The organism is Streptomyces huiliensis (assembly GCF_020037025.1).
In the GTDB taxonomy this organism is placed as follows: domain Bacteria; phylum Actinomycetota; class Actinomycetes; order Streptomycetales; family Streptomycetaceae; genus Streptomyces; species Streptomyces huiliensis.
Map to the genome: position 1 here is coordinate 1 of NZ_JAIQLH010000045.1, position 57,671 is coordinate 57,671.

Below are 57,671 nucleotides of genomic sequence, written 5' to 3' on the forward strand. Positions count from 1 at the left end.
CAGCGCGGCGGCCAGCACGGTCACCCCGGCGCGGCGCGGCCGGACGGCGAACGAGCCGCCGGACGGAGCGCCTGACGAGCGGCCTGACGAGCCGCCGGACGGACCGCCGAACCGGCCGGTGCCGAGGGCCAGGCCGGGCCGGCCCATGGGCCGGGCGGCACCCCGAACGCGCTGTTCGGAGCCCTGATCGCCGCACGAGGGGTCGTCGCCCTGGAACCGCACGCTTCTCCTCGCCCCGCTGCCGTACGTCGTGGTGGTGATGTGAGCGCTGAGCCCATCACCAGGGGCGGAACGTGTCAACGCAGCTGACCGAACTGCCGGTAATGCCCGGACCGGGGGTTGTGGAGCGGGCGGGCCGAGGTGTGTCGAGGCGTTCGGTGGGAGCGGCCGGAGCGGCCGGAATGTGCCAAAGCCCCGTCAGGGTGCGGACACGGTAAGTAAGCTGACATGGTCCCGGCCGTCACCGGGGAGCACCGCGCCGACCGCCGTGCGCTCCCGGCGCCGGCCGCGCGGAGCCGTCCCCGCCGTCCTCTGGAGGCAGGCATGGACCGCGTGGAGGGCCGTATCGAGGCAGGCGCTGACCGCGCGCGCCTCGCCGTGCTGCACGGTGTGGCCACGTCCTACGAACCCGCCCCCGGGCAGAGCGTCCCGGTCCCGGAGGACACGGTGGTCGCCGTCCTCGCCGCGCTCGGCGTCGACGCGTCCACCCCGCGGGCCGTGCGCGACGCCCTGGACGCCCACGCCCGCGCCGAACGCAACCGGCTGCTGCCCCCGGCCGTCGTCCTGCGCGGGTCCGCCCGGCCGTGGCTGCCGCAGGGCCGGACGGGCCGGATGGGCCGGATGGGCCAGCCAGGTCGGGCCGCGCAGCCGGGTCGGACGGAGCAGCCGGGCCAGCCGGGCCAGCCGGACCCGTCGGACTTTCCGGGCCTGCCCGACGGCACCGCCCTCCGCGTCGAGACGTCCGACGGGCAGTCCCTGACCTGGGACGCGGGGGACGCCTGGGACGAGCCGCTGCCGCTCGGCACCCACCTGCTCCGCGCCCGGACGCCCGACGGGCGCTCGGCCGCCGCCCCGCTGATCGTCGCCCCCGAGCGGGTGCCGCAGCCGCCCGAGCGCTGCCACGGCTTCCTCGTCCAGCTCTACTCCCTGCTGTCCGCCCGCTCCTGGGGCATGGGCGACCTCGGCGACCTGGCCGAGCTCGCCGCCTGGTCGGGCCGGGCCTTCGGCACCGACTTCCTCCAGGTCAACCCGTTGCACGCGGGCGTCCCCGGCACCCCCGGGCAGCCCGCCGACCCGTCCCCGTACCGGCCGTCCTCCCGCCGCTTCCCCGACCCGGTGCACCTGCGCGTCGAGGAGATCACCGAGTTCGGGCGGCTCGACGGGCCCGCACGGGAGGAGGGGCAGCGGCTGCTCGCGGCGGCGGCGGAGCTGAACGCGGCCGTCCTCCGCCGGGGCGAGCCCATCGACCTCGACGCCGTCCGCGCCCTGAAACTGCGCGCCCTGGAACTCGTCCGCGCGGTCCCGCTCGGCCCCGGACGGCGCGCCTCGTACTGCGAGTTCCTCGCCGAGCAGGGGCAGGCGCTCGACGACCACGCCACCTGGTGCGCCCTCGCCGAGGCGCACGGCCCCGACTGGCACTCCTGGCCCGGCGGCCTCAAGGACCCCAGGTCCGCCCGCACCGCCAGGGCCCGGAGCGAGCTCCTCGACCGCGTCGACTTCCACTGCTGGCTCGCCTGGCTCACCGACCGTCAGCTCGCGACCGCCCAGCGCGCCGCGCGCGACGCCGGGATGCGCGTGGGGCTCGTCCACGACCTGGCGGTGGGCGTGCACCCCGGCGGCTCCGACGCGTGGGCGCAGCAGGAGTCGCTCGCCGCCGGGATGTCCGTCGGCGCGCCCCCCGACGCGTTCAACTCCCGCGGCCAGGACTGGGGCCTGCCGCCCTGGCGCCCCGACGCCCTGCGCGCCACCGGCTACGCCCCTTACCGCGACCTGCTGCGCGGGCTGCTCCGGCACGCGGGCGCGCTGCGGATCGACCACGTGATGGGGCTGTTCCGGCTGTGGTGGGTGCCCGAGGGGCGCGAGCCGGGGCAGGGGACGTACGTCAGGTACGACGCCGACGCCATGCTCGGCGTCCTCGCCGTGGAGGCGCACCGCGCCGGGGCCGCCGTCATCGGCGAGGACCTGGGCACCGTCGAACCGGGCGTCCGTGAGGCACTGGCCGAGCGCGGTGTGCTCGGCACGTCCGTCCTCTGGTTCGAACGCGACTGGTCGCGCGGCGCCCGCCGGGCCGAGCCGCTGCCGCCCGGGCGCTGGCGCGCGGGCTGCCTCGCCACCGCCACCACCCACGACCTGCCCAGCACGGCCGCCCGCCTCACCGGCGACCACGTCGCCCTCCGCCACCGGCTGGGCCTGCTGCGCCGCCCGCTCGCCGTCGAACAGCGCGAGGACGCGAAGGGCGTCGCCGAGTGGCTTGCCCTCTTCGGCCGGCTCGGGCTGCTGCCCGAGGGGCCCGGCGACGAGGAGGCCGCCGTCCGGGCCGTCCACCGCTTCCTGCTGCGCACCCCCGCGCGGATGGTCGGCGTCTGGCTGCCCGACGCGGTCGGCGACCGGCGGCCGCAGAACCTGCCCGGCACCTGGAACGAGTACCCGAACTGGCGGCTGCCCGTCGCCGACCCCGCCGGCCGGCCGCTCTCCCTGGAGGACCTGGCCGCCTCGCCCCGGCTGCACGCCCTGATGGACGAGATCCGCTCGCAGGCGGCCCGCCCTCCGGCCGGGCCCCCGAAGGCCACCCCGGACGCGCGCGGTCCACGGGGGTCCGATACTTTGAGCCCGTGAGCAATAAGAAGATGAACGCCAAGCGCGCCGGGGTCGTGTCCGCCGGCACGCTGCTGATGCTGCTGATGTCGTCCCCCGCGTTCGCGCTCACCCGCGACGACGGCGACGACCCGGGCCCCGGCCTCAGCGTGATCAACACGCTCGGCCTCTACGTCGCCGCGCCGATCGTGCTCTTCCTCGTGATCACCGGCCTGACGATGGTGCTGGCGCGCAACTCGGACAACGTGCGCACGCACGACACGCACTACCCGCGGACGTCGCGCTAGTCCTTTGCGGGGGCGCGCCCGGTGCGGGTGCGCTCGTGGCGCGCTCGCGCGCTTCGCCGTATCGGTACGCACGCCGGACGGGCCCTCCACGGTCCGCCCGGCGTTCGGCGTACCGTTCTGCCGGCCGCCGCGGGCAGCCGACCCGTCGGCGTTCACGCCGGTGCTACAGCAACGGGTCGACGAGGGCGAACGCGGCGCAGCAGACGCCGAGGAGAGCCAGCCCCCCGAACACCGTCAGGCCGAGGGAGACGAAGGCGCCCAGCATGACCGCGTGCCGCCTGGCTTTCCGGACTCTGATGCGGTTCGGGTGCGCCGCGTCGTAGGTGAGCTCCGCCGTCTTGGAGTCAGTCGGCCAGGGGGCGTCGTTGGCGGCGTGGGTGCGCTGGACGCCGTGGGCGTCCCGGTACCGGTACGTGTAGCGCATGGATCCCTGCGTTCCGAGCCGGGTGTCCGCCAGGTCGGCGACGACCGTCACCCCGCGGGCCCACAGCCCCCAGCATTCGCGGGCGTAACCACCGATCGCCTTCAGGCAGATCAGGGACGGCAAGAGGGGCAGCGGAGCGATCGCCCAGAGGAAGACCGGCAAAGCCGGATCCCGCGCGACCGCGATGATGTACACGAGCCCGGTCACGTAGAGCGCCACCGACGCCCACCTGATCCGCGCCGTGCGGGAGAGCGGCCGTCGCCCTGCCGTCGGGACCGGGGCCGTGCGGACGAGGGAGCGCCCGTCGATCCGTCGCGCCTCCCGGTCCCGGACCGGTAGCGCGGCCTCGAAGCCCGCCGCGAAGGCCCGTACCGCCGTCGCGCTGCGGCACCGCACCGCGTACGTCCGGCCGCCGTCGCCGCTCGGCGAGGTGAGGACGATCCGTAGGGTGCGGCCTCCGGGCCCGGCGCTCCGCACGCGCTCGACGGCGGCCGGCGGGATGGTGGTGCGGGTGCCCCGGCGGTCCAGCAGCACACCCTGCGGGTCCAGTTGCACACGGGTGCCCCAGCCGCGCAGCACCAGGGCGGGAGGAACGGCTATGGCCGACTCGTCCGTCACAGCGCTCACAGTAGGGCGCTCCCGGCCGTCAGGCCAGGGACGTTTGGCAGGGCCTCACCAGTCCCGCCGCATCACCCGCACCGCCTCAAGCGCGACCGGCACCGCGAAGTACAAGCCGAGCCCGAGCAGTACCAGGCTGAGGGCTCCGACGGCGGCGTGTGCGGGGAAGCTGATTCGGTCGCCGGGGGTGTAACTCCGTTCCGGCGCCCGGGGGTCGTAGCGGATCGGTGTCGTCCGGCCGTCCGCGGACAGGGGCCAGCCGTGGCTCTCGTGGTGGTGGTCGGTGCCCTCCCGGTCCGTGAACGTGTAGTGGTACACGGCCGGTTGATCGGCGTCGTCGGGGTCGTCGCCTCGGTGGACGGCGGTGAGGGTGCCGGTGGCGGCGACACTCCGGAAGCGCAGGAGGCAGGCGGTGTAGGCGGTGGACGCCGTCAGGCGGGCGAGCACCAGGCCGGGGAGCAGGAACACGCCCGCGCGGAGCCAGTCGGCGAGGGCGGTGAAGGAGGCGAGGGAGCGGCCCAGGTCCTCCGAGGCCAGGAAGACGACGGGGAGGGCGGCCACGTAGAGGACCACCAGGAACCGGAGCGTCAGGCTCCCACCGGCCGCCGCCCGCACCGCCCGCACCGCGCGCGCCGGGCCGCGACCGATCCTCTCCGTGCTCGTCAGCCGCCGACCGTCCCGCCGCGCCTGGTGCGGCGTGCGGGGCGGCAGGGAGGACGCGAGGGCGGTGGCGAAGGCCCGGAGAGCGTCCGCGTCGTCGGACCGCAGCGTGATGACCTCGCCCGCGGCGTGGGGTGCGGTGAGCTCGATCCGCAGGGTGCGGCCGCCCGGGCCGGGAACGCCGGGAACGCCGGAAACGCCGGGAACACCGGGAACGCCGACGCGCTCGATCGCCTCGAACGGGACGTGGCGGCGCGTCCGCGTCCGGACCAGTACGACGGCGGTGTCGTACAGGAGAGCCGTGGTGCCCCCGGCGGGGAGGGCGGCCCTGGGGTGCTCGGTCGTCGCCGTTTCTTCGGACATCCGAGCACCCTAGAGCCGCGTGGGTCAGACGGCCGCCGCCGCGTCCGCCGCCTGGGCCTTCAGGGCCCGCTCGACGCCCGCGCGGGACTCAAGGACGAGCCGGCGCAGACCCGCGCTCGGCTCGGCGGAGGCCAGCCAGGCGTCCGTCGTGTCCAGGGTCTCCTGGGAGATCTGGAGCGCGGGGTAGAGGCCGACGGCGATCTGCTGGGCGACCTCGTGGCTGCGGGTCTCCCAGATGCCCTTGACGACGGAGAAGTACTTCGCCGCGTAGGGCGCCAGCAGCTCGCGCTGGTCGGCGACGACGAAGCCGCTGATCACGGCCTCCTGGACGGCGTTGGTGAGCCGGTCGGACTCGACGACCGACGCCCACGCCTCCGCCTTGGCCTCGGCGGTCGGACGGGCCGAGCGGGCCGCCGCCGCGTGCTGCTCGCCGGCCGAGGTGCGGTCGCGGTCGAGCTCGGCGGCGATGGCCTTCTCGTCGGCGCGGCCGGTGATGGCGAGGCGGGTGAGCAGGTCCCAGCGCAGGTCGGTGTCGACGGCGAGGCCGGCGACGAGCTCGCTGCCCTCCAGCAGACCGGCCAGGAAGTCCAGGTGCTCGTCAGTGCGGGCGGTGGCGGCGAAGGCGCGGGCCCAGGCGAGCTGGTGGTCGCTGCCCGGCTCGGCCGCGCGGAGCTGCTCCAGCGCCGCGTCCGTCCACTTCCGGAGGCCGGTCTCGCGCCAGTCCGGTGCCGCGTACAGGTCGAGGGCCAGCTTGACCTGCCGCTGGAGCGACTGGACGACGCCGATGTCCGACTCTTTGGCGATGCCCGAGAGCACCAGCTCCAGGTAGTCGCGGGTGGCCAGCTCGCCGTCGCGGGTCATGTCCCAGGCGGAGGCCCAGCACAGCGCGCGCGGCAGCGACTCGGCGAAGTCGCCGAGGTGGGCGGTGACGACGCCCAGCGACTCCGCGTCGAGGCGCACCTTCGCGTACGACAGGTCGTCGTCGTTGAGCAGGACGACGGCCGGGCGCCGCTGCCCGACGAGGGCGGGGACCGCGGTGAGCTCGCCGTCCACGTCCAGCTCGATCCGCTCGGTGCGGACCAGCTTGCCGTCCTTCAGGTCGTACGCGCCGATCGCGATCCGGTGCGGGCGCAGCGTCGGCTCGCCCTGCGCGCCCTCGGGCAGCGGGGTGGCCTCCTGGCGGACGGCGAAGGAGGTGATGACGCCGTTGTCGTCCGTGCTGATCTCGGGGCGCAGGACGTTGATGCCGGCCGTCTCCAGCCACGCCTTCGACCAGGTCTTCAGGTCGCGGCCGCTCATCAGCTCCAGGGCGCCGAGGAGGTCGGAGAGGCGGGTGTTGCCGTAGGCGTGGGTCTTGAAGTACGCCTGCACGCCCTGGAAGAACTTGTCCTCGCCGACGTACGCCACCAGTTGCTTGAGCACCGAGGCGCCCTTGGCGTAGGTGATGCCGTCGAAGTTGACGAGGACGTCGTCCAGGTCGCGGATCTCGGCCATGATCGGGTGGGTGGAGGGCAGCTGGTCCTGCCGGTAGGCCCAGGTCTTCATGGAGTTGGCGAACGTGGTCCAGGAGTGGGGCCACTTGGAACCGGGGGCGGCGGCCTGGCAGGCGACCGACGTGTAGGTGGCGAACGACTCGTTCAGCCACAGGTCGTTCCACCACTTCATGGTGACGAGGTCGCCGAACCACATGTGCGCCAGCTCGTGCAGGATCGTCTCGGCCCGCACCTCGTACGCCGCGTCCGTCACCTTCGACCGGAAGACGTACTGGTCGCGGATGGTGACCGCGCCCGCGTTCTCCATCGCGCCCGCGTTGAACTCCGGCACGAACAGCTGGTCGTACTTGGCGAAGGGGTAGTGGTAGTCGAACTTCTCCTGGAACCAGTCGAAGCCCTGCCGCGTGACGTCGAAGATGGCGTCCGCGTCCAGGTACTCGGCGAGCGACGGCCGGCAGTAGATGCCCAGGGGGACCGTCCGGCCGTCCTTCTCGTAGGTGCTGTGCACGCTGTGGTACGGGCCGGCGATCAGCGCGGTGATGTACGTGGAGATGCGCGGGGTCGGCTCGAAGCGCCAGATCCGGTCCGCCGGGACCTCCGGCGTGGGCGAGTTGGAGATGACCGTCCAGCCCTCGGGGGCCTTGACGGTGAACCGGAACGTCGCCTTCAGGTCCGGCTGCTCGAACGAGGCGAAGACGCGGCGGGCGTCCGGCACCTCGAACTGCGTGTACAGGTACGCCTGGTCGTCCACCGGGTCCACGAACCGGTGCAGGCCCTCACCGGTGTTGGTGTACGCGCAGTCGGCGACGACGCGCAGCTCGTTCTGCCCGCCGTGCAGCGACGGCAGGGCGATCCGGCTGTCCGCGAAGACCTCGGCCGGGTCCAGCGCCTCGCCGTTGAGCACGACCTCGTGCACGGTGGGGGCCACCAGGTCGATGAACGTCTCGGCGCCGGCCTCGGCGGAGTCGAACCGCACGACCGTCTCAGAGCGGAAGGTCCCGCCCTCCTGCGCGCCGGAGAGGTCGAGGTCGATCTCGTACGCCTCCACCGTCAGCAGCGTGGCCCGCCGCTCGGCCTCTTCGCGGGTCAGATTCGTGCCTGGCACCTGGCCATCTCCTTCGCATCACGCGTGTCATGACGTTCCCGGCCATCCTTCCACGGCGGCGGCGTCGGGCGCCTGCCGTGAGCCCTGCCGTGAGTCCTGCCACGAGCCGTCCGCCGTGAGCCGCCAGGCCCGGTGCGCGCGGACCTGGAGGCAGCCGGTGGGGACGTGGTGGACGCCGATCCCGGCGGCGACCCGGTACAGCGGCGACAGGTGCTCGTCGAGCGCCCACAGCTCCGGGCGGGGGATCTCGTCGAGGAGCGGCTCGCCGTCGTCGAAGTCGTAGTCGAACCGGACGGGCCCGGGCGCGCCGGTCCAGCGGACGACGTCATGGCCGTGCCCTTCGACACCGGTGCCGGCGACTCCGGGGCCGAACGCCCGTATCTCCTCCGGCGGGCGGAGCGTCAGCTTCCAGGACTGGTCCTCCGCGGCGGTGACGAGGACGTACGTGGGGGTACCGGGGGCACCGGGGGTACCGGGGGTACCGGGAGCGCTGGGGACGTTGGGGGTCGCGCGCAGTGGGCCGTGCGCCGGGCGTGGGGTGTGCGCGCGGGTCACCCGGACGCGGGCCAGCCCGCCGGCCTCCAGGCTCGTGACGTGCACGGGCCCCGCCTCCGCCGTGGTCAGCGTGAGCGCCGCCGGCGGGCCGTGGTGGACGAGGACGTCGCAGCCGGTGCCGGTGACTCCGCCGGCCGGCGCCTCGTCGGTCAGCGGGCGGGCCGCGGAGAGCGGACGGAGGCGGAAGCGCCAGCGCGTGAGGGCACCGAGCTCCAGCCGGGTGGCCTCCGCGCCCTTCGTGAGGCCGGTGAAGAGGAGGCGGCGTCCCTGGAACCCCTCGTCCTTGGAGATCAGCTCGCGCGTGTCGCCGTAGGGGTCGATCTCGGTGACCGCGAAGAAGTCGGAGCCCTCCAGGTCGTACTCCAGGATCACCGGCGAGCCGGGGCACGGGTGGGCGATCTCGACGACCTCCAGGTTCCGCCCCTGGCCCGCGTACTCGGCGAGCACCCCGTCCGCGGGCTCCGGCTCGGGCACGGCGTCCGGCAGGGCGGCGAGCGACCAGGGGCCGTCGGCGTCGACGAGCAGCAGGCAGGGGCCCGCGACGGGCGTCACGTCGATGAGCGCGCCCCGCCCCTGGGCGAGCAGGTCGGCGCCGTCGCGGTCGGCGGGGTCGCCGCCGGGGTAGACGGCGCGCAGGGTGAGGCTGCCGCGGTCGGCCCGGCCGCCCGTGTGGTTGACCCGCAGGTCGGCGGCGGGACCGGAGTAGCGGAGCACGTCGGGGCCGGTGCCCTGGAGCGTGCCTGCCGGTTCCAGGAGGCGGGCCTCGGCGAGCGGCAGGAACGTCAGGCTCCACTGCCGTCGCGCCGTCACCCGCAGCCTCGGCGCCCGGCCGGCGCGCGGCGCGAACACCGCCCGCCCGCGGAACCGGCCCGTCCCCGCCATGAGCGGACTCGCCGTCCGCTGCTCCCCGTCGGCCGTCTCCAGCACCTCCACGGCCTCGACGGCCGCCGGCCCCCCGGGACTGGCGAACTCCACCAACACCGGGCCGTCGGGTAGCGGGCCTTCGAGGACGACGTCCTCGTCACCGTTGCCGGTTCGCTCCCACGGGGCGAAGGCGGTCGCGGAGGCGGGCTCCGCGGCCTCGGCGGCCGGAGCGAGGTCGGTGAGGGGGACGGCTTCCGCGGCCGGGGTTCCGCCGCTCGCGGGCGGTGTAATCCGGTCCCGTACCGCTCCGGCCGGGCCGTCGGCGAGCAGCGGGTCGGCGAGCGGCTGAACGTCGTCCGTGCGGCCGGCGTCCGTGCGGCCGTCGGACGGGAAGCCGTCCACCGGAGCCTCCGCCTCCGCCCCCGGCCCTCCGACGCCCGGCTCGGCCGAGACCGGACGGTTGGTGACCCGCCCGACCACGGCCCGCTCCTCCGCGAGCGGAACCTCCCGCGCGGGCGGTACGACGACGGCGAGGCCGACGGTCGGCGGATCGGCGACCGGCCGTTCCCGCTCCACCCCCGGCGCACCGCCGAACGGCGACTCCGGACCGGCCCCGGGAACGGGCGGCCTCAGAACGGGCTCGAACGGCACCCCCGCCGCGACCTCGGCCTCGTACCCGAGGGCGACGCCACCGGCGGCACCCTGACCGGCCGTGCCCTGGCCCTGAGCGGGCGCACCGGCCCCGGGCACGTCCGGAGCGTAGGAGGGCATCGCCGGCACACGCGCCGGGGGAGCGGGGACGGGACCGGCGGTGCCGTGCCCCTCGTACGCGAGCACGCCCGGCCCGCCGCCCTGCCGGCCGTGGCCCGACCCGCCGTCCGTCGGCAGGACCCCGTCCCCGGCCGGAGGACCGACGGCTTCCGGCGCCGTCGCGCCAATCCCGGGCCGCGCGCCGGACAGCGGTCCGTCGGCCTGGGGCGCGTGGGCCCCCGCGTCCGTCGGGTACGGCGGCTCGGCCCCGCGGCCGCGGCTGCCCGGGCCTTCCGGCCCTGTCGCACCAACCCCGGCCCCCGCGCCGGAAAGCGGTCCGTCGGCCTGCGGCGGGTGGACCCCCGCGTCCGTCCGGTACGCCACTTCTGCTCCCTGGACGTGATCCCCGAGGCCGTCCGGCACCGTCGTGCCGATGCCGGGCCCGGCGTCCGGCAGGGGACCGTCGGCCTGGGGCACGTAGGCTCCCGCGTCCGCCCGGTACAGCGGTTCGGCCCCAGGGCCGCGGCTGTCCGGGCCCTCCAGCGCTGTCGTGCCGATCCCGACCCCCGGGCCGGAAAGCGGGCCGTCGGTCTCGGGCGTGTAGCTCCCCGCCTCCGCCCGGTACGCCGGCTCCGCACCCGGCGCGTGCCCCCCGGCCTCCGCCGCGAACCGGTGATCAGCCGGTGCCAGGGGGTCGCCGGTCATACCCGCCGCGTACGCCTCGCCGCCCCCGAGGGCGACGCCGTTCCCGTACGTCCCGGTGTCCGCCGGGGTCCCGTCGCCCGGGCTCCCCGCCGCCCCCGCGCGGTGGGCCTCGACCACGCCGCCGAGGCCGGAGGCGTATCCCCTCAGGACGGCCGCGAACCGCCAGCCGCCGTCGTCCTGCCGCCGGAACTCGCCGAAGACGGCGGCGGTGGCGGTCGCCACGGCGGTGCCCCCCACGTCCCCCGCGTTCTCCGCGTCCGGCCCGGGGCCCGGGAGCTCTCCGAGCTCGTCGGAGCCGCGGGAACCCGCCCCGCCCCGCCCGTCGTCGTCGAAGCGCACGCCGTCCTCCACGGCGACGTGGGCGACGGGGTCGCCGCCGGCCGTCGTGACGGCCAGGCCGAGGCCGGGGACGCGGCCGAGGGCGCGGCCCTTCGTGGCGGCGGCCACGACGATTCGTGTCACGTCCGGCTCGATCAGCGCGGGGTCGACCACCAGCCACTCGGCCACCAGGCCCGCCTCGCCCTCCGAGGTGCCCAGGTGGAGCACGGCACCCGAGGGGTGCCCGGCGTGCTGGGAGGAGACGAGGTCGACGTCGGAGCGGAGCGTTCCGCGCGCGTCGAGGAGCAGGGCGGCGACGGTGAGGGCCCCGGCGTCCGGGAGTGCGGGCACGGCGGTCCAGGTGACCGCCGCGTGCAGGGGCTCGGCCGGGACGGTCAGATGTTCGCCTCTGGCTATCCGGTTCATGAACGGCACTCTGCCACGGGGGTCGGACAGTGCGACTCGAATTAGGCCCGGGGAGCCCCCGCGCATGCGGAAGGGCGGGGCCCGAAGGACCCCGCCCCGTACGACCCGAAGCGGCTCAGCCGCGCAGCTCCGCGGCCACCAGCTCCGCGATCTGCACCGCGTTCAGGGCAGCGCCCTTGCGCAGGTTGTCGCCGGCGACGAAGAAGGCGAGGCCGTGCTCGACCGTCTCGTCGACGCGCACGCGGCCGACGTAGGTGACGTCCTTGCCCGCAGCCTGGAGCGGGGTCGGGATCTCGGACAGCTCGACGCCGGGGGCGTCGGCGAGCAGCTCGTAGGCGCGCTCGACGCTCAGCGGACCGGCGAAGGAGGCGTTGACCTGCACCGAGTGGCCGGTGAAGACCGGGACGCGGACGCAGGTGCCGGAGACCTTGAGGTCGGGGATCTCCAGGATCTTGCGGGACTCGTGGCGGAGCTTCTGCTCCTCGTCGGTCTCGAACAGGCCGTCGTCGACGATCGAGCCGGCCATCGGCAGCACGTTGAAGGCGATGGGCCGCTTGTAGACGCCGGGCTCGGGGAACTCGACGGCCTCGCCGTCGTGCGTCAGCTCCGTCGCGCGGTCGGCGACCTTGCGCAGCTGCCCGTCGAGCTCGGCGACGCCGGCCAGGCCGGAGCCGGAGACGGCTTGGTAGGTGGTGGCGACGAGGCTGCGCAGCCCGGCCTCGCGGTGCAGCACCTTCAGGGCCGGCATCGCGGCCATCGTGGTGCAGTTCGGGTTGGCGATGATGCCCTTGGGCCGGTCGGCGATGGCGTGCGGGTTGACCTCGGAGACGACGAGCGGCACCTCGGGGTCGCGGCGCCAGGCGGAGGAGTTGTCGATCACGACGGCGCCCTGCCCGGCGACCTTCTCGGCGAGCGCCTTGGAGGTGGCGCCGCCGGCCGAGAAGAGGACGATGTCCAGCCCGGTGTAGTCGGCCGTGGCCGCGTCCTCGACGGTGACGTCCGTGCCCTGCCAGGTGATCGTGGACCCGGCGGACCGCGCCGACGCGAACAGGCGCAGCTCCGTCACCGGGAAGTCGCGCTCGGCGAGGATCTTGCGCATGACTCCGCCGACCTGTCCGGTGGCTCCGACGATTCCGACTCTCACAGGGGGCTCCCATTGCTCATATAGGCCACATGCGTCACTTCCGGGGACGGTGGGCCCGGTAGGCGCGGTTCCATCATGCGGGAGCGGGGGGCCCGAAAGTCCAATCCATTGTCCGGAGGGTGGGACGACGCGGGCGTGCCGGAACGGTTTCCGGCCGTCACTCCGGCGAGTGACCGGTCGCCGTAACAGGTACGCGGAGACGAGGCAGGCCGTACGTTCCGCCGAACAGACGGGAAACCGCGGAATGTCCGGAGCGCCGGCATATGGGAGGCGGGAAATGAGGGGACGGTCGTGGTGTGAGGTGCGTTCCGAGGCGCTGGAGCGCCATCCGTGGCTCGGTTCCGACGAGGCCGTGGCACAGCGCGCCCGGGAGCGTTTCGCGGCGATCGACGCCGACATCGCCCGGACCGGGGCTATGCCCGCTCCCGAAGGGGCGGAGCCCGGATTCTCCAGCGAGGAGCTCGCCGCTGCTCGGGCCGGCCTGGCCCGGGCACTCGCCGCTGCCCGGGAGACGGCGTGACCTCACCCCAGGTGCGCGATGCGCACGACGAGGATCGTCGACTGCCGTCGGTGTTCCTGGTACCACATCATCAGGCGGCCCTCGGCGTGGTCCAGGAGCCGAGAGACACCGGACTCGTGGGACGGCGGGTCGCCCAGGTACCTGACCGAGGCCGCGTCCGCCAGTCGCGCGGCGAGCTTTTCCACGTCGCGGCGCAGCACGGGGTCCAGGCCGCCGACGACATGCTCGGCATCGGGCAGGTACTCCCAGGTCCAGTCGCTCACTCCGCCGCCTCGCGGGCCGCCATGTCCAGCAGCGCCGCGATCTCCGTCGACGCGGCTCGCGCTTCCTCGAGCGTAGGGGCCCTGCCGACCGCCCTTTCCAGTTCGTCCAGCCGAGCGGCGCGGGAAGGGATCCGGCGCAGGGCGACGAACACCCCCCAGCGGTGCAGGAAGGTGTGCATGGGCACGGTGCTGTCCGTCTGGACGGCCTCCTGCCAGGCGGCGTGGAACTCCTGCTCGAAACGGACGGCGGCGCTCAGGTCGACTCTGGCGACCGCCACGCGGAGGGCCGCCTCGGTGAGCGGAGGCATGGGGAAGAGCGGTTCGTCCGGGTCGCGGTGGTGTGCGGGGTCTGCGCTCACGAGGCTGAATCTCCTTCGACGTCCACGCGTCACATCAGTCTGCCGTACCGATTCCCGACGGTACCTGTGCGACCGGAAAGAGCAGGGCGGGCGCCCGGAAACCGGACGCCCTCCCCTTCTCGATCCATCAGGAACCGGTCAGGAGACGACTTTCTCGATCGTCACGCTGCCGCTGCCCGCGACCGTGCCGCGCTCGTTGACGAGCTGGACCTCGCCGGAGAAGGTGCGGCCCTCGGGGGCCGCCCCGGCGACCACGACGTCGGCCGTGACCTGGGCGGACTCACCGTTGCCGAGCTTGACGGTCTGGCCGGCCGGGACCTTGACCTCGCCCAGGGAGGGGGCGAAGTAGACGTCCCGGTAGTCGTAGGCGGTGGTGCCGGAGGGCACCTCGTAGCCGACGACCTCGATCGTGTACTCGCCGGCGGCCGGCTTGGTCAGGACGACCTGCTCGTCGGAGCCGCCGCTGGTGGAGGAGCCGACCGGCTTGCCGTCCTTGGAGACGACCAGGTCGAGGTCGGCCTTGGGGTCGGCCGCGCGGCCGATGGACGCCTCGAAGCGGGTGACGCCCTCACCGAGGGTGACCTTGGTGACCTGCTTCTGACCCTTGGCGATCTCCTGGCGGGCGACCTTGGACGAGCCGAGGCGGCCGCCCTGGAGCTTGCCGTCGAGCTGGGCGAAGTTGTTGGTCGCCTTCCAGGTGACGGCGGCCGGCGTGCCGACCTTCGCCTCCTTCACCGTCTGCACGGCCGGGTCGAAGGACGCGCCCAGCACGGTGGCGGTCACCGAGTACGGGTTGTCCAGCAGCGGCGAGGTGCGCCGCGACTCGACCTCGATCTCCCAGACGCCCGGCAGCGGGTTGGCGTACGAGCGCACGTCCGGGCGGCAGGTGTTGGCCGGGTTGTTGTAGTTGGGGTAGCAGTTGATCGTGGAGGTCGGGTCGACCGGCACGCCGTAGGAGTTGATGGCGATGAACCGGGTCTGGCTGTCCTTCGCCAGACCGCTCATCGCGATCTCCAGCGTCTTGGCGCCCTTGGGCACGGTGACGAAGTACGACGTGCTGGAGTTGCGCTGGGCCGTACCGCTCTTCGCGACCCGGTAGGCGGGGGCGGCCAGCGGCTCCGCGGCGACCACCGTCGTCATGATCTGCTTGTCGACGCCCTCGGTGCGGTCGTCGTCCACGGTGAGGATCGCGCTGTGGATGCCCGCCGACTTCGGCTTCGCCGTGACCTTGACGGTGACGGGCTTGTTCAGCGGCAGCCGGACCTCGTCACGGCTCGCCAGCTTGAACGTTCCGTCGTTGTTGCGCCACTTCAGCTCGTGCCAGACGTCCTTGGCCGGGCCGGAGGTGCGGGTGACGGTGACGTCGTACGTCTTCGACTGGCCGGCCTTGAGGCCGCCCTCGCGGTCGTAGACGCCGGTGCCGAAGCCGGGGGTCTTCAGGGAGCCCGACAGGGCGGTGGAGACCGGGGCCTTCACGGCGTACTCGTGCGCGGTGGCCTTGTGGCGCAGCGCCTCCCACGCCTCGTTGATGTCGATCAGGCCGGAGCCCTGCTCGTACGCCTGGAAGCCCTTGATCTTCTTCGCGGTGCTGGTGAGGGCCGTGCGCAGGTCGGCGGGGGCGAGCTTGGTCCCCTTCTGCTTGGCGGCCGAGATCAGCAGCGCCGTGGCGCCGGTGGCCTGCGGGGCGGCCATCGAGGTGCCCTGGAGCATCCCGTAGCCCGGCGGCAGTTCGTAGCCGGACTCGGCGACGGGCGCGCCCGGCTCCCAGGTCGGCGTGGTGTTGATCGACGCGCCGGGGGCGGTGATGATCGGGGCGAAGCCGCCGTCCTCGCGCGGGCCGCGGGAGGAGAACGGCATCATCGCGTACTTGGTCCGCACCTCGGACCCGTAGTTGGCGGCCCAGGTCTCCTTGGAGACGGACGCGCCGACGTTGAGGACCTTGTCGGCCAGGGCCGGGTCGCCGATGGTGTTGGTGCCGGGGCCGCTGTTGCCCGCCGAGATGACGAGCTGGACGCCGTAGGTGTCGATGAGGCGCGTGTAGAGCTCCGAGCGGGCGTTGTTGCCGTCGTTGAGCGCCGGCAGGCCGCCGATCGACATGTTGACGATGTCGACGCCGCGGTTCACGACCAGGTCGATCATGCCCTCGGTGAGCGCGACGTTGGTGCAGCCGCCGCTCCAGGTGCAGGCGCGCGAGGAGACGAGCTTCGCGCCGGGGGCGGCGCCGTTCATCTTCCCGCCGAACAGGCCGTTGGCCGCGGTGATGCCCGCGACGTGCGTGCCGTGCTCGGACTCGATGACGCCGATGTTGACGAAGTCGGCCTTCTTGCCGGCCCAGTCGCCGCCCTTGGGGTCCATCGGGACGTCCTTGCGGACCTGCACGACGAACGGGATGCGCTCGGCGATGGCGGTCTTCGGGTCGTCCTTGCCGAAGTAGCCGACCTGGTAGCCGTCCTTGTACGGCTTCATCTCGGCGTCGTTCCGGAAGTCGCCGTCGTCGTCGAGGTCGACGCGGACGGTGCCCTTGGCCTTGTCGTAGAGGACGGCCCAGGAGTCGGTGGTGTCGCCGTCCCGGTTGAGGTCGCCCTTCATGTCGCCGCCGGCGGTCGCGCTCTCGCGGAACAGCGACACCTGGTACGAGCCCGCCGGGGCGGAGTACGTACGGCCGTTGAAGGAGAACGAGGGGCCGGCCGCGTCCCGCGTCATCGGCAGCCAGGTGCCGTCGTCGTCCGCCAGCGGGTCGGTGGACGTCACCCAGTCGACGATCTTGCGCTCGCCGGTGGTGGTCTTCTGCAGCGCGGGGTGGCCCAGGTCGATGCCGGAGTCCAGGATGCCGATGGTGACGCCCCGGCCGTCGGCCTTGGGGTGGTCCTCGACGAAGTCCACGGCACCGGTCTCGAAGGCCGGCTGGTACGGGTTCTTGGCCGGAGTCCGCTTGTCGGGCGCCGGGTAGGAGCGGCTCTTCGGCCCCTTGGCGCCCGCCACCGCGTCACCGCGCGGCGTCGGGTCGGGCAGCTTGATCTCCTGCTTGAGGTCGATGCCGTGCACCGACGACAGCTTCTGGGCCTCGGCGATCACGGCGTCGGCCTTGGCGGTGGGGACGGTCGCCCGGACGTAGCCGAGCTTGTCGTACTCCTTGCCCACCGAGGCGCCCTGGACGGAGTCGAGCTTCCCGGCGATCTGCTCCGTCTGGCCCGGAGCGGTGGCGATCATCATCGTGACGGTCCGCTCGCCCGCGGACTTGGCCTTGGCCAGCAGGTCCGCGCCGTGCGAGCCGAGCTTGTCCTTCGCGGGGTCGGCCGGCTTGACCGGACCCGGGGCCGGGGTACCGGCCGGCGGCTGCGGCCCGTCGGCGAAGGCGGGGGCCGCGCCCGTGGCGGCGAGTGCCACCGCCGCGGCGGCGGCGACGGCTATTCGGGACGCGCGTCTCGCGCCGCCGCGGGAGGCATGGCGAGATGTGGGGGTGGTCATGGACATCCCTGGCTGGTGAGTGAACGGCTGCCGACGGCAGGTCCGGATATCGGAACCGGATGGGGGCTCACTTTTATGGAAGTGACGGGCTTTTGGGGAGAGTTGCCAGGGCGGGAAAATATGGATGGCGTAAACCCGCCAGCGGGCACAGCGGGAGGAAGCGGGACGGAGGCCGCGAACCGTTTGCGGAGGGTTCGCCTGAGGGACGAGAGACGGGGGTCCACGGTTCAGCCATTCAGGGCAAACGGAGTACACCGGGAACGGCGGGGCCATAGGGTTTTCCGGGGCGCGTTCCCTGGCGGGTGAACGCTGAGTGAGGCTCAGCGTTCCAGGGGACGAGTCCTCTATGTCGGTTGCAGTAGCCAAGATCGATGTGAGGTGATCGGCGGCGACCGTTGCCGCCCTGTTCACGCCCAGGCCATCCGCGCTGCCAACGATCCTCGGTGACAGCAGCCGCAGACCGCCTGCACCTCCGCTCGCATTCGCGTTCGCACTCGGGGAGACCGCCATGCACAGCAGATCCGGCAGATCAGCCTCGCACTTCGACCGCCGCGGGTTCCTGGCCGCCGCCGGCGCCGTCGGTACCGGCCTCGCCCTGGGCCCCGCCGGCTCAGCCGCCGCCGACGAGCCCGCCCTCCAGAGCCCAGGCGCGCTCCCCGACGGCGGCGCGGCCGGCACCGAGACCGCGACGGCGGCCCCCACGGGCGCCGGCACCACGCTGGCCTCGGTCGCCACCCCGCGCGGCACCGGCGCGTACAAGCGGCTGGGCGACGGCCCCGGCTGGCCCCGCGTCGTCCGCACAGAGCTGGCCGCGGCGCGCGCCGACCGCACCAAACGGCGTACCACGATCGCGTCGTTCGTGCAGTTCACCGACTTGCATCTGACGGACGTCCAACACCCGCTCCGCTACGAGTTCTTCCGCGCCGGCGGCGAGGGCGCCTGGCGGCCGCACGAGGCGCTGACCCTGCCCGGCGTCGTCTCCCTCGTCGAGCGCGTCAACAAGCTGCGCCGCGGCCCGGCCACCGGCACCCCGCTCCGCTTCGTCATCACCACCGGTGACAACGGCGACGAGAACGCCAAGATCGAGGCCGAGTGGTTCCTCACCGCCCTCAGCGGCGGCCGGATGAACCCCAACACCGGCGACCCGCGCCGCTACGAGGGCGTCCAGAACAGCGGCCTCAAGCTCTACTGGCACCCCGAGAGCTCCCTCCGCGACCAGGACAAGGCCGTCGGCTACCCGCGCATCCCCGGCTACCTCAACGCCGCCATGCGCAGCGTCAACAGCCCCGGCCTCAACATCCCGTGGTACTCCACCTTCGGCAACCACGACCTGCTCTCCGGTGGCTGCTACCCGGCCGCCGGCTCGTTCATCTCCGACGTCGCCGTGGGCGGCAAGAAGCTCTACACCGTCTCCGCCGACGAGGCCAAGTGGCTGATGGACGGCGAGCTGCACGGCGCCGACCCCAAGGGCAAGCGCATAGAGGAACTGCTGCGCAAGCACAAGAAGGAGCTCCGCGGCGTCACTCCGGACGCCCGGCGCGTCCCGCTGACGCAGCGTCAGTACGTCGGCCTGCACCTGGAGCGCCGGTTCGCCGGCCGCGGCCCGGTCGGCCACGGCTACACCAAGGACAACCTCGACTCCGGCACCCTCTACTACAGCTTCCGCGTCTCCGACCGGGTCGTCGGCATCAGCCTCGACTCCACCGACCCCGGCGGCCACTACCAGGGCTCTCTCGGCACCGCCCAGCTCGACTGGCTGGACCGCACCCTCAAGGCGCACAGGAACGAGTACGCCCTGATCTTCAGCCACCACCCCAGCTGGAGCATGAACAACACCGTCCCCGACCCCGCCCGCCCCAAGGAACAGCGGCACGGCGGCGACGAGGTGATCGCCCTCCTCCAGAGCCACAAGAACGTCCTCGCCTGGATCAACGGCCACAGCCACCGCAACCGCATCCGCCCCCGCGGCACCTTCTGGGAGATCGCCACCGCCTCCCACGTCGACTACCCGCAGCTCGCCCGCGTCATCGAGATCACCGACAACCGCGACGGCACGATCTCCCTCTACACCACCCTCGTCGAGTCCGCGGCCCCCCACCGCACCGACTACCACGACCTCTCCCAGACGGGCCTCGCCGCCCTCTACCGCGAACTCGCCTACAACGCCCCGGGCGCCGACCGCACCCTCGTCGGCGAACCGACGGACCGCAACACGGAGTTGCTGCTCAGGCGGTGACGCGTCCGGCTCCCCGCAGGTGCCGCGTCAGCCGCTCCAGGGCGGCCCACCCGTCCCCGTGCGACGACCCGTCGCCCAGCGGGTAGTACAGGCCGGGCCGCCCGGGCGGGCCGACGCGGAGCGGGGAGCCGGCCGTCGGCGCACCCGCGGCGTGCGCGAGCCCCCCGTTGTCCCGGACGCCGTCGGGGCCGAGCGCGTAGGCGAGGGGCACGGGCGGGGCCTCGAAGCGCGGCGGCACGCTCAGGTCGCGGCGGGCCGGGCGCAGGTGGCAGACGAGGGAGCGCAGACCATGCCGGGACGCCAGGGTGTCGGCGAGCTCCGGCAGCGCCTCCACCGGCGTCCGCTCGCCCGGCGCGTATCCGAGGGCCAGGGTCACGTCCTCCGCGACACCCTCCCGCGTGCGGTCCACCCGCACCGTGGCGACGGCCGGGCGGTCCGGCGCGCCCACCACGACGCACCAGGTGGGGCGCGGGCTGCGGTGCCGCGCCAGGGAGGTCGCCTCCTCGCGGGACCACGGGAGGCCGGCCGGCTCGGCGGAGCCCCAGCCCGCGGGCGGCGCGCCGGTCAGGGTCCGCCAGGCGGCCTCGACGGCACCGCCCAGGACCAGGTCCTCGGAGGCGGGCAGGCAGGTGCGGAACGCGACCACGAGCTGCCGCTCACCGCTCCGGTCGACCTGCCGGAACGCGTCGGCGACCAGGGCCCTCCCGTGGGCGTCGGCGACGGGGGCGAACGTGCCGTCCCGCCAGCCGAGCACCGCCCCGGACAGCCCGTCGTAGTAGCCGCACCGCTCGTCCCGTACCACCCAGCGGGTCGGCGGACCGGTGAGGAGTGAACGGGTGGGGAGGGAGAGCCGGCTGTGGCCCGGGGTGACGATCTGGAGGCCCCGGTCCGCGTCCGCCGAGGTGCGCAGCGCCTCGGACAGCCGGCTGGTCATGGCGATCAGCGGACGGTCCTGGAGGATCACGGCGGCCTGCCCGGTGAGCACGTCGACGGCCGGGAGCCCGGGAGGCTCCGCGGCGGTGACGTCCGAGACGTCGACGAGGCCGCCGGCTTCAGGGACGTCCCCGGACGCGCCCGGCGGCCACACCGCGCCGCCCAGCAGATCGGTGAGCCGGCCCGCCACCGCGCGCGCCAGCCGCTCAGCCCCGGGGACGCCCGTGGCGGCCCGGATCTCCGTCCACCAGCCGGTGCCGTTCCCCACGGGGACCCCGAGCAGCCGCTCGGCCTCGCCTCGCACCCCCATCCGCAGCGGTGCCTCCACCGAGACCAGCGGGGCGCCGTCCCGGTCGCAGAGCTGGAGCACCGCCCCCTGCCCAGCCGTCCGCACCCCGGGCTCGGGGCCGCCGGCCAGCAGGGCGGCCATGATGCTCCAGGGGTCCGGCATCCCCTCGGTGAGCGCGATCACGTCCGTCGTCACGCGGGTTCTCCGTCCGCCAAAGCCGTTGCCAAAGCCGTTGCCAAAGCCGTCGTCAAAGCCGTCGTCAAAGCCGTCGTCACGCGGGTTCTCCGTCCGCCAGTGCCGTCTGCACCAGCCGCGCCGCCGCGCCCCGCCGCACGAGGAAGCCCCGCCCCGGGGGCTGAGGCGCGGCGTACACCCCGGGGAACAGCTGCCCCTCCTGCCGGTCGCCGGTCATCACCAGGGCCGTCGCGCCGCTCTCCCGGAGGGCCATCAGGAACGGCTCGTACAGCGCGCGGGAGGCACCGGCCACACGCCGGGTGACGACGAAGTGCAGGCCGATGTCCCCGGCCGCCGGGACGAACGGCAGGAACGGCGCCAGCGGCTGCTGCCCCGCCGCCGCGAGGGCGTCGTAGTCGTCCACGAGCACGACGATCTTCGGCCCGGGATGCCGGCCGACGGGCCCCGACGGCCGGCTCCCGTCCGGCATCCGCTTCTCCAGCTCGGTGGCGACGACGGACGAAAGACCCTCACAGACGCGGGAGTTCGTCGCGTACCCGCCGCGGTAGGGCTCCGGGACGAGGGCGTGCAGACCGCGGCGAGGGTCCATCAGCGCGAAGACGATCTCCTCGTCGCTCCGGCGCGCCATCAGCCCCTGGGCGACCAGCCGCAGCAGGTTCGTCTTCCCGCACTCGCCGTCGCCGAGGACGAGCAGGTGCTGGTCGTGCCCGAACAGGTCGAGGGAGACCGGGCGCAGCCCCGCCTGGTCGACCCCGAAGGGTATGCGGAGCGGCTCCTCCGCGGGGGAGGGCAGGTCCGCCGCGGGGAGGCGGGTGGGGAGTACGCGCACCGGCCGCACCCCCTCACCCGGCCACGCCGCCCGGATCGCGGCCGCCGCCTGCCCGACGGCCGGCGCCAGGCCCGCCGTCGTGGCCAGCGCGTCGACGCGGGGCAGCGCGGTCTGGGCGTAGAGCTTGCCGTCGGTGAGCACCCGGCCCGGCTCGTCCGGGGCGAGGGCGGCGGCGAGCTTCCGGTCCACGCCGCTGTCGCCCGGGTCGTTCAGGCGCAGCTCGACGCGGGTGCCGAAGGCCGCCTGGGTGGCGATGCGCACGTCGTTCCAGCGGAGCATCGACGCGACGACGTGCACGCCGTAGCCGCCGCCGCGCTTGAGGATGTCGGCCACCGCGTCCTCCAGCGCGTCGAAGCCGCCGCCGAACCCGCCGCCGACGCCGTCCCGCAGCGCGCCGAAGCCGTCGACGACCAGCACGACCTCGGTGGAGGACAGCTCGGGCAGCCCGCCCCGGGAGCGGAGTTCGCGCAGGTGCTCCACCGAGTCGATCCCGTGCTCCCGGAAGAGGTCCGCCCGCTCGTCGAGCATGCCGCGCACCTCCTCGACCGTACGGGCGACCCGCTCGGCGTCCGCACGCCCGGTCACGCCGCCCACGTGGGGCAGCCCGGCGAGCGGTGCGAGACCGCCGCCGGCCAGGTCGAGCCCGTACACCGCGACCTCGCGTGGGGTGTGCGTCAGGGCCAGGGACAGCACCAGCGAGCGCAGCAGCGTGGTCTTTCCGGACTGCGGGCCGCCGATGACGGCGGCGTGCCCGCCGGAGACCGTCAGGTCGAGGACCCACCGGCCCTGCCACTGCCGGGCCGGGTCGTCGAGCAGCCCGAGCGGCACCCGCATCGGCCCCTCGCCGGCGTCCAGGCGGAGCCCGCGGCCGTCGGTGCGCAGGGGAGCGCAGGCGTCGAGGGTCACGGCGCGCGGCAGGGGCGGCAGCCAGACGGCGCGGGTGGGCGGTGCGGCGTCCTTGAGGCGGTCCACCAGGACCGACAGCGGTGTGGGGCCGGGCGCCCGGTGGCGTTCCGGCGGCGCGCCCGGCGTGGCCGCCGGCGGCTCGGGGGCGCTGACGGCGGGGTAGGGGAGGACCACCGGGCCGGTGTCGTCGGCGTCGCGGACGGCCGGGCCCCGGTACGGGCCCGAGACGAAGCCCGCCTTGAACCGCCGGTACACGCTGGTGTCGACCTTGAGGTAGCCGAATCCGGGGAGGGGCGGCAGCCGGAAGGCGTCGGGGGTGTCCAGCACCGTACGGCTCTCCTCGGCGGAGAACGTGCGCAGGCCCAGCCGGTAGGAGAGGTAGGTCTCCAGCCCCTTCAGCTTGCCGCTCTCGATGCGCTGGCTGGAGAGCAGCAGGTGGATGCCGATGGACCGGCCGATCCGGCCGATGGAGAGGAAGAGGTCGCCGAAGTCCGGCCGCTCCGTGAGGAGTTCACCGAACTCGTCGATGATCACGAACAGGTGCGGCATCGGCTCCAGACCGGGCCGGGAGGCCCGCAGCGCCCGGTAGTGGCCGATGTCGGCGAGGTTGCCCGCGTCCCGCAGCACCTGCTGGCGGCGGCGCACCTCGCCGGCGAGCGAGGTGTGGACCCGCTCCACCAGCCCCGCGCGGTGCTCCAGGTTGGTGATGACGCCGGCGACGTGCGGGAGTTCCGCGAACGGCGCGAAGGTGGCGCCGCCCTTGTAGTCGACCAGGACCAGGGCCAGGTCCTCCGGCGGGTGGGAGGAGACCAGCCCGAGCACCAGGGTGCGCAGCAGCTCGCTCTTGCCCGAACCCGTCGCCCCCACGCAGAGCCCGTGCGGGCCCATGCCGTACTCCGACGACTCCTTGAGGTCGAGCAGCACCGGCTCGCCGGCGTCGTCGACCCCGATGGGCACGCGCAGGAAGGCCCGTTCGCCGCGCGGCCGCCACAGCGTGTGCGGGTCGAGGGCGGCCGGATCGTCCAGGCCCAGCAGACCGGCGAAGTCGACGGTCCCGGCCAGCGGCGCGTCGGCGACGGACTCGGCGGACAGCCGGACCGGGGCCAGGGCCCGGGCGAGCCCCTCGGCCTCGGCGGCGGACACCCGGTCGGCGCTGCCGGCGCCGGCGGGCGCCTGCGGCGTCCGGAGGTCCTCCACCTGTACGTGGTCACCGGTCACCGTGATGCGCAGCGCGACCTCGCCCGGCTCCCGCACCCGCTCGCCCACCAGATGCAGGACGGTGACGCCCAGCTCGCCGAGCGACAACGCCTCGTCAGGACGGGGGAGTTCCGTGGCGTCCGTGCCGTGGCCGTCGCTGACGACGAGCATCCGGCCCAGCAGGTTCCGGGCATCCGCGCCCGAGAGGAGGCCGCGCCGGGCCTCGGCGGCGTACGCCGTGCGGTCGCGCAGCCCGGGCCCGAGGAGCCGGCCGAGCTCCGGGAGGCCGGACGCGATCCGGCGGGCGGGGACGGGACCGTCCCGGGTGTCCGGATCGAGCACGTGGGGCAGCCACTTGAGCCACTCCCAGTCCGGCAGCCGGTCCGGGGGACAGGCCAGCGCCACGGCGACGTCGTCCGGCGCGTGCGCCGCGGCCGTCTGGACGAGCAGCGCGCGGGCGACGCGGAGGACGTCCCGGCGCTCCCCGACGACACTGACGTTGCCGGCCCGGTCCAGGGGCACGGTGAGCGGGAGGTCCGCGGCGGTCCCGAAGCGGTGGGCGAGCGCGCCCGCCTCGTTGAGCATGAACGGGTCCGGGGGCGTCAGGACGCCGCCTCCCGCACTGCCGATCACGAGCGTGCGCACCGGCATCCGCCCGGTGCCCATGCGCACCCGCAGGAAGTCCGGGTCCGCGCGCCGCCGCTCCCACAGCCGCGCCGGGTCGCGCACCAGGTCGTGGAGGGCGGCCGGGTCCGGGTCGAGCAGCCGGGCGGCGGCCCGGTGCGCGCGCTCCTCGGCGACGAGCTCCTCGCGGAGCCCCTCCAGGTACTCCAGGTACCGCTCGCGCTGCCGCCGCCGGGTGCGCTGGGCCTTCCCGCGCTGCGACAGCAGCAGTCCCACCGAGCCGACGACGGTGACGACGAGCACCAGGGCGCCGATCGCCGCGAACTGGCTGTTGCGGACGACCGTCATCATGACGACCGAGCTCATGACGCCCGCCACCGGCATCAACGAGTGCAGCGCCCCGCCGACCTTGCCCTCCGGGAGGTTCGGCGGCGGCTCCACGACCCGTTCGGGAAGCGGCGCCGGGGGCCGGGTGGCACGGGCGGGACGGTGCACGATCCGGGTGGTCACGACGGGCGCCCGCCTCTGTTCAGCGACCGGGTCAGGACGTCCGCGGCGAGCCGCGTCACCTCGTCGTGGGTGCGCCGGGCGAGCAGCTCCGTCCTGATCGCGCCGCCCGCGGCGAGGTGGCGGTCGTAGGGGAGCGCGCGGACGGACACCCCGTCGAGCTCCAGCGCCTCGCGGGCGACCGGGATGTCGACGGCGGTGTGCGGTGCTCCCTCCGTCACGACCACCACCGTCCGCCGCAGCAGCCCGGGGCGGCGCAGCGTCGCCATCCAGTCGAGGACGGCCCGGGTGGCCACCACGCCCTCGGCGGTGGCGGGCGTGACGAGGACCCGGGCGTGGGCGGCCACCAGCGCGGTGCGGGACAGCTCGCTGGGCAGCGAGCCGCAGTCGACGACGGTGATGCCGAAGTACCGCCGCAGGGCGAGCATCACGGCTCGGTACTCGGCCAGCTCCAGCCGGGCGCCCACCCGGCCCTGACTGCCGGGCAGCAGCCAGCCCCGGTCCGGCAGCTGGACCAGGTAGCCGGTGACGTCGGTGAGCTGCATGGACGGGGTGACGATCCGCGCGAGGTCGCCGCAGGTCCACCGCACGCCAGGCGCGCCGAGCCGGGCGGGCAGGGTGCCGAGCGCGGCGTCCGCCTCCAGCATCAGCACGGGGTCCTGCCGGAAGTGCGCGTAGGTACGGCCGAGCAGCGCCGTGACGGTGGTCTTGCCCGCGCCGCCGCGGATGCCCGTCACCGCGATCTGCCGTCCGGTGGTGACCGGCTGCTGGAGCGCCTCCGCCGTCCGGGCCGCGTGCTCCACCTCGCGGGCGACGGAGGCGCCGGTCAGACGGCGGAGGGCACGGGCGACGCGGCGGGCGGCGGGGTCGCCGTGACGGGGGCGGGGCCTGAGGAGGGCGGCGGGGAGGGGGGTGGGGACGGGTGTGGGCGGGGCGGGTGCGGACGGGGCCGGTGTGGATGGGGCCGGTCGCGGTGGGGCTGGCGCGACCGCTTCGACGGGGGGTCCTTGGGTGACAGGCAGATCTGCGCCCGCCTTACCCGTTACGGCACCATCTCTCACCGCTTCGCCGAGCTCGCGCAGGACGTCGCTCTGCCAATCCTGTGGTGGCATCCACACCCTCCTAGAACTGGTGGAGCAGGCGCTCGAAGACCCCGAACTCGCCGACCGCGAGCGGGAACAGCGCGACCAGGCCCAGCGTCTCGGCCACGTCCGTCGCCCGGCGGAGCCGCACGCGCACGTGCTCCGGCGGCCGGACCGCCAGCACGCCGAGCGGTACCAGAGCGAGTGCCGCGAGGGCGGCCACAGGCCCGTACGACGGCCCGCCGGCCTCGTCGTGCCACAACAGCACCAGCCGTACCACCAGCACACTGGCTCCGGCCAGCAGCACCACGACCTCGGGCACCAGCGGGAAGGCGCGGGCGCGGGAGACCAGGACGAGGGCGGCCACTCCGGTGAGCGCGGTGCTCCAGGGAGAGAAGCGGCCGGTCACCGCCACCAGGCCGCCGGCGGTGACGGACGCGGCGACGGCCGCCGTGGCGAGGACCAGGCCCCGGTGCGCGGCGGCCAGGGCGGTCCGCACCTCGTACCGGCTCACGGAGGCGCCCCCGGCGCGGCGGTCGTCCAGCGCGGTCAGCCCGGCCGCCATCAGGGCGGCCCGGGGGAGCGCGCCGAGCGCGACGGCGGAGACGACGACGAGGACGCAGCCCACGCGGGCCACGTCGTGCTGCACGAGGGCGGCGCCCTCCCAGACGCCCGTGGCGACGACGACGGCACCGGCGCCGATCAGTCCGCCGCGGCCCAGCGGGGCCTTGGGCAGTCCGAGGAGCACGAGCGTCCAGGCCCAGACGGCGGCGACCGCGGCGAGCCGCACCTCCCAGGACCACCCGCGCCCGTCGGCGGCGGCCCAGACGGCCAGCGTGCCGACCTCGCCGGCGACCAGCACCAGCGTGGTACCGAGCGGCCGCCCGCCCCGGGCGGCGGCCATGGCCCCGAGCAGCGCGGCGAGCACGGCCGCGCCGGCGAGGGGCGGCGCGACGGCCGCGGCTCCCGCCGAGCCCCAGGCGAACAGCGCCGCCACGGCGGCCAGCACCGCGGCCGCCACTCCTGCCGTCCAGTCCCGGGGAGTGGGCCCCCAACGCCAGGCGCGGATGCCTAGATCGTCGGCGACCTCGTCCGTGACGTCGTGCACGACGGGCGCGGAGGGAGCGTCCTCGATCCGCACGAGCCGCAGGATCGCCCCGTCGGCGACGTCCGCGTCGGCCAGCGAACCCTCTTGCGGCAGCAGCGTCCCGTCCACGGTCACCAAGTGCCGCGCGGCGGGCGGATCGATCACCCGATCACCCAACAACCGCAGCACATCCGGCAGTAACCGCCCGATCGGCTCGTCGGCGGGCAGGACCACATCCACGCGCCGGTGCTCGGCGACGAGCGTCACCCTGCTCAACCGCCCCGGCGCGGCCCGCAGTTTCGTCTTCGCCCCTACGTTCGCCACTCGCCCGAACCTATCACCGGGGTACGACACCGGGCTTGGCCGAGGCGTGCGCCGCCTTGCGGCTGGGCGTGGGCGACTTGGAGGGACGACGCTTCGGCGTGGCCGTCGGCGTCGGCTTCCTCGTCACCGACGGCTTGGGCGAGACGGTCGCCCTCGGACTCGGCGACGGTGCAACGGACACCGACGGCCCCTGACTCGGCACCGACGTCGGGGCGGGCACGGACGGCACAACGGGCGCGGGCGGCGCCACGGTCGGCAAGGGCCGTTCCCTTTCCCGCTGTTGTTCCCGGTGCTGCTGCTGTTGCTGTCTCTGCTGCTCCCGCTGCTTGGCGATCACATGCTGCACAAACCCCCACCCCACACACCCCGCACACACCACAGCAGCCAACGCGACCCCGGCAAACACCCGCCCGAACTTCTCATCAGCACTCCGCCGCACCCGCTGCGCCCCAAACAACAACGCATCCCGCAAACGCCGCCGCCGCACGGAAACGGATTCGAGCAACTGGCTGTCGTAGTCCTTCACCGTCACCGCCTCCTTCGCTGTAGGGCAGTCGGCGCCTAATCAGGCGCGTGTCAGGCCGAGCCGATCCGTATCACGGCCGCCCGCGATGAACTCCGTACGGCTCCGCCGCATCGAAGGCATCGAGCGTGGCGTCGTCCAAGGCAACAAAGGGTTTCTCACGAACGAACCGGTCCCGCTCCTTGAGGGGCACAAACCACGGATGGAACTCCGCCCATCGGTTGCTCTCGACGCGGTACTTGCCCCATCCGGGGTGTTGGTCTTTGTCGCTATGCCTACCAGGCTGATTCCTCGTCGAGGGAATCCAGGGTGGCATCGTCCAGTTCGACAAAGGGGTCCTGTGAAAGGTATTCGTCTCTCGGCTGCAGGGCTAGGAGCCAGGGACGGAACCTGGCCATCTGGCCGACCTCTACGGCGAATTCACCCCCTCGTTCGAAAAGTACGAGCAGCGGTTCGTACGGGTCGGGAAGCCGGGGCAGGGACGTGCACTGCTCTTTCAGGTACGCCCATGCGACTGTATGCATGCAGAGCATGCTGGTGTGCGCGTAAAAGGTCCGGTCTTCGAGGTGCTCTACCAGTTGTTCCCTCACGTCAACAGGGATTCCCACGGTGTGATCAAAGGTCCGTGCCAGGGGGGGGTACGGCCAAGTATCTGCCCCCAGGTGCTCTGCCCAGAGTGCGGTACGCCTCAAGTGTTCACGCATCAGCTCGAAGCGGGACCGGGAGTGTTTGTCGTTTCCACCGACGGGGCGCCATTCGACAGCCAGCAGGCGTTCGATGACGGATTTCGCCAAGGATCCCACTATCTACCTTTCGAGTCTGTGTTTTATTTCACTTCTGAGGATCGCGTTAACGACCTCATCGATATTTGACAGATCTGGACTTATTCGTGTGTGCAGTTCTATGCCGATATTGTACTTCTCCCAATGTTTCAGGGCGCCCTCAGGAGTAAGGAGGGGTTCGTCATCGAGAGGGGAATAGTCGTGTGCTCCCAGCCTTTTCGGGTCCATGTCGGCCCCAGGGGGCCGGTAGGAAAATTCGGTGCGATAGGGGAGTCCCGCCTTCATTAGCTCGTGTTCGACGTACTCGTGCGCTATCAAGGCTCGCAAGTTTTGATCGTCGATCGGTCTGAGTATCCTGATGGGGTTTGCGGCTTTCCTCCAAAGTTCCGCTATCGATCTGAGGGGGGTGAAGTGGGCATCGTGTACGATTTTTCCGTTCTTGAGTTCTATGGTGTGTCTATCGAGGAACAAGTTCTTCTTCGCGATCTTAACCACGTTCTCATCGATGCCCAGTTTCTCTGCTATTTCCGGAGTGTCTGTCCGGCTTTCGCGGATGGCGGTATAGATGTCATGGACTTCGCGCTGGTGGCGGAGCTTGTGTAGCCGTTCTGCCTCTTCTGCCCCGAGTCGTGCGATATGGTCCGAGTCGGGTCCGAGACACTTCGAATTGCAAATGTGGTCCGGTGTCTCGGGATACTTGGTCCCGTCCTCCATAGTGTGACCCGGGTCTTCCCTGCCGCGACCGGCCGCCCCCGATGAGCCGTCACCATCTCCGGTCCTGCCGTCCGAGCCGCCGTCGTGGCCGTGCGTCCCGTGCAGGTCGTCAGGGCCCGGACCGTCGTGGGGCGTCTCCGAGTGATGCGAGTCGTGTGCCGCATGGCCCTCGTGCGCAGCCGGTTCGTGGCCGGGGCGCCCATGCCCGGAGTCCGCGTGCTCAGCGGAGTGGCCGGCTGCCGGGTGGGCGGGGCCCTCGCCGCCGGAGTCCCGTCCGCGCGGAGGCTGGCCGTGGCTCTCGCCCGAGTGCGGTGTTCCGTGCTCGGACTGGTGGGCTCGGGCGGACAGAGGGCTGTCCGTGTCACGTCCCGTCCGCTGCGTGCCCTCGGCCGGCCGGTCGTGCGAGCTGACGGTCGAGCGCGGCGCGTTCACGTCCTGCGTGTGCCGAGCGTCGGCGTGGGCCCGGCCCGCACCCACCGATACGGGTTCCCGGTCGGGCGGCAGGTGTGCGCCGGTGGAAGACGGTTGGTGAGGCGTCGGACGTGATGTGGGGGAGGGCGTCCCCGTGCCCTCGCCGTGCGCGCCCGGGCGTCCCGCACCCTGCAACTCCGCGCCCGCCGGCTCCGCCCGTACGCTGCCCTGCCCCCGCACCTCCCGCCCCCGGATGTCGACCAACGGGCCGTCCGGCCGGAGGTAGCGTGCCCGGCCCGGGAGGACGCTGGCGTCGGGGAGGCGGACCGTGCCGTCGGGGAGGCGTTCCATGCCGGGGGTGCGGTCGCGGAGGGCGTTGGCCAGGTCGCCTGCCTTCGGCAGGGACGTGGAAAGCTTGTTGAGGGACTTGTTGAGGACGAAGCCGGCACCCTTGCCCGCGTACGTCACGGGATCGATGAACCGGCCGGCCTTGCCTGCGGCGTCCAGGACCTTCGCCGCGGTGCCCGCCTTCGCCGCGGCGCCGGTTCCGGTGGCGGCCGTCAGGACGTTGAAGGTGAGGGCGCCCGCCGCCCGCTTGGGGTCCTTGCCCCACTCGTCGTAGGCGATGAGCGCCTTGCCGGTCTCGCGGGCGGCCCTCTTGGAGTCCTCGAAGAACTTGGGAAGGTAATCGTCGGGGATCTCGAACGCCCCCGTGCCGTACATGAGCGCGCCGACGGCCGTCTTCCCCAGGCCGGCCCAGGCCTGGCCCATCCGGTCCCAGCCGTCCACGCCGATCAGGGTGCCCAGGCCCTTGGTGGTGCCCCACACGCCGTCGATGACCACGCCGTCCCAGGCGAAGCTCTTGAGCGACTGCGGCTCGTACCAGTCGTACTCGCGCTCCACCGGATCGCCCCATGGCAACTTGGCGTGTTCGAGCATCTTGGCGTCGTAGCCGTACATGAACTTCTGGTGGGTGCCGTCGTCGGTGGTGAAGCGGGGGCCCCCGACCAGTGCCGTGATCTTGCTGGCGCAGCGCCGTTCGGCTGCCTCGAAGGCGAGTTTCGCGGTGGTGATGTCGTCCCGGATGCGGTTGTGGTGGTTGGTCTTCTTGGTGTCGTGTTTCCAGCGGCCGTCGCCCTCGACCGACATCATGAACGTCTCGGCCTCCAGGGCCAGAGCCGCCAGCTTCCGGGCGAGTGGACGCGCCTCCGCCGCGTACTCGGAGAGCGCGCCCGCCACCTTGTCGAGCTTCGCGGCGAAGGCGTGCGCGCGTTCCCGCACGGGCAGCGTCGTCGCGAACAACTGCTTCGCCTCCGGCGCCCGGTAGTGGGCGGCCAGTCCCTGGAAGCGGGAGTGGATGTCCGAACCGGTGGCCCGTAACCGCGCGGCGTCCTTGCGCAGCGCGCCGATGTAGCTTTCCAGGAGCTCGAGGTTGCCGGTGAAGACCGGGATGTTGGCCGGGTCGAGCTCCGTCACGGTTTTCCGCCGCCCTTCCGGGCCTGGGCAGTGAGCGCCTTGACGTCCGGGGCCCGGAGGGCGTCGTGCTGGGCCCGCGCGGCCATGGTCAGGTCACCCTTGATGTACTCCGAGGTCGCCTGGTACGCGCCGTTCATCGACTGTCCCGCGCGGGCCGCGACGAACAGAAGCTCCTCCTGGGTGTGCTGGGCGAAGTACCCGAGCGCCGCGGCGATGATGCCCGCGGAACTGCCGCCGGCACCGCCGTTGCCGCCCTTTTCCGGCGTCCCGGCGGCCGCGATCGTTCCGGCGCTGGTCCCCGCGTGCTGTATGTCGGCGACGTAGTCCGCCAGTTCGTCCTTCAGTGCGGACGTCGCCTCACGCGTGTTCCGCAGCGCGCCCTCCACGCCGGGCACGTCGATGTCCCAACCGGACACGGTTCACCTCCCCTCTCCGGTCCCCCCTCCGGCCGGGCTCACCCGATCCCGTCCACCGCGGCCTTCGCCCGCGCCAGCGTGGACCGCGCGGTGGCGTCGTTCTGCTCCATCGTCGAGCGCAGCAGCGTGATGATCTGGCGCACCTCGGCGGCGGCGCGCTGCCAGCGCAGCTCCTTCTCGTGGTACTGCTCGGAGACGCCGTCGGCTTGGAAGTCGGCCATGGCCGCCTTCACCGCGGTGTCCCGCTCGTTGAGCACCGCCTCCAGCCGGGAGATGATCCCGTGCAACGAGGTCTGCACCTGCGTGGAGGCGCCCAGGTCATAGCTCCGGCGGTCCGTGGTCGCCATCGTCAGCCTCCCTGGCGGCCCGCGAACCGCGCCGCGTCGAAGTTGGCGGCGCCCATCTGCCGGCGCGCGTTGTCCGCGTGTTCCTGGTCGCCCTCGCCGAACGAGGTGTCCATGCCGGCCTGGCCGCCCAGGATGGCGCTGAGCGCGCCGTTGAGCTCCGCGGCGACCTGTTCGGAATGTGACTTGAACTGATCGAACGCGGCGCGCCCGGCGCCGTTGAACTTCCCCTCCAGCGGCTGGGCCGCCACGATCAACTGCTGGATCAACTGGCCCAGATCGCCGTGCGAACCATGCGTCCGCGAGACCAGGCCGGACAGTGTCGCCTGCCCCATGTCGAACTTCACGAACCCACCCCCATCACCCTCGAATGGCACGCGGTGTCTCGAACAGCTCTATCAGGCGGCCGTTGGGGTGACCAAAGGGATTCCGGCGCAGGGGAGTTGGAGGCGCTCACATTCGGCCACGGCCCGTCACCGCAGCAGTGTGGCCACGTAGCCCGTCACCGCGGCAGGACGACCACGTACCCCCGCACCTCCCGTTCCACCGACGTGACCAGGGCCGTGCGGATCACGGCGGCCTGCTGGTCGGCGGACTCGCGGAGTTTGCGGGGGGTGAGGTGGACGACGGTGAGGCCGAGGTGTTCGAGGTGGCGGCGCTTGCGGGACTGGAGGTCCCAGAGGGCGTCCGGTTCCTGGCGGGGGGCGCGGGCGTCGATCTCGACGACGACGCCGTGGTCGGGCCAGTAGGCGTCGACCGGGCCGAGGGACGGGCCGCCGGGGAGGCGGAGTTCGACGTTCCAGAGCGGGGCCGGCAGGGCGTGGTCGGCGACCAGGGCGTAGAGGCGCTCCTCGGCCAGGGAGCGGCCCTCGGCGAGGAGGACGTCGACGGTGTCCACGATGTGCGGGCGGTTCAGCAGCCGGGCCCGGGAGAGTTCACGGACCAGCCGGGCCGCCTCGCAGTGGCCGCCACGGACGGCCTCGGTGAGCAGCCGGCGGATCTGGTCGGGGTCGGTGAGGCGGGTGACGGCGTCCGTGACCGCGCGGGCGACCGGGGCCACCGGGACGCCGGTCACCAGCCGGGGCCGGGGGACGGCGTGGGTGCGCACGGGGCGGACGAAACCGGCCTCGCGGAGCCGCCGGGTGCCGGGGACGAGGACGTCGATGCGGTCGATGCGCAGCAGCGGGGGAGCGCTGGTGAAGCGGTAGAGGGCCAGCGCCGCCAGGCCGGTGATCATCGCCTCCCCGTAGGGGGCGCCGGCCTGGGCGCCGCGTGGTTCCTGGGCGCCGCGCGGTTCCTGGGGCGACGCACCCGGACCCGAAACACCCTGCGCCGGGACGCCCTGCGTGCGGGCCCGGGTGTACATCAGGGCGGCGTGCAGCCGCTCCTCGCTGGTGGCGGGCCCGGTGTGGAGCAGGAAGACGCCGGGCAGCAGCTGCTGCCAGGGCCCGCCGGGGCGGCAGCGCTCGCTCACCGTGGACGAGGGGACGCCGTGCTCGCGCAGCTGCCGCGAGGTCAGGACGCGGTGGCGGACGTCGGAGAGGTGGTGGAGCGGGCGCGGGGAGAGGGGGGTCTCGTAGCTCATGACCCGGCCATTCCCGCTGTGTGCCCGCTCCTTAACCCCTGTTACAGGCTCGTCGACAAGTGAGGACAACCCCGGGCAGATGCACGGGAGTTCGAACCCCGATGGCCCGGATCAGGCCGCCGCGTCGCACGCCTGCGCCCGCAGGGCCCGCGCCAGGTCGTCCCTGGCCTCCAGCACCAGCCGGCGCAGGGCCGGCGGAGCGTCGGCGTGCTCCGCGAGCCAGGCGTCGGTGAGGTCCAGGGTCCGCCGGTCGTCCTGGAGCATCGGGAACAGGCCGCGCACGATCGCCATGGCGATCTCGATCGACCGCTCCCGCCAGACGCGCTCCAGCGCCGCGAAGTACGGCTCCACGTACGGCGCGAGCAGGTCCTGCCGCCCCGGCTGGTCGAAGCCCGCGAGGGTGGCCTCGGTGAGCGCGTTGGAGAGGGCGTCGGACTCGACGACGGTCCGCCACGCCTCCGCCTTGACCTCCGGGTCCGGGCGCGAGGCCAGGCAGCGGACGTGGTGGCGGCGGCCGGACGCGGTGTCGTCGCGGGCGAGTTCGGCGTCGATCAGTGCCTTGTCGGCCGCGCCAGCCGAAGCCAGGGCGGCCAGGAAGGTCCAGCGCAGCTCCTGGTCGACGGCCAGACCGTCGATGCGGGCGGTGCCGTCGAGCAGCCCGCGCAGCAGCTGGAGGTCGGCCTCGGTGCCGGCGGTCTGGGCGAGGAACCGGGCCCACGTCAGCTGGTGCCCGCTGCCCGGCTCGGCCAGCCGCAGCTCGCTCAGCGCGCCGCGGGCCAGGTCGGCGGCGGCCCGCTCGCGGTACTCCGGCGCCGCGTAGTGGACGAGCGCGGTCCGGGCGCAGAGGTGGAGCGACTGGAGGACGCCGATGTCGGTCTCGGCGCCCGCGAAGCGGAGCACCAGGTCCAGGTAGTCGCGGGCGGGCATCAGCCCGTCGCGGGTCAGGTTCCACAGCGCGGACCAGCACAGGGCCCGGGCCAGTGGGTCGGTCAGCTCGCCCAGGTGGCCGCGGAGGGTGGCGAGCGACTGCTCGTCGAAGCGGATCTTGCAGTACGTCAGGTCGTCGTCGTTGACGAGGACGAGGTCCGGCCGCTCCGCGCCCCGCAGCTCGGGGACGACCGTGCGCGGCCCCGTGACGTCGGCCTCCACCCGCGCGTAGCGGACCAGCTCGCCGGCGTGCCGGCGGTAGAGGCCGACCGCCACCCGGTGCGGGCGCAGCTCGGGGTGGTCGGCGGGAGCCTCCTGGAGGATGGCCAGCTCGGTGACGCGGTCCGCGGCGTCGTACGTCAGCTGCGGCGTCAGCGAGTTGACGCCCGCGGTCTGCAGCCAGGACCGCGACCAGGCGGTCATGTCGCGCCCGGAGGTCTCCTCCAGGACGGACAGCAGGTCGGTCAGGCGCGTGTTGCCGTACGCGTGGCGCTTGAAGTACCGGCGCGCGCCCTCCAGGAAGGCGTCCCGCCCGGCGTACGCGACGAGCTGCTTGAGCACCGACGCACCCTTGGCGTACGTGATGCCGTCGAAGTTGAGCTTGGCGTCCTCCAGGTCGTGGATGTCCGCCGTGACCGGGTGGGTGGAGGGCAGCTGGTCGGCCCGGTACGCCCACGCCTTGCGCTGGTTGGCGAAGGTGACCCAGGCGTTGGTGTAGCGGGTGGCCTCGACCTGCGAGAACGAGCCCATGAAGTCGGCGAACGACTCCTTGAGCCACAGGTCGTCCCACCACTCCATGGTCACCAGGTCGCCGAACCACATGTGCGCCATCTCGTGCAGGATCACGTTGGCCCGGCGCTCGTACGCCGCCTCCGTCACCTTGCCGCGGTAGACGAACTCCTCGCGGAAGGTGACGCAGCCCGGGTTCTCCATGGCGCCGATGTTGTACTCCGGGACGAACGCCTGGTCGTACTTTCCGAAGGGGTACGGGAAGTCGAAGTGCTCGTGGAAGAAGTCCAGGCCCTGCCGGGTGACGGTGAGGATCTCGTGGGCGTCGAAGTGCGGGGCCAGCCCCTTGCGGCAGAGGGCCGCCAGCGGGATCTCCAGAGTGGTGCCGTCGGGGAGCTTGTGGCTGTAGTGGTCGCGGACGACGTGGTACGGGCCCGCGACGACCGCCGTGATGTAGGTGCCGATCGGCTTGGTGGGGACGAAGCGCCAGGTGGCCGCCGTGTCGTCGGCGGGCTCGACGGGACCGTCCTGGGCGCCGTTGCTGATCACCGTCCACTCGGCGGGGGCCGTCACGGTGAAGGTGTAGGGGGCCTTGAGGTCGGGCTGCTCGAAGTTGGCGAACACCCGCCGGGCGTCGGCCGGTTCGTAGTGCGTGTAGAGGTAGACCTCGCCGTCCTCGGGGTCGACGAAGCGGTGCAGGCCCTCGCCCGTCCGGCTGTAGGCACACTGCGCGTCGACGACCAGGACGTTCTCGGCCGCGAGGTCCTCCAGCGCGATCCGGGTGCCGTCGAAGACCACGGCGGGGTCCAGCGCGCGGCCGTTGAGCGTCACGGCGGCGACGGAGGGGGCGACCAGGTCCGCGAAGGTGGACGCGCCCGGCTCGGCGCAGCGGAAGCGGATGGTGGAGACCGACCGGAAGGTGCGCGGCCCGCCGTCCGCCGGGTTCTCCGGACCCACCGCGGACCGCAGGTCCAGCGCCACCTCGTAGGCGTCCACGGTCAGCAGCTCGGCCCGTCGCCGGGCCTCCTCACGGGTCAGGTTCTCACCGGGCACGGCGGGGCTCCCTCGTCTCGTCTGCGGCGTCTGTGTCTTGTGCGTGGTCTTGTGCGTGGTCTTGTGCGTGGTCTTGTGCGTCGCTTCGCGTCTTCGGCGGACGCGGCGTGCGAAGCCGTCCTTCGACGTGTTTCGAACATCAGGAATCATGGCACGCACGGCGTGGTTGCAACCGTGACCGTCCTGCTTCCCGTGGAGACCGAGGAGACCCCGCATGACCGAGACCGAGAAGGTCACCGCCGACTTCTGGTTCGACCCGCTGTGCCCCTGGGCCTGGATGACGTCCCGCTGGATGCTGGAGGTCGAGAAGGTCAGACCCGTCGAGGTGCGCTGGCACGTGATGAGCCTCGCCGTCCTCAACGAGCACCGGCTCGACGAGGTCGACGAGAAGTACCGCGAGCTGATGACCCGGGCCTGGGGCCCGGTGCGGGTGTGCGTCGCCGCCGCCAAGGAGCACGGCGAGGAGGTGCTCGGCCGCCTCTACACCGCGATCGGCACCCGCTTCCACAACCAGGCCCTCCCGCAGGACCGCGCGACGCTCGTCGCCGCCCTGGAGGAGGCCGGCCTGCCCGCCTCGCTGGCGGACGCCGCCGACACGGACGCGTACGACGAGGAGCTGCGCGCCTCGCACCGGACCGGCATCGAGAAGGTCGGCGAGGACGTCGGCACCCCGGTGATCGCCGTGCCCGGCCCCGACGGCTCGGAGGTGGCCTTCTTCGGCCCGGTCGTCACCCCCGCCCCCAAGGGCGAGGCGGCGGCGCGGCTCTGGGACGGCACGCTGCTGGTCGCCTCGACGCCGGGCTTCTTCGAGATCAAGCGGACCCGGACGGTCGGCCCGATCTTCGACTGATCCAAGGGTCGCCCCTAGGGGACTCCGGAGGGGCGGTCCCCCGACCGAACCCGGTCGGCGCGCGCCCGCCCCTCCCCTCCCTTAGGGTCCGAACCATGGGCCAGACCGACCTCTCCCGGCCGCTGGGCCGCGACGGCGGCTGGGCCGAAGCCGAGCCGCCCTGCCGCAACGCCGCCTTCGCCGAGCTGCCCGTACGCCCGTACGACGTGCTCACGCTCGGCGCCTGCCGGGTGCTGGCGGCCCTGTGGTCCCTGCTGCGGCTGCGCCGGGCGGCGGGCATGCTGCGGCACTACGTGCGCGGCACCGGCGGCGTCCGCCGGATCGACGCCGACGAGCTGCTGGCCCTGCCGCCCGTCCGGGCCGCGGTCGACGAGCAGCTGGCCCGCTGGCGCGCGGAGGCGCTCGACCGGTGGGCCGGGGGTGAACGGTGGGCCGGGGACGACCGGTGGCCGGCGGACGACCGGTGGCCACTGGGGGAGCGGACGCCCGCCGCGTACCCGGCGGACAGCGGCTGGCGCGACCTGCTGATCACGCGCCGGACGCACGCCGACTGGTGGCTGGCCCTGCGCTGCGTGGAGTACCGGCTGACGGGCACGGTACGGGTGGACGCCGCCGGGGAGGCGGCCGTCGACTACCGCTTCGCGGTGCACAAGGCGTGGAACTTCGACCGGGGAAAGTCGGAACTCGGCATTCCGTTCGCGCCGTTCGCCCGCCTCCACGAGACGGGTCTGGCCCGCGAGTTCACCGTGACGGGAGAGGCGTTCGGACACGGCTGACCCCGCCCGGGGCCGGGGATGAGAGCATGGGGAAAGGCCCCGCGCGCATCGACCGCGCGAGGCCTTCCCGTGCCTGCCGCGTGACACGGGTGAGAAGACGATCACGAGCAGGCCGTTCGGGGGGCCTTACCGGCGAAACCCTGTGAGGGCCGGGCTCAGGGGGCGAGCAGCAGCGCGTTGACGCGCTCCTTGGCGGCGGCGTAACGCTTCGCCACGTCCTGCCAGTTGACGACCTGCCACATGGCCTCGATGAAGTCGACCTTCTGGTTCTTGTACTGCAGGTAGAAGGCGTGCTCCCAGGCGTCGAAGACCAGGATCGGGGTGGAGCCCTGGCCCACGTTGCCCTGGTGGTCGTAGACCTGCTCGACGATCAGCTTGCCGCTGAGCGGCTCGTAGGCGAGGACGCCCCAGCCGGAACCCTGCGTGGTGGCCGACGCCTTGGACAGCTGCGCCTTGAACTTGGCGAAGGAACCGAAGGACTCGGCGATGGCGTCCGCCAGCTCGCCGACGCCGTCCTTGTCCAGGGGCTCGCCGCCGCCCTCGCCCGTCATGTTCTGCCAGTAGATGCTGTGCAGGATGTGGCCGGAGAGGTGGAACGCGAGGTTCTTCTCCAGGCCGTTGACCGCGCCCCACTGGTCCTTGTCCCGGGCCTCGGCGAGCTGCTCCAGCGTGTCGTTGGCACCCTTGACGTACGCCGCGTGGTGCTTGTCGTGGTGCAGCTCGATGATCTTCGCGTCGATCACCGGCTGGAGCGCCGCGTAGTCGTACGGAAGTTCAGGAAGTGTGTAGATGGCCATGCCGAGCCCTCCGACTGCTTATTGCAATTAACTTGCAGGTAGACGCTATCAGCATGTGCACCTTCTTTCCCGTCGGACCGTGGGTCAAGGGGGCCGTCTCCGTCAAAAGACCGAGGCGGGGTCGGTCCTGGTGCTCAGGACCGACCCCGCCTCGGTGACGAGCGGGTGGCGGGACGTCAGTTCCGCCGGTGCGCCGTGGCGCGCTGGCGCAGGTAGCCGACGAGGGCGAGCGCGAGGGTGAGGCCGCCCGTGGCGTAGAGCTGCTGGGCCGTGTCCTCCTCGCGGAGCATCAGGCCGAGGGTGCAGAGGATGCCGATGAGGGCGACGACCGTCAGGTACGGGAACCACCACATGCGCACCACGAGCCTCCCGGGCTGCTCCTGCTCCAGCCGGTAGCGCATCATCAGCTGGGTGACGGCGATGAAGCCCCAGACCACCAGGATGGCCGCGCCCGTCATGTACAGCAGCCACTTGAAGACGGTGTCCGGCCACCAGTAGCTCAGCAGCACCGCGAAGAAGCCGAAGGCGGACGAGGCCAGCACGGTCCGCCGCGGGACGCCGGAGGAGACCTTGCCGAGGAAGCGCGGACCCTCGCCGCGCTCGACGAGCGAGTGCGCCATCCGGGACGCGCCGTAGATGTTGGCGTTCATCGCGGAGAGCAGCGCGATCAGCACGATCACGTTCATGATCTGGCCGGCGGCGGGGACGTCCAGGTACTCCAGGACGGCCACGTACGGACCGGACAGCAGCGACTTGTCGGTCCACGGGATCAGCGTGACGACGACGAGCATGGAGCCCACGTAGAACAGCGCGATCCGCCACATCGCCGTCCGGACCGCCTTGGCGACACCCTTGACCGGCTGCTCGGACTCCGCGGCGGCAATGGTCACCGTCTCCAGGCCGCCGTACGCGAAGACGGAGGCGAGCAGTCCGGCGAGCAGGCCGTCGGTGCCGTTGGGCAGGAAGCCGCCGTGGCCGGTGAGGTTGTCGGAGCCCGGGGAGTCGGTGCCCGGCAGCAGGCCGCAGATGGCCAGCACGCCGAGGACCAGGAAGATGCCGATCGCCGCGACCTTCAGGGCGGCGAACCAGAACTCGAACTCGCCGAAGTTGCCGACGGCCGCCAGGTTCGTGCCGCAGAAGACGGCCATGAACAGCAGGACCCACATCCAGGAGTCCGTGGCGGGGAACCACTTGACCATGATCGCCGCCGCGCCGATCGCCTCGACGGCGATGCCCACGCAGAGCTCGACCCAGAACATCCAGCCGGCCGTGAAGCCGGCCCACGGGCCGATGGCCTTCTCCGCGTGCACCGAGAAGGTGCCGGACGCGGGGTTGGCCGCCGCCATCTCGCCCAGCATGCGCATCACGAGCATCACCAGGAGCCCGGACACCGCATAGGCGAGCACGATTCCGGGGCCCGCGGCGGCGATGCCGGTGCCCGAGCCGACGAAGAGGCCGGCGCCGATCACGCCGCCCAGGGCGATCATCGAGAGATGGCGCTGTTTGAGGCCGTGTGACAGGGCGGTGCCGTGGCCCGGCGCCGTATCGGTGACCTCGCGCTCGGGCGCGGGGGTCGCATCTGTCCGAGTCATGGTCGTGTCTGTCCCCGTGGAATGAGTGATGAAAGGCCGCGACAAGCGCTGCAGCCCGGAAAAGTTGCCTCAGTGTGGGGGTGATGTTCGCTCAGGACAACACTTGTCACACGGATGTCCGATATTCAGACGCGAGGATTACTCTCCGCACCTGATATATCGCCAGAATCAATATCTTTACGCGTTACGGCCGGTCATTCCGACGGAGCCGGAGTTCCCGGATCCCCGCGACGGCGAGCACCGCGCCGGTCGCCGCCGCCGACCACAGCAGCTGCGGACGGGCGGCCTCGTCGGTGAGCATCAGCACCAGCACCGCGGCCATCCCGGCGAGAGCGGCCCAGGTCAGATAGGGGAAGCACCACATGCGCAACGTCAGTCGCTCGGGCATCTCCCGTTCGATCCGGCGGCGCAGCCGCAGCTGCGAGGCGGCGATCATGCCCCAGACGAAGAGGAGGACCGCGCCGACCGCGTTGAGCAGATAGCGGAAGATCGAATCCGGCCATTCCAGATTGAGGACGACGGACGCGAAGCCGAACGCCACGGAGGCGAACACCGCCCGGCGCGGCACCCCGCCGCGCGAGACCGTCAGCAGCGAGCGCGGGGCCTCCCTGCGCTCGGCGAGCGAGAACACCATGCGGGACGAGCCGTAGAGGTTGGCGTTGAGCGCCGACAGCAGCGCAACGAAGATCACGATCTGCATGATCTGGCCGGACGACGGCACCCCGATGCGGTCCAGCACCGCCACGTAGGGGCTCTGGCCGGGCTTCAGGGACGACCAGGGCAGCAGGGTGACGATGACGAGCATCGAGCCCACGTAGAAGAAGAGGATGCGCCACACGGCGCTGCGCACCGCGCGGCCCACCGCGCGCTCCGGGTCCTCGGACTCGGCGGCGGCGATCGTCACGACCTCCAGGCCGCCGAAGGCGAAGGCCACCGCGAGCACGCCGGAGATGACGCCGCTCCAGCCGTTGGGCAGGAAGCCGCCCTGGCCGGTGAGGTTGGAGAGGCCGACGGGGTCGGTGTCCGGGAGCAGCCCGAAGATCGCCAGCAGGCTGAGGCCGAGGAAGAGGAGGATCGCGCCGATCTTCAGGGCGGCGAACCAGAACTCGAACTCGCCGAAGTTCTTGACGGCGGTGAGGTTGGCGGTGGTGAACACCACCATGAACACCAGCACCCAGGCCCACTGCGGCATCCCCGGCACCCAGCCGTGCGCGATCTGCGCGGCGGCCGTCGCCTCCACGGCCAGCACGATCACCAGCAGGAACCAGTAGAGCCAGCCCACCGTGAACCCGGCCCAGCGGCCGAGCGCCCGCTCCGCGTGCACCGAGAAGGAGCCGGATGCGGGCATCGCCGACGACAGCTCGCCCAGCATCCGCATCACCAGCATGGCGAGTGCACCCGCCAGCAGGTACGAGATGATGATCCCGGGACCCGCGACGGAGATCCCGGCGCCCGAGCCGACGAACAGGCCGGCGCCGATCACGCCGCCGAGCCCGAGCATCGTCAGGTGCCGCTGCTTGAGCCCCGCGGACAGCGGCTCTCTCTCACCGGCGAGCGGCTCGGCGGCGGGGGGTGCGTCGTGCATGGGGCTCGTACTCTCGGTTCGTGCGGCGCGCGCTCGGGGCGCGCGGGACGCGGTGGCGCGATGTCTCGCGCGACATCTCGACGAAGCCTGCGGTGCCCGCGCCGCCCACGGGTCGGCGGTGGGCGCAAAGCATGCGACACGTGAAAAGTGCGCGCAAGTCTCACCATTCTCCCGGTGCGACGCCCGGAACCAAGCCGAGCGGCCCTTTCGGTGACGAGCATCACTCGGCCCGTCGCCTTCTTCGGGAACTCGCCAAAGCGGTCGGGGGGCCTTTGTGACGGCTGCCCCATGCCGAATCGAGTGAGCTGGGCTAACGTCGCGGTGTTCTTGTATGAGCCCTGTATTCGACCCTTCCTCCAGCGGAGTACCGATGGCCAGCGCCGCAGTTTCAGTCCCCCGGACCGGTACGGTCCTCGCCGATCTCCTGCCCGCGTCCTCCTCCCGTGCCCGGGACGTCGCCCTCGTCGTCGGCGGCGCCGCCCTCACCGGCCTCGCCGCCCAGCTCACCGTGCCGGTCCCGGGCTCGCCCGTGCCGGTCTCCGGCCAGACCTTCGCGGCCCTCCTCGTCGGCACGGCCCTCGGCGCCCGCCGCGGCTTCCTCTCGCTGGCCCTCTACGCGCTCGCCGGCATCGCCGGCATGCCCTGGTTCGCCGACGGCAAGTCCGGCGCGGCCTTCCCCTCCTTCGGCTACGTCCTCGGCATGCTGCTGGCCGCCACCGTCGTCGGCGCCCTCGCCCGCCGCGGCGCCGACCGCTCGGTCCTGCGCACCGCGGGCACCATGGCCCTCGGCACCGCGATCATCTACGCCGTCGGCGTCCCGTACCTGGCCCTCGCCCTCCACATGCCGCTCGGCGACGCGGTGGCGGCGGGCCTGACCCCGTTCCTCATCGGCGACGCCCTCAAGGCGGCCCTGGCGATGGGCGCCCTGCCCACGGCCTGGAAGCTGCTGGGCCGCCGGGGCTGAGGCTCCTCTTTCCGTACGGGCGCGGGCCCGCACCCCCTTCGCGAGGGGAGTGCGGGCCCGCGCCCGTACGCGTCAGCGCGTGTAACGCGGCAGGTGCTCGGTCGGCAGGTCGCCGCCCAGCCGGCCCGGCAGCGGCACGGGCTCGCCGTAGCGGCCCCGGGCGGCGCTGAGGTAGCCCTCGACCGAGGGACGGGCGTGCAGCACCCATTCCCGGTCCGCCGGCCGCAGGCAGAGCACCAAGGGCACCCGGGCCTCGGCGTACCAGGCGATCCTGTCCGCCACCCCGACCCTCGGGTCGCGGGGCGACGACGCCTCGACGGCCAGCTCCACTTCGTCACCGGCCAGCAGCCACTCGTCGGAGTTCATCACCGACAGGGGGCAGACCACCAGGAGGGGCGTGACGAAGTCGTCGGGGTCGCCGGGGAGGCCGATCGACACGTTCTGGAAGGAGCCCACCCCGTCGGAGCGGCACCGGTACAGGGCCTCGTGCAGCTCGCTCATGAGCAAGGCATCGCCCAGGGAACGGGTGCGGGTGGCCACCACGTTGCCGCGGATGACCTCCACCCGCAGGCCGGTCGTCTCCCGGATGAACTCCGCGACCTCCCTGAGCTTCCCGGGCACCCCCGGAACCCGCGGCCGAGGGCAGCCGGAGTCCTGCCGGGGACTGCCGTCCCGGACGTGGTCGACGGCCGCCACCTGTGCGCCCTTTCCCCGTACGAATCCTGGGCGACACCGTAGGGCGGTCTCCGCTTCTCCCGGACGGGGACTTCGTCTCCGGGCGGAAGACGACCGACATCGGGCGCCGGGAGGCGTGAACCGACCGTCTGGTGAACGGAAACGGCGGTGGGCCCGCACCCCCTTCGCGAGGGATGCGGGCCCACCGCCGTTCGGCTCCGAGGCGTGCCGGAGGCTACTTCACCGCCCGCCGGCGGCGGTCCAGGACCAGGCCGATGGCCAGGACGACCACGGCCACCAGGACGGAGAGGGCGACCTGCTCGCGGTTGTCGCCGCCGTCGTAGACCATGTAGCCGAGCACGAAGAGGATCATGCCGATCGTGGCCCAGGTCAGGTACGGGAACAGCCACATCCGCACGACCAGCTTCTCCGGCGTCTCGCGCAGGATGATGCCGCGCATCTTCAGCTGCGTGAAGCAGATGACCAGCCACACGAACAGGGCGACCGCGCCCGACGAGTTGAGCAGGAACTTGAAGACCGTGTCGGGCCACATGTAGTTGAAGAAGACCGACAGGAAGCCGAAGACGACCGATCCGAGGATCGCCGCCTGGGGCACGCCCCGCTTGTTGACGCGGGCGAACGCCTTCGGCGCGTCGCCGCGCTGGCCGAGCGAGAAGGCCATGCGGGAGGCGGTGTAGAGGCCCGAGTTGAGGCAGGAGAGGACGGCGGTCAGGACGATGACGTTCATGACCTGGCCGGCGTGCGGGATGCCGATCGAGTTCAGCGCCGCGACGTAGCTGCCGTCCTTGAGGATCTCCTTGGAGTTCCAGGGCAGCAGGGTGACGACGACGAAGATCGAGCCGAGGTAGAAGACGGCGATGCGCCAGATGACGCTGTTCGTCGCCTGCCGGACGGCGCGCTGCGGGTCCTCGGACTCGCCGGCGGCGAGGGTGACGATCTCGCTGCCCATGAAGGAGAAGACGACCATCAGCACACCGGTGAGGATGGCGCCAGGACCGTGCGGCAGGAAGCCGCCCGCGTCGGTGAGGTGGGCCAGGCCCGCGCCCTCGTTGTCCGAGCCGGGCAGCACGCCGAAGACCGCGAGCCCGCCGACGATCACGAACGCGGCGATGGCGACGACCTTGATGCCCGCGAACCAGAACTCGAACTCGCCGTAGGAGCTGACCGAGGCCAGGTTGGTGGCGGTGAGCACGACCATGACGATCAGCGCCCAGGCCCACTTGGGAACGTCCGGTACCCAGCTGTTGAGGATCGAGGCACCCGCCGTGGCCTCGACCGCCAGCACGACGACCCAGAAGAACCAGTAGAGCCAGCCGATGGTGAAACCGGCCCAGCGGCCCAGGCCGCGGTCCGCGTAGGCGGAGAACGAGCCGGACGTCGGGTTCGCGGCGGCCATTTCGCCGAGCATCCGCATGACGAGGACGACCATCGTGCCCACGAGGGCGTACGAGATCAGAATGCCGGGACCGGCGGCGGCGATACCGGATCCGGAACCCACGAAGAGTCCGGCGCCGATGACGCCACCAATGGCGATCATGGAAAGGTGGCGGTTCTTGAGGCCGGCCTTGAGGCCGTCCCCCGTCGCCGGCGCGGCGTCCGCGGGATCGCCGGGTGACGCCTTCGTCATGGTCGGCGGTATCGCGCTCATGGGCAGTTTCCTTTGGTTCTCGGGTTGCGAGCCCCCGCATTAGAACTTTTCGAAGGCGTATTTCGGAAGACCCGAATCCGTATCGTTGCATTCACGCGGTGTACCGATCAGGGAGCGTGGCGCGGGTACCCGCCGGGACGTGCCACACTCGGACGCATGCGCGTGTACCTCGGCTCCGACCATGCCGGTTACGAACTCAAGACCCACCTCGTCGAGTGGCTCACGGCCCAGGGCCACGAGCCCGTCGACTGCGGGCCGCACCTCTACGACGCCCAGGACGACTACCCGCCGTTCTGCCTCCGGGCCGCCGAGCGGACCGCCGCAGACGCGGACAGCCTCGGCATCGTGATCGGCGGCTCCGGCAACGGCGAGCAGATCGCCGCGAACAAGGTCAAGGGCGTCCGCGCCGCGCTGGCCTGGAGCGAGCAGACCGCCGCGCTGGGCCGCGAGCACAACAACGCGAACGTGATCGCGGTGGGCGCCCGGATGCACTCCCAGGAGGAGGCGACCAAGTTCGTCGAGGTGTTCCTCGCCACGCCGTACTCGGGTGAGGAGCGTCACACCCGCCGCATCGAGATGCTCAGCCGCTACGAGACGACGGGTGAGCTGCCCGCCATCCCGGCGCACCACCCGCAGCAGGACTGACCACCCGGACGACCGGGGCCCTCCCACCACGCGGCCCCTTCGGACGTCCCCGGGCCCGCCGCACCCGCGGCGGGCCCCTCGCCGTTCCGCCGGTCGTCCGTACCTGCCGTTCCCGTTTGTACCGCCCATACCGTCCGGGGAGGACGCAGTCATGCCCGAGGGGCACACGATCCACCGCCTGGCGGCGGACCACCGCGCCCTCTTCGCGGGCCGCCCGGTCCGGGCGACGAGCCCGCAGGGCAAGTTCTCGGACGGCGCCGCGCTCGTGGACGGCCGGGTGCTGGAGGAGGCGGAGGCGCACGGCAAGCACCTCTTCCTCGGCTTCGGGCCCACCGGCTGGATCCACGTCCACCTCGGCCTTTTCGGCAAGTACACGCTCGGCACCGCCCCCACGCCCCCGCCCACGGACACCGTCCGGCTGCGGCTGGCCGGCCCCGACGCGTACGCCGACCTGCGCGGCCCGACCGCCTGCGCGCTGCTGACGGACGGTGAGAAGCAGGCGATACACGACCGCCTCGGACCCGACCCGCTCCGGGCCGACGAGGACCCCGAGCCGGCCTGGCGGCGGATATCCCGCAGCAGGACGAGCGTCGCCGCCCTGCTGATGGACCAGAAGGTGGTATCCGGGGTCGGCAACGTCTACCGGGCCGAGGTCCTGTTCCGGCATGGAATCGATCCGTACCGGACGGGCCGTGATCTCACCCGGTCCGAATGGGATGCGATCTGGCATGACTTGGTGGCGCTGATGCGCGAAGGCGTGCGGAACAACAGAATCGACACCGTACGGCCCGACCACACCCCGGAGGCCATGGGCCGGCCGCCGCGGGTGGACGACCACGGCGGCGAGGTGTACGTCTACCGGCGGGCCGGACAGCCGTGCCACGTCTGCGGGGAAGAGGTCCGGACGGCCGGGCTCGCCGCCCGCAACCTGTTCTGGTGCCCGGGCTGCCAGCGGACGTGAACACCCGGGGGCGCGCGGCCGGTCGGCACGCCCCCGTCGTACGGCCGGTTCTCCCGCTGTACAGCCATGCGAGGGGCCGTATAACCGATCAGGTGAGCGTCTTTCGCATAGGGTTGCTCCCCGGGTGCCCAGGATTGCACCCCAGGTGCCCCGCGGGCAGCCGTGTCGGCGCGGCGTGAATCGACGCGCCGCCGAATGGGTGGATAAGGTCCCGAAGCAATGACTGGCGGTGCGGAGACCCCGACGGCCCGGATGCGCAAAGCACTGCACCGGGCCCGCACGAGCGTGCGCAAGGCAGGGGTCGACTACTTCCGCGGCGACGGCTCCGACTGGCTGGCCCTCAGCGCCCTCCTCTTCTCCGTACCCGCCCTCGCCGTCGGCACCATCGCCCAGCCCGAATGGTGCGCCCCCGCCGCCCTGGTGCTGCCCATCGTCGCCGGCGGACTGCTGCTCCGCCCCGCCAGCCTCCTCGGCCTCTACGCGTCGGCGGCGACCGCCCTCATCATCGAGTCGGCGGTCCTCGACCCCGACGCGTACGGCGCCGACCGCGTCACCCCCGGCACCATCCTCGTCGTCGCCGCGGTCGGCTTCCTCGGCCTGCTCATCGCCCAGTTCCGCAGCCGCGTCGGCGTCCCGTGGCGGCGCGGCGGAACGATGCTCTTCGACCTCCGCGAGCGCATCCGCGTGCAGAGCAAGCTGCCCGGGCTGCCCCGCGGCTGGCACCGGGAGATGGCCCTCCGGCCCGCCGGCGGGCAGTCGTTCTCCGGCGACTTCGTCGTCGCCGCCCGCACCAACGGCGGCCGGACGCTGGAGGTCGTCCTCACCGACGTCTCCGGCAAGGGCATGGACGCCGCCTCCCGCGCCCTGCTGCTCTCCGGCGCCTTCGGCGGGCTGCTCGGCTCGCTGCCGCCGCACTCCTTCCTCCCCGCCGCCAACGGCTACCTGCTCCGGCAGGACTGGGACGAGGGGTTCGCCACCTCCGTGCACCTGGTGCTGGACCTCGACAGCGGCGACTACGAGCTCTTCTCCGCCGGACACGTGCCCGCGCTCCAGCTCAGCGCCGGCTCCGGCCGCTGGGAGGAGAAGGCGGCCGAGGGGCCGCTGCTCGGCGTCTACGACGGCGCCGAGTTCGACTCCGTCAAGGGGCGGCTGCGCCCCGGCGACGTGCTGATGCTGTTCACCGACGGCCTGGTGGAGACCGCGGAACGCGAGCTGACCGAGGGCATGGACCGGCTGACCGGCGAGGCCGACCGGTACGTCACCACCGGATTCGCGGGCGCCGCCTGGCATTTGATCGAGGCCGTGGCCAAGGACGTCAACGACGACCGGGCCCTGCTGCTGATCTGCCGCGACCGGCGGGACTGAGCCCCGCGCCTCCTGAAGAGGCGGGGTCCTGGCGCGGGGTCACGCGGTGCCGTCGTTGCGGTGTCCGCGCGCGCGTTGATAGACATGTCCGTCCGCCGCGCGCGGTGACGGACGTGTGCGCCGACGCTTCGGCCGACGGTGTTTCCGCCGTTCCATGTCGTCCCGCCGCGTTCGGGACTCATCACGTCAGCACGCCACCACGCAGATCGTGTGCACCACGCGGATCATGATCACCGCGTGCACCACGCTCAGCGCTTTCCACGGGGGGAATCGAACTTGACCACGCCTCAGCCGCCGCACCAGCCGCAGGCGCCCTACGGATACCCGCAGCAGCCCCAGGGCGCCGCCCCGCCGCCGGCCGCGCCGCAGAACCCGTACGCCCAGCAGCCGTACGCGCAGCAGCAGCCGGGCCCGTACCAGGCGCCGCCCGCCGCACCGCAGGGCGACCCGCACGGGGCCCCGTACGGCAACCCGTACGGGAACGCCCCACAGGACGGCAACCCGTACGGGAACGCCCCGCAGGGGAACCCCTACGGGACCGCCGCCCCGCAAGGCCACCCCTACGGGGCCGCCCCGCAGGGAGACCCGTACGGCGCCCCCGGCCCGTACGCTGCCGCGCCGCAGCCGGCGGCCCAGCCGGGCGCGCACGGCAGCTGTCAGATATGCGGCGGGTTCCCGGCCGCCGAGGTGACTGTCCGCCGCCACCAGGGCCTCGTCCTCATGATGCGGTTCTACTCACAGAAGGGCCGCTTCTGCCGGACCTGCGGCACCTCGCTGCTCCGCGACATGACCGCGAAGACCTGCTGGCAGTGGTGGAGCCCGTTCTCGCTGATCATCTTCACGCCGCTGACGCTGCTCTGGAACCTGTTCATGCACGCCAAGCTGCGGAAACTGGCGCCGCCTGCCCCGGGCAGCCACGGACCGCAGGCCGACCCGGGGGTCCCGCTGTTCAGCCGTCCCGGAGTGATCGGTCTGATCGGACCGGTGGGCTGGTACGTGGGGCTGGCGGTCCAGATCGCGCTGCATCTGTAACGGCACCGGTCGCGGAGGCCGCCGCGGCGGGCCGGGGCGGCACGCGGAAGGCCCAGTCCATCCGCGGTTCGATCACCGGACGGAACACCCGCCGCACCGGCGCCGAGCACAACACCGTCACCAGGGCGACGGCGAGGAACGACACCAGGACCTCGCCGGCCGGCCGGCGGATCCAGTCGTACGTGTCGTACCACTCCCACCAGCGCGACAGCTTGATCACGAAGCCGTGCAACAGGAAGCCGTACATCGTCCCGGTGCCCAGCGCCGTGAACCACGTCCGCCGGCGCGGCACCCAGGCCAGGAAGCCCACCGTCAGCGCGGCGGCGCACAGGAAGAGGGCGAAGGTCATCACGGGCGCCGTCCAGGCGGGCTCGCCCAGGTCCCGGACGGTGGCGTTGTGGTAGAACCAGCCGCTGTCCAGCCGCGGGGCCAGCAGGTACGCCGTGGACACCGCGCAGGCGAACAGCGGTACCGCCGCGATCCGCACCCAGCGTCGCCGCACCAGCTCGAAATGGGCGGGCTTGAGGTGCAGGCCGATCACGAAGAACGGCAGGAACTGCATCACCCGCATCACGTCGAACTCGCTGCCCACCTCCGGGGCCAGCATCGCCATGATCGCGACGGCGAAGGAGAGCGGGACGGGCCACCGGACCGTCCGCCAGATCGGCGTCGTCAGCCGCCACAGGAAGAGCGCGGCCAGGAACCAGTTGAGGTACCAGGGTTCCAGCAGGGTGAACGGCTCCGGGTCGGCGCCGTCCTCGGCCAGGTGCTGGAACTCCACATAGGCGAGCTGGAAGATCAGATACGGCACCAGGACGCTGGTGATCAGCCGCTTGACCTTGGGCGGGCTGAGGTCGAAGCCCCGCGAGAAGTAGCCGGAGATCAGGATGAACGCCGGCATGTGGAACGCGTAGACGGCGAGGTACAGCGCCGTCGCGGCCCGGCTGGTGTGGGTGAGCGGTTCCCAGGCGTGGCCGAGCACGACGAGCACGATGGCCAGGTACTTCGCGTTGTCGAAGAACGGGTCGCGCGATACGGCGGCGGAACCGGCCGGGGGCGGGCCGGGAGCGGGGGCCGCGGTACGCGCCGGGGACGTGGCGGTGCGGGACATTCGACGCACCTTAGCGGGGTCGGGCAAAGCGGTGGCAATCCTTCCGCTCGGCCTCCGATCGTCCGCCGTCCGGCCTCTCCGCGCCCGCCGAACGGCCCGACCCTCCGTCGACCGGCCACCGTGGCCGGAAAACGCTCCCTTACGGAGTCGGTCAAATCGTCGATGAATCGTCACACCGCCTCCGTAGGGGGCGAGTTGATGGCACGATGGTGCGGTGGAGCCCGACGAGGTGGTGCTCCAGGGGCCGGGCCAGGTGTCTTCGACCTAGGGTGTGATCAGTTGTGGCCATATCGGTGTCTGCGGTGCTGCTCTTGGCGATCATCCTGGTGATGATGATCCGCGGGGGGAAGATCAAGGCCGGCGCGGCCACCGTCGCCGCCCTCTTCGGCTTCTTCCTGGCGTCGTCGGGCATGGCCCCGTCGATCCACCGGTTCCTCAACTCGCTCGCCCAGACGATCAGCAACATCAAGCTCTGACCCGTCGCCCCCGCCTGGTCACCGGGGAGGGGCGCGACGGCGACACGAGAAACGCCCCCGGCCGGTGGCCGGGGGCGTCGTCCGAGCGGGCGACGGGAATCGAACCCGCGTAGCCAGTTTGGAAGACTGGGGCTCTACCATTGAGCTACGCCCGCGCGTGCCGGTCCCACCCTGACGGGTGTGCGGCACTGACGTGCATCGTAGCGGGTCCGGGCCCCTCGCCGCACACCCCGGTGCCGGCCCGGCCCCCGAGGCCCGACGGCGCCCGTCCCCTGACTCGCCCGCCTCTTTTGCCCCGCGGGTAACCCCCGTGGTCACCGCCATGGTCATCGGCGGCCGGCCCCCACGGTCACGGTGCGGTCAAAGGTCGGCCGGCGCTCCCGCGGGCATGTACCCTACGTGTCGCACCGACGGGGTGTGGCGCAGCTTGGTAGCGCGTCCGCTTTGGGAGCGGAAGGTCGTCGGTTCGAATCCGGCCACCCCGACCAGCAAGATCACATTGTGGGGCTCATCCTGCGTGCGGTTACTATGCAAGCTGCGCGTCTGTGTGTCTCTGTACCGGGCGCGGTCCGCTGAACCTCAGCAGAATCCCAGAAGTCAGCCCCAAGGAGACCGAACCGTGAAGAGCGCCGTGGAGACCCTGAACCCGACTCGGGTTCGGCTCACTGTCGAGGTGCCCTTCGAGGAGCTCAAGCCCAGCCTCGACGCGGCGTACAAGAAGATCAACCAGCAGGTCTCGGTGCCTGGCTTCCGGAAGGGCAAGATCCCGGCCCGGGTCATCGACCAGCGCTTCGGCCGCGGTGCGGTGCTGGAGGAGGCCGTCAACGACGCCCTCCCGAAGTTCTACACCGAGGCCGTCAACGAGGGTGAGCTGAACCCGCTCGGCCAGCCCGAGGTGGACATCACGGAGCTGAAGGACGGCGAGCTGCTGACCTTCACCGCCGAGGTCGACATCCGTCCCGCCCTGGAGATCCCGGACTACTCCGGCATCGAGGTCACCGTCGACGCCGTCGAGGTCACCGACGAGGACGTGGAGAAGTCGGTCGAGCAGCTCCGCGAGCGCTTCGCCACCACCTCCCCGGTCGAGCGCGCCGCCGCCGAGGGTGACATCGTCACCGTGAACCTCGAGGCCAAGGTCGACGGCGAGGTCCTGGAGGACGGCGTCGCCGAGGGTGTCGACTACACCATCGGCTCCGGCCAGCTGCTCGACGGCATCGACGAGGCCGTCACCGGCCTGGAGGCCGGCGGCACCGCCACCTTCACCTCCGAGCTCAAGGGCGGCAGCGCCGAGGGCAAGGAGGCCGAGGTCAAGGTCGACGTCACCGCGGTGAAGTCCCGCGAACTGCCCGCCCTGGACGACGAGTTCGCCCAGCTCGCGAGCGAGTTCGACACGCTGGAGGAGCTCAAGGCGGACAGCCGTGAGCGTCTCGCCCGGATGAAGAAGTTCGACCAGGCCACCCAGGCCCAGGAGAAGGTGCTCGACGAGCTCCTGAAGCTGGTCGAGGTCCCGATGCCGGAGAAGCTCCTCGAGGACGAGGTCAACACCCGGAAGCACAACCTCGAGCACCACCAGCTGGGCCAGATGGGCCTCACCCTGGCGAAGTACCTGGAGATCCAGGGCAAGTCCGCCGAGGAGTTCGACGCCGAGCTCAAGGAGCAGGCCGAGAAGGGCATCCGCACCCAGTTCGTCCTGGACGAGATCGTCAACAAGGAGAAGCTGTCGGTCGGCCAGGACGAGCTCACCGAGCACCTGATGCGCCGTGCCCAGTCCTCCGGCATGAGCCCCGACCAGTTCGCCCAGGCCGTCGTCGAGCAGGGCCAGGTCCCGATGCTCGTCGGTGAGGTCGCCCGCGGCAAGGCGCTCGCGACCGTCGTCGAGGCCGCCACGGTCAAGGACTCCAACGGCGAGGTCGTCGACCTGGAGGACGGCGAGGACGAGGCGGAGGCCACCGAGGCCGCCACCGAGACCGCCGAGGCCGCCGAGGCGAAGAACGAGGGCTGAGCCCCCGAACGCCCACCGGCCGCGCTCCGCGCCCGCCGCGCCCCCTGTGGTGCGGCGGTGCGCGGGGACGGCCTTCCGGGACGGGCCCGGACGCTACCCCGCCGCCGGCCGGCGTGGGTCGTGTCCGGGCCCGTCCTGGCTCCGGGCGCCGGTCCGGAGTGAGTGGGAGCCGGTCCGGTACGAGCGGGCGCCAATTCTGGACGAGCGGGCGCCGGTCCGGCGCGAGCGGGGGCCGATTCCGCACGAGCGGGAGCCGCGCCGGGTGGCGAGCCCGGTGCGCGGAGGGGCGCACCCGGCCCCTCGGGCGCCGTCGGCGGTGGCCCCACAGGGCCGTACCGGCCGGAACCTGCGCTCAGAGCGAACAGTTCCTCATGCGGGATGGCGCCCGCCGACCAGCGCGTTAGGGTCCGTAGATACGAGGGCAGGGGAGACTTTGAGCGCGCCGGACCGTACCGGCCCGAAGCCCCCCGGCCCCGAGTGAAGACGCGGAGACGGCCCGTTGCCGTCAGAGACGAGCAGGTGGATCACGTGACGAATCTGATGCCTTCCGCCGCCGGCGGACCTTCCATCGGTGGTGGCCTCGGCGACCAGGTCTACAGCCGACTGCTCGACGAGCGGATCATCTTCCTGGGCCAGCAGGTCGACGACGACATCGCCAACAAGATCACGGCCCAGCTGCTGCTCCTTGCCGCCGACCCCGACAAGGACATCTACCTCTACATCAACAGCCCCGGCGGCTCGGTGACGGCCGGCATGGCGGTCTACGACACCATGCAGTACATCCCGAACGACGTGGTCACCATCGGCATGGGCCTCGCGGCCTCGATGGGCCAGTTCCTGCTGACCGGCGGCACCCCGGGCAAGCGCTTCGCGCTGCCCAACACCGACATCCTCATGCACCAGGGCTCCGCGGGCCTCGGCGGCACCGCCTCGGACATCAAGATCCAGGCCGAGCAGCTGCTCCGCACCAAGAAGCGCATGGCGGAGATCACCGCGCACCACACCGGTCAGACCGTGGAGACGATCATCCGCGACGGCGACCGCGACCGCTGGTTCAGCGCGGAGGAGGCGAAGGCGTACGGGATCATCGACGAGATCATCACCCACGCCTCCGGCGTTCCGGGCGGCGGCGGCACCGGGGCCTGAGCCCCGGGAGTCCCGGGTCTGACCCCCGGGAGCCCGGGGCCGGCCCCCGGGAGTACCGCCCGACCGTCGAATCCCAGCCAACGACCGCCATCAGGATGGTGAACACCCGCATGAACAACTTCCCCGGCAGCGGCCTCTACACGGGCCCGCAGGCGCAGTTCTCCGGCCTGCCCGCCGAGAGTCGTTACGTCGTCCCCCGCTTCGTCGAGCGCACCTCCCAGGGGGTCCGCGAGTACGACCCGTACGCGAAGCTCTTCGAGGAGCGCGTGATCTTCCTCGGCGTGCAGGTCGACGACGCCTCCGCCAACGACGTCATGGCGCAGCTGCTGTGCCTGGAGTCGATGGACCCCGACCGGGACATCTCGATCTACATCAACTCGCCCGGCGGCTCGTTCACCGCGCTGACGGCGATCTACGACACGATGCAGTTCGTGAAGCCGGACATCCAGACGGTCTGCATGGGCCAGGCCGCCTCCGCCGCGGCGATCCTGCTGGCCGCCGGCACCCCGGGCAAGCGCATGGCGCTGCCCAACGCCCGCGTCCTGATCCACCAGCCGTCCAGCCAGACGGGCCGTGAGCAGCTCTCCGACCTGGAGATCGCGGCGAACGAGATCATGCGGATGCGGACGCAGCTGGAGGAGATGCTGGCCAAGCACTCCACCACGCCGATCGAGAAGATCCGCGACGACATCGAGCGCGACAAGATCCTCACGGCCGAGGACGCGCTCGCGTACGGTCTCGTCGACCAGATCGTCTCGACGCGCAAGTCGTCCGTCGCGGTCTGACGTGACAGCCCGGGAAACGGTCCGCGACCGGCTCCCGGGCACTGTGCCGCCGGTACCCCCCTTGGCCGAGTAGGTGCGAGGGGGGCCCGCACGGGGGGCCCGGCAAGGTACCGTCGATAGGCAAGCACTCGGGTTCGCAGAGCAAGGCGGATCCCAGGCGAAGGGGAAGCACCTCGTGGCACGCATCGGTGACGGCGGCGACCTGCTCAAGTGCTCGTTCTGCGGGAAGAGCCAGAAGCAGGTGAAGAAGCTCATCGCGGGTCCTGGTGTGTACATCTGCGACGAGTGCATCGACCTCTGCAACGAGATCATCGAGGAAGAGCTCGCGGAGACCTCCGAGGTGCGCTGGGAGGAACTGCCCAAGCCCCGGGAGATCTACGAGTTCCTCGAGGGGTACGTCGTCGGCCAGGAGGCCGCCAAGAAGGCCCTCTCGGTGGCCGTCTACAACCACTACAAGCGCGTCCAGGCCGGCGAGGCCGGCGGGCGCGACCGTGACGACGCCATCGAGCTGTCCAAGTCCAACATCCTGCTGCTCGGCCCGACCGGGTCCGGCAAGACGCTGCTGGCGCAGACGCTCGCCCGCATGCTGAACGTCCCGTTCGCCATCGCGGACGCCACGGCGCTGACCGAGGCGGGCTACGTGGGCGAGGACGTCGAGAACATCCTGCTGAAGCTGATCCAGGCCGCCGACTACGACGTCAAGAAGGCCGAGACCGGCATCATCTACATCGACGAGATCGACAAGGTCGCCCGAAAGAGCGAAAATCCGTCGATCACTCGGGACGTCTCCGGCGAGGGCGTGCAGCAGGCCCTGCTGAAGATCCTTGAGGGCACCACGGCCTCGGTGCCCCCGCAGGGCGGCCGGAAGCATCCGCACCAGGAGTTCATCCAGATCGACACGACGAACGTGCTGTTCATCGTGGGCGGCGCGTTCTCCGGCCTGGAGAAGATCATCGAGTCGCGGGCGGGCGCCAAGGGCATCGGCTTCGGCGCGACCATCCGCTCCAAGCGCGAGATCGAGGCGAGCGACCAGTTCCAGGAGGTCATGCCGGAGGACCTGGTCAAGTTCGGCATGATCCCGGAGTTCATCGGCCGGCTGCCGGTGATCACCAGCGTGCACAACCTCGACCGCGCGGCCCTACTCAAGATCCTCGTCGAGCCGCGCAACGCGCTGGTCAAGCAGTACCAGCGCCTCTTCGAACTCGACGGCGTGGAGCTGGACTTCGACCGCCCGGCGCTGGAGGCCATCGCCGACCAGGCGATCCTGCGCGGCACCGGCGCGCGGGGCCTGCGGGCCATCATGGAGGAGGTCCTCCAGTCGGTGATGTACGAGGTGCCGTCCCGGAAGGACGTCGCCCGGGTCGTCATCACGGCGGACGTCGTGCAGTCGAACGTCAACCCCACCCTGGTGCCGCGCACCCGCGGCAACGAGCCGGGCTCGGGGGAGCGGCACGAGAAGAGCGCGTAGCGCGCACGGGCAAGTCGCGGGCGCCCGGCCCCGGTTCCTCGAACCGGCGGCCGGGCGCTTCGTCGTGTGCCTTCAGAGCGCCCTGTGCAGGGACGCGGCCAGGGCGTCGACGAACGCGTCGCGGGTGGCGGCCGGCAACAGGTCCAGGGAGAGGTACGGGTTGAGGTCCTCCAGCTCGACGAGGAGCAGCCCGCCCTCCGGCGTACGGCAGGCGTCGACGCGCTGGATGCCGTGGTCGGTGCCGTTCCACTCGACGAAGCGGCGGGCGAACGCGAGGTCGGCGGCGGTGGCCTCGTACGGCTCCAGGGCCCAGCGGCGGGCCGGGTCGGGGGCGTACAGCGCGTACTGGAAGGCGTCGTCGACGAAGTAGAACGACACCTCGTACGCGAAGCGGACGCGCGGCTGGACGAGGACCTCCCCGTCCGTGACACCGTCCATGAGGCCTTCCGCGAGCCGCTCGCGGGGTACGAACTCCAGGCCTATCGAGTCGGCGCCCAGCTTCGGCTTGACCGCGTACTCGTCGACGACCGGGAGCCGGCCGACGTCCGCCGCCCGGTCGACGGTCGGGATGACCGGGTAGCCGGCGGCGGTGAGGTCGAGCAGGTACTGCTTGCCCGCCATGTCGCCCTTGCCGGTGAGCCGGTTGTGGATGCGGGTGCCCCGGCGGGCGGCCTCGGCGCGGAAGTGGTCGTACGCGGCCTGGTAGTTGAGCACCGGGCCGCTGTTGCGGACGACGACGAGGTCGAAGCCGTCCATCAGCGCGACGGCGTCCAGCGGGTGGCAGAGCGCGATGTCGAACCGCTCGCGGAGCCGGGAGGTCAGGAAGACGTCCTCGTCGCAGTACCGGCGCCCCTTGGCCTCGTAGGCGAGGTCGGTGACGTAGAGGACGCGGGGGCGGGCGGGCGCCCCCGCGGAGGGTGCTGCGGTCATGACGGGCTCCTGACGGTGGTGCGAGTTCCGTCAACGTACCTGGTCAGGGGCGTGGCCCGCCTTCGATTTGGCCTCGGCTCAGGTCCCGGCCTCGGCCCTGACCTCCTTGCGCAGCCGGGCGAGTTCCTCGGCGGCCTGCTCCAGGGAGACCGGCCGGCCGCCGTCCCGCATCGTCGCGGCGCCCAGGCCGATCAGGAAGGCGGTGGTGCTGTGGTCGGCCCACATGCAGAAGGGCAGTTCGACCTCGACGGGCTTGGAGAGCAGCCCGCCGTTGCGCGTGATCCGCATGTTCTGGCATTTCATCACCGCGTCGTCGAGCCCCTTCGGGTGGGCGTCCTGCGGGGAGCCGACGAACTTGCCGTCGATGTCGCCCTTCGGACCGTCGGCGAACTTCCGGAACAGGCGGTCCAGTGTCGCGCCGGGGTCGTCGATGCGTCCCCAGGCGCCTTGGTAGAACAGGCGGCGCTCGCTCGGGCCGTCGCCGCGGGAGTAGTAGGCGCCGATCTCGTGGGAATCCCTGATCCCCAGCTCCGCGTT

At 72.3% G+C, this 57,671-nt stretch carries 45 protein-coding genes and 2 tRNA genes (1 of these 47 running past the window's edge); 18 read left to right on the top strand and 29 right to left on the bottom strand.

Features of this window, described 5'->3' with window-relative positions; all coding sequences use genetic code 11:
- On the bottom strand, window positions 1-222 hold a 222-nt coding region (locus JNW98_RS10045), incomplete at its 3' end, for a hypothetical protein (RefSeq protein WP_223767788.1).
- Window positions 223-543: 321 nt separating this feature from the next.
- Between JNW98_RS10045 and malQ the strand changes: the two genes are divergently transcribed.
- Window positions 544-2,835 carry a 4-alpha-glucanotransferase gene (gene malQ, locus JNW98_RS10050; RefSeq protein ID WP_223767789.1) on the top strand — a complete coding sequence of 764 codons (2,292 nt, stop codon included), beginning with the start codon at window positions 544-546 and terminating at the stop codon, window positions 2,833-2,835.
- A gap of 11 nt (window positions 2,836-2,846) precedes the next feature.
- A complete protein-coding gene (locus tag JNW98_RS10055; protein ID WP_263420602.1) occupies window positions 2,847-3,101 on the top strand; it encodes a hypothetical protein in 255 nt (84 codons plus the stop codon).
- Between the two features lie 163 nt (window positions 3,102-3,264).
- Here the strand turns inward: JNW98_RS10055 and JNW98_RS10060 are convergent, their stop codons facing one another.
- From JNW98_RS10060 to JNW98_RS10080, 5 genes are all read right to left on the bottom strand, one after another.
- Window positions 3,265-4,143, bottom strand: coding sequence for a hypothetical protein (locus JNW98_RS10060; protein ID WP_223767791.1), 879 nt, complete (start codon window positions 4,141-4,143; stop codon window positions 3,265-3,267).
- Window positions 4,144-4,197: 54 nt separating this feature from the next.
- Entirely contained in the window at window positions 4,198-5,166 is a 969-nt protein-coding gene (locus tag JNW98_RS10065; protein WP_223767792.1) for a DUF3592 domain-containing protein, read from the bottom strand.
- Window positions 5,167-5,190: 24 nt separating this feature from the next.
- Window positions 5,191-7,764 carry an aminopeptidase N gene (gene pepN / locus JNW98_RS10070; RefSeq protein ID WP_223767793.1) on the bottom strand — a complete coding sequence of 858 codons (2,574 nt, stop codon included), beginning with the start codon at window positions 7,762-7,764 and terminating at the stop codon, window positions 5,191-5,193.
- A gap of 27 nt (window positions 7,765-7,791) precedes the next feature.
- Complete coding sequence (locus JNW98_RS10075) at window positions 7,792-11,382, bottom strand: TerD family protein (protein ID WP_223767794.1); 3,591 nt, start codon at window positions 11,380-11,382, stop codon at window positions 7,792-7,794.
- A 115-nt stretch (window positions 11,383-11,497) separates the two neighbouring features.
- Entirely contained in the window at window positions 11,498-12,526 is a 1,029-nt protein-coding gene (locus tag JNW98_RS10080) for an aspartate-semialdehyde dehydrogenase (protein ID WP_223767795.1), read from the bottom strand.
- A 277-nt stretch (window positions 12,527-12,803) separates the two neighbouring features.
- Here JNW98_RS10080 and JNW98_RS10085 point away from each other — a divergent pair, with 277 nt between their 5' ends.
- Window positions 12,804-13,046: a hypothetical protein gene (locus JNW98_RS10085; RefSeq protein ID WP_223767796.1), complete on the top strand. Its 243-nt coding sequence runs from the start codon at window positions 12,804-12,806 to the stop codon at window positions 13,044-13,046.
- A 2-nt stretch (window positions 13,047-13,048) separates the two neighbouring features.
- On the opposite strand, the gene JNW98_RS10090 is transcribed toward JNW98_RS10085, so the two are convergent.
- From JNW98_RS10090 to JNW98_RS10100, 3 genes are all read right to left on the bottom strand, one after another.
- Complete coding sequence (locus JNW98_RS10090) at window positions 13,049-13,309, bottom strand: hypothetical protein (protein ID WP_223767797.1); 261 nt, start codon at window positions 13,307-13,309, stop codon at window positions 13,049-13,051.
- Window positions 13,306-13,668 carry a hypothetical protein gene (locus JNW98_RS10095; protein WP_223767798.1) on the bottom strand — a complete coding sequence of 121 codons (363 nt, stop codon included), beginning with the start codon at window positions 13,666-13,668 and terminating at the stop codon, window positions 13,306-13,308. The genes JNW98_RS10090 and JNW98_RS10095 overlap by 4 nt, the downstream gene beginning before the upstream one ends.
- A gap of 138 nt (window positions 13,669-13,806) precedes the next feature.
- The gene (locus tag JNW98_RS10100) at window positions 13,807-17,136 is read right to left on the bottom strand and encodes a S8 family serine peptidase (protein WP_223767799.1); all 3,330 of its coding nucleotides are present in this window, start codon (window positions 17,134-17,136) and stop codon (window positions 13,807-13,809) included.
- 508 nt (window positions 17,137-17,644) lie between these two features.
- Here JNW98_RS10100 and JNW98_RS10105 point away from each other — a divergent pair.
- The gene (locus JNW98_RS10105) at window positions 17,645-19,372 is read left to right on the top strand and encodes a TIGR03767 family metallophosphoesterase (RefSeq protein WP_223767800.1); all 1,728 of its coding nucleotides are present in this window, start codon (window positions 17,645-17,647) and stop codon (window positions 19,370-19,372) included.
- Here the strand turns inward: JNW98_RS10105 and JNW98_RS10110 are convergent.
- The 4 genes from JNW98_RS10110 to eccD all read right to left on the bottom strand — a co-directional run bounded on the left by JNW98_RS10110 (window position 19,362) and on the right by eccD (window position 27,345).
- Window positions 19,362-20,789 (bottom strand): DUF6177 family protein, encoded by a 1,428-nt coding sequence (locus tag JNW98_RS10110; protein WP_223767801.1) that lies wholly within the window; start codon window positions 20,787-20,789, stop codon window positions 19,362-19,364. The genes JNW98_RS10105 and JNW98_RS10110 overlap by 11 nt on opposite strands.
- 76 nt (window positions 20,790-20,865) lie before the next feature.
- Window positions 20,866-24,855 carry a type VII secretion protein EccCa gene (gene eccCa / locus JNW98_RS10115; RefSeq protein ID WP_223767802.1) on the bottom strand — a complete coding sequence of 1,330 codons (3,990 nt, stop codon included), beginning with the start codon at window positions 24,853-24,855 and terminating at the stop codon, window positions 20,866-20,868.
- Window positions 24,852-25,655, bottom strand: a complete 804-nt coding sequence (locus JNW98_RS10120; RefSeq protein ID WP_308015545.1) for a MinD/ParA family ATP-binding protein — start codon at window positions 25,653-25,655, stop codon at window positions 24,852-24,854. The genes eccCa and JNW98_RS10120 overlap by 4 nt, the downstream gene beginning before the upstream one ends.
- 319 nt (window positions 25,656-25,974) lie before the next feature.
- Entirely contained in the window at window positions 25,975-27,345 is a 1,371-nt protein-coding gene (gene eccD, locus JNW98_RS10125; protein ID WP_223767804.1) for a type VII secretion integral membrane protein EccD, read from the bottom strand.
- Window positions 27,346-27,380: 35 nt separating this feature from the next.
- Here eccD and JNW98_RS10130 point away from each other — a divergent pair, with 35 nt between their 5' ends.
- Window positions 27,381-27,539, top strand: a complete 159-nt coding sequence (locus JNW98_RS10130; RefSeq protein WP_223767833.1) for a hypothetical protein — start codon at window positions 27,381-27,383, stop codon at window positions 27,537-27,539.
- Window positions 27,540-28,143: 604 nt separating this feature from the next.
- Here the strand turns inward: JNW98_RS10130 and JNW98_RS10140 are convergent.
- From JNW98_RS10140 to pepN (JNW98_RS10170), 7 genes are all read right to left on the bottom strand, one after another.
- The gene (locus JNW98_RS10140; protein ID WP_223767805.1) at window positions 28,144-28,662 is read right to left on the bottom strand and encodes a hypothetical protein; all 519 of its coding nucleotides are present in this window, start codon (window positions 28,660-28,662) and stop codon (window positions 28,144-28,146) included.
- 12 nt (window positions 28,663-28,674) lie between these two features.
- Entirely contained in the window at window positions 28,675-31,251 is a 2,577-nt protein-coding gene (locus tag JNW98_RS10145; protein ID WP_223767806.1) for a hypothetical protein, read from the bottom strand.
- On the bottom strand, window positions 31,248-31,667 hold the full coding sequence (locus tag JNW98_RS10150) for a DUF6507 family protein (protein ID WP_223767807.1): 420 nt from the start codon (window positions 31,665-31,667) through the stop codon (window positions 31,248-31,250). The genes JNW98_RS10145 and JNW98_RS10150 overlap by 4 nt, the downstream gene beginning before the upstream one ends.
- A gap of 38 nt (window positions 31,668-31,705) precedes the next feature.
- Window positions 31,706-32,014, bottom strand: coding sequence for a pore-forming ESAT-6 family protein (locus tag JNW98_RS10155; protein ID WP_223767808.1), 309 nt, complete (start codon window positions 32,012-32,014; stop codon window positions 31,706-31,708).
- Between the two features lie 2 nt (window positions 32,015-32,016).
- Window positions 32,017-32,358, bottom strand: coding sequence for a hypothetical protein (locus tag JNW98_RS10160; protein WP_223767809.1), 342 nt, complete (start codon window positions 32,356-32,358; stop codon window positions 32,017-32,019).
- 155 nt (window positions 32,359-32,513) lie between these two features.
- Window positions 32,514-33,596, bottom strand: a complete 1,083-nt coding sequence (locus JNW98_RS10165) for a hypothetical protein (RefSeq protein WP_223767810.1) — start codon at window positions 33,594-33,596, stop codon at window positions 32,514-32,516.
- A gap of 111 nt (window positions 33,597-33,707) precedes the next feature.
- Entirely contained in the window at window positions 33,708-36,305 is a 2,598-nt protein-coding gene (pepN, locus tag JNW98_RS10170) for an aminopeptidase N (RefSeq protein WP_223767811.1), read from the bottom strand.
- 214 nt (window positions 36,306-36,519) lie between these two features.
- Here pepN (JNW98_RS10170) and JNW98_RS10175 point away from each other — a divergent pair, with 214 nt between their 5' ends.
- Together JNW98_RS10175 and JNW98_RS10180 are read left to right on the top strand one after the other, a co-directional pair.
- Window positions 36,520-37,155 carry a mycothiol-dependent nitroreductase Rv2466c family protein gene (locus tag JNW98_RS10175; RefSeq protein ID WP_223767812.1) on the top strand — a complete coding sequence of 212 codons (636 nt, stop codon included), beginning with the start codon at window positions 36,520-36,522 and terminating at the stop codon, window positions 37,153-37,155.
- Window positions 37,156-37,250: 95 nt separating this feature from the next.
- Complete coding sequence (locus JNW98_RS10180) at window positions 37,251-37,931, top strand: hypothetical protein (protein ID WP_223767813.1); 681 nt, start codon at window positions 37,251-37,253, stop codon at window positions 37,929-37,931.
- A 155-nt stretch (window positions 37,932-38,086) separates the two neighbouring features.
- Here JNW98_RS10180 and JNW98_RS10185 read toward each other — a convergent pair whose 3' ends face one another.
- From JNW98_RS10185 to JNW98_RS10195, 3 genes are all read right to left on the bottom strand, one after another.
- A complete protein-coding gene (locus JNW98_RS10185) occupies window positions 38,087-38,728 on the bottom strand; it encodes a superoxide dismutase (RefSeq protein WP_223767814.1) in 642 nt (213 codons plus the stop codon).
- 176 nt (window positions 38,729-38,904) lie between these two features.
- On the bottom strand, window positions 38,905-40,320 hold the full coding sequence (locus JNW98_RS10190; RefSeq protein ID WP_223767815.1) for an amino acid permease: 1,416 nt from the start codon (window positions 40,318-40,320) through the stop codon (window positions 38,905-38,907).
- 184 nt (window positions 40,321-40,504) lie between these two features.
- Window positions 40,505-41,905 carry an amino acid permease gene (locus tag JNW98_RS10195; protein WP_223767816.1) on the bottom strand — a complete coding sequence of 467 codons (1,401 nt, stop codon included), beginning with the start codon at window positions 41,903-41,905 and terminating at the stop codon, window positions 40,505-40,507.
- 370 nt (window positions 41,906-42,275) lie between these two features.
- Between JNW98_RS10195 and JNW98_RS10200 the strand changes: the two genes are divergently transcribed.
- Window positions 42,276-42,869, top strand: coding sequence for a biotin transporter BioY (locus JNW98_RS10200; RefSeq protein ID WP_223767817.1), 594 nt, complete (start codon window positions 42,276-42,278; stop codon window positions 42,867-42,869).
- A 72-nt stretch (window positions 42,870-42,941) separates the two neighbouring features.
- Here the strand turns inward: JNW98_RS10200 and JNW98_RS10205 are convergent, their stop codons facing one another.
- Both JNW98_RS10205 and JNW98_RS10210 read right to left on the bottom strand, forming a co-directional pair.
- Window positions 42,942-43,565, bottom strand: a complete 624-nt coding sequence (locus JNW98_RS10205) for a PDDEXK family nuclease (RefSeq protein ID WP_223767818.1) — start codon at window positions 43,563-43,565, stop codon at window positions 42,942-42,944.
- Window positions 43,566-43,779: 214 nt separating this feature from the next.
- The gene (locus tag JNW98_RS10210) at window positions 43,780-45,213 is read right to left on the bottom strand and encodes an amino acid permease (protein ID WP_223767819.1); all 1,434 of its coding nucleotides are present in this window, start codon (window positions 45,211-45,213) and stop codon (window positions 43,780-43,782) included.
- 156 nt (window positions 45,214-45,369) lie between these two features.
- On the opposite strand from JNW98_RS10210, the gene JNW98_RS10215 reads away from it, so the two are divergent.
- From JNW98_RS10215 to JNW98_RS10230, 4 genes are all read left to right on the top strand, one after another.
- Window positions 45,370-45,858, top strand: coding sequence for a ribose-5-phosphate isomerase (locus JNW98_RS10215; protein ID WP_223767820.1), 489 nt, complete (start codon window positions 45,370-45,372; stop codon window positions 45,856-45,858).
- Window positions 45,859-46,009: 151 nt separating this feature from the next.
- Window positions 46,010-46,819, top strand: a complete 810-nt coding sequence (locus JNW98_RS10220) for an Fpg/Nei family DNA glycosylase (RefSeq protein ID WP_223767821.1) — start codon at window positions 46,010-46,012, stop codon at window positions 46,817-46,819.
- A 219-nt stretch (window positions 46,820-47,038) separates the two neighbouring features.
- Window positions 47,039-48,184, top strand: a complete 1,146-nt coding sequence (locus JNW98_RS10225; protein ID WP_223767822.1) for a PP2C family protein-serine/threonine phosphatase — start codon at window positions 47,039-47,041, stop codon at window positions 48,182-48,184.
- 276 nt (window positions 48,185-48,460) lie between these two features.
- Window positions 48,461-49,216, top strand: a complete 756-nt coding sequence (locus JNW98_RS10230) for a hypothetical protein (protein ID WP_223767823.1) — start codon at window positions 48,461-48,463, stop codon at window positions 49,214-49,216.
- Here the strand turns inward: JNW98_RS10230 and JNW98_RS10235 are convergent.
- Window positions 49,134-50,327: an acyltransferase family protein gene (locus JNW98_RS10235; protein ID WP_223767824.1), complete on the bottom strand. Its 1,194-nt coding sequence runs from the start codon at window positions 50,325-50,327 to the stop codon at window positions 49,134-49,136. The genes JNW98_RS10230 and JNW98_RS10235 overlap by 83 nt on opposite strands.
- Window positions 50,328-50,608: 281 nt before the next feature.
- On the opposite strand from JNW98_RS10235, the gene JNW98_RS10240 reads away from it, so the two are divergent.
- Window positions 50,609-50,803, top strand: coding sequence for a hypothetical protein (locus JNW98_RS10240; RefSeq protein ID WP_185944962.1), 195 nt, complete (start codon window positions 50,609-50,611; stop codon window positions 50,801-50,803).
- A gap of 84 nt (window positions 50,804-50,887) precedes the next feature.
- Here JNW98_RS10240 and JNW98_RS10245 read toward each other — a convergent pair.
- Window positions 50,888-50,958, bottom strand: a tRNA-Gly gene (locus JNW98_RS10245).
- A 256-nt stretch (window positions 50,959-51,214) separates the two neighbouring features.
- Between JNW98_RS10245 and JNW98_RS10250 the strand changes: the two genes are divergently transcribed.
- From JNW98_RS10250 to clpX, 5 genes are all read left to right on the top strand, one after another.
- Window positions 51,215-51,291, top strand: a tRNA-Pro gene (locus tag JNW98_RS10250).
- A gap of 131 nt (window positions 51,292-51,422) precedes the next feature.
- Window positions 51,423-52,805: a trigger factor gene (tig, locus tag JNW98_RS10255; RefSeq protein ID WP_223767825.1), complete on the top strand. Its 1,383-nt coding sequence runs from the start codon at window positions 51,423-51,425 to the stop codon at window positions 52,803-52,805.
- A gap of 540 nt (window positions 52,806-53,345) precedes the next feature.
- A complete protein-coding gene (locus JNW98_RS10260; protein WP_051072744.1) occupies window positions 53,346-53,951 on the top strand; it encodes an ATP-dependent Clp protease proteolytic subunit in 606 nt (201 codons plus the stop codon).
- 95 nt (window positions 53,952-54,046) lie between these two features.
- Window positions 54,047-54,736, top strand: a complete 690-nt coding sequence (locus tag JNW98_RS10265; protein ID WP_223767826.1) for an ATP-dependent Clp protease proteolytic subunit — start codon at window positions 54,047-54,049, stop codon at window positions 54,734-54,736.
- A 175-nt stretch (window positions 54,737-54,911) separates the two neighbouring features.
- The gene (gene clpX, locus JNW98_RS10270; protein WP_185944964.1) at window positions 54,912-56,204 is read left to right on the top strand and encodes an ATP-dependent Clp protease ATP-binding subunit ClpX; all 1,293 of its coding nucleotides are present in this window, start codon (window positions 54,912-54,914) and stop codon (window positions 56,202-56,204) included.
- 72 nt (window positions 56,205-56,276) lie between these two features.
- Here the strand turns inward: clpX and JNW98_RS10275 are convergent, their stop codons facing one another.
- The gene (locus JNW98_RS10275; protein WP_223767827.1) at window positions 56,277-57,134 is read right to left on the bottom strand and encodes an ATP-grasp domain-containing protein; all 858 of its coding nucleotides are present in this window, start codon (window positions 57,132-57,134) and stop codon (window positions 56,277-56,279) included.
- Between the two features lie 78 nt (window positions 57,135-57,212).
- Window positions 57,213-57,671: the 3' portion of a hypothetical protein gene (locus JNW98_RS10280; RefSeq protein WP_223767828.1), read on the bottom strand. It continues 288 nt past the right edge of the window; the window shows 459 of its 747 coding nt (coding positions 289-747); the start codon falls outside the window, past its right edge; the stop codon is at window positions 57,213-57,215.

Bases quoted from the DNA above. Each gene is read 5' to 3' on its own strand.
- JNW98_RS10175 (WP_223767812.1), top strand. From the start codon at position 36,520: ATGACCGAGACCGAGAAGGTCACCGCCGACTTCTGGTTCGACCCGCTG.
- JNW98_RS10185 (WP_223767814.1), bottom strand. From the start codon at position 38,728: ATGGCCATCTACACACTTCCTGAACTTCCGTACGACTACGCGGCGCTC.
- JNW98_RS10065 (WP_223767792.1), bottom strand. From the start codon at position 5,166: ATGTCCGAAGAAACGGCGACGACCGAGCACCCCAGGGCCGCCCTCCCC.
- JNW98_RS10105 (WP_223767800.1), top strand. From the start codon at position 17,645: ATGCACAGCAGATCCGGCAGATCAGCCTCGCACTTCGACCGCCGCGGG.
- JNW98_RS10215 (WP_223767820.1), top strand. From the start codon at position 45,370: ATGCGCGTGTACCTCGGCTCCGACCATGCCGGTTACGAACTCAAGACC.
- JNW98_RS10260 (WP_051072744.1), top strand. From the start codon at position 53,346: ATGCCTTCCGCCGCCGGCGGACCTTCCATCGGTGGTGGCCTCGGCGAC.
- JNW98_RS10195 (WP_223767816.1), bottom strand. From the start codon at position 41,905: ATGCACGACGCACCCCCCGCCGCCGAGCCGCTCGCCGGTGAGAGAGAG.
- JNW98_RS10210 (WP_223767819.1), bottom strand. From the start codon at position 45,213: ATGAGCGCGATACCGCCGACCATGACGAAGGCGTCACCCGGCGATCCC.
- JNW98_RS10165 (WP_223767810.1), bottom strand. From the start codon at position 33,596: ATGAGCTACGAGACCCCCCTCTCCCCGCGCCCGCTCCACCACCTCTCC.
- JNW98_RS10085 (WP_223767796.1), top strand. From the start codon at position 12,804: ATGAGGGGACGGTCGTGGTGTGAGGTGCGTTCCGAGGCGCTGGAGCGC.
- JNW98_RS10225 (WP_223767822.1), top strand. From the start codon at position 47,039: ATGACTGGCGGTGCGGAGACCCCGACGGCCCGGATGCGCAAAGCACTG.
- JNW98_RS10190 (WP_223767815.1), bottom strand. From the start codon at position 40,320: ATGACTCGGACAGATGCGACCCCCGCGCCCGAGCGCGAGGTCACCGAT.
- malQ (WP_223767789.1), top strand. From the start codon at position 544: ATGGACCGCGTGGAGGGCCGTATCGAGGCAGGCGCTGACCGCGCGCGC.
- JNW98_RS10265 (WP_223767826.1), top strand. From the start codon at position 54,047: ATGGTGAACACCCGCATGAACAACTTCCCCGGCAGCGGCCTCTACACG.
- JNW98_RS10075 (WP_223767794.1), bottom strand. From the start codon at position 11,382: ATGAACCGGATAGCCAGAGGCGAACATCTGACCGTCCCGGCCGAGCCC.
- JNW98_RS10200 (WP_223767817.1), top strand. From the start codon at position 42,276: ATGGCCAGCGCCGCAGTTTCAGTCCCCCGGACCGGTACGGTCCTCGCC.
- JNW98_RS10235 (WP_223767824.1), bottom strand. From the start codon at position 50,327: ATGTCCCGCACCGCCACGTCCCCGGCGCGTACCGCGGCCCCCGCTCCC.
- JNW98_RS10055 (WP_263420602.1), top strand. From the start codon at position 2,847: ATGAACGCCAAGCGCGCCGGGGTCGTGTCCGCCGGCACGCTGCTGATG.
- JNW98_RS10100 (WP_223767799.1), bottom strand. From the start codon at position 17,136: ATGACCACCCCCACATCTCGCCATGCCTCCCGCGGCGGCGCGAGACGC.
- JNW98_RS10275 (WP_223767827.1), bottom strand. From the start codon at position 57,134: ATGACCGCAGCACCCTCCGCGGGGGCGCCCGCCCGCCCCCGCGTCCTC.
- JNW98_RS10180 (WP_223767813.1), top strand. From the start codon at position 37,251: ATGGGCCAGACCGACCTCTCCCGGCCGCTGGGCCGCGACGGCGGCTGG.
- JNW98_RS10220 (WP_223767821.1), top strand. From the start codon at position 46,010: ATGCCCGAGGGGCACACGATCCACCGCCTGGCGGCGGACCACCGCGCC.
- JNW98_RS10155 (WP_223767808.1), bottom strand. From the start codon at position 32,014: ATGGCGACCACGGACCGCCGGAGCTATGACCTGGGCGCCTCCACGCAG.